Consider the following 57,671-nt stretch of genomic DNA (forward strand, 5'->3'; position numbering starts at 1 on the left):
CAGGGTTAGGGTCAACAGTGACTTGGCGAGGCCATTGGCAACAATGGTGGCCGGTGCCGCCGTCAGCGTCGATTGTGTTGTATCAGGGTTAGCGCTATCGGGTATAAGCGTTAATGATGCAGTTAAACCAGAGATAATACTATTATTCAATGAAGGTGAGAAAATGACATTCCCTGATTTTGTCCCTTGGATCGTTGCGATGTAATCGCCAGAACTGGCAGGGGACTCAACAGGTGTTGAAATAGTTAACGCGTTAGCCGCACCAGATGCAGAGAATGATAATTTATTCGCAATAGATGTTATAGGGTTACCTATAGCATCCCTCGCTTTGAACGTTAATCTTGCCGTAGATTTGCCGTCGGCGATTATCATCGCTGGATCTACCGTTAGCTGAGATTTGTCAACAGCAATATTGATATTTTCAAAGGAAATATCAATTGATTTGCTTATGCCATTGATCGTTGCTGTAACATTAACCACGCCAGGGATTGTTGATGTGATATCAACACTGGCGATGCCACGGTCATTCGTTATTGACTCTTTAGAAATTGAATCACCGCTGGGGTATTTGATTGAAAACAACACTCTTTGGTTTCTTAATGGGTTGTTATCATCATCAGCGATTACTGCGGCAACATTGATCGCATTAACACCATTGGCCATGGCATTATTATTGCTGATTTGCAAGTCACCGTTAAAGTTTATGTTCGGTGGCAATACATTTACATGTAACTCTTTAGGCTCTGAGATGCTTCCATCGTCACTCTGTGCTACAGCGATTAGCGTATAAGCGTTGCCGCCTTGGGCGCCACTTTTCTGTGTTTTACGGTCGCTACCCTGGTTGATATAAGGAGGTAGTGTAATCGCAAATACGGTTTTATCAATCGCCTTTATTTTTCCGCCTGCTGCAATAAAGTTGGCGGCATTCCATGTTATATCGCTCAATCCAGACTTAGCGGCGACTGTTGCAATAATAGTATGAGACGTGCCGCCAGGTGCATTTATTTCACCATGGCTTAATTTTAAAGAAATAAGCTGCTGTTTACGATACTCCAATACAATGTTGTTGTTACGGTCAACTAAATCATAGCGACTCTTAGATAACAAACGGCTTGCCGCTACATTATCAGGCATTAACTGTGATGACAATGAGTCACTTGGGCGCCAGGTTAACTGTAAGTTAACGGAGGTGTCATGCTTTCCAGCCTGACCAATTTTATGGTCAACCCCAAGGCTTAATAACGGGAACGGTGTCCAGCTAACCCCTGCAGTAATGGCCTTTGGATCTTTTTGTCGGTCATCTTTTCCGAATAGGCCAACTTCATCACCATAATATTGCTCATAAACTAACTTTCCACCTATTTGAGGATAGGCCGGTAACCACCCATTGACACGCATGTCAAAACCATTGGCAGGTCGCTCATCGTAATCATAAAAATCACGAGACTGATGCCAATTATTCATGCGCAGGTATGCATTACTCGCAATACTCAAATAGTCTGTGCGCGCTTCGACGCCAAGGCCTAACCGCCTGTTGTTGCCGGTTATATCATAGTCGAAGAAATTGTTGAGTCCATACATCCAACCATTATAAACATGGCGGACCCCCCAACCTAAGTTAACCGTATTGCGGCTATCTTTGTTTCTACCGCCAGCTTGAATAAACCAAGTATTTTCATCTGTATCATAAATAGGTATTAGCCAATCTAGGCTACTATTCTTCAATGATGCCTTGCTATCAAAACTTAATTGGGACTCTACCGTTCCCCACTGGCTAAGCCATTTTTGAATGGCATTGTTAGCAGCACTAGAGGCCATGGAAGAGGCTACGCCTAATGCTTCTGGTGATTTATTGCTTTCTGACACATTCACAGCTGCTTTTGTTTTATTAGCAGAGTAATTTTCGTTATTATCTACTTTTGTATCTAAGGGTCTATTTTCGAAGCTATAATTATTGCTTGCAGGAATATCAATCTCATCACCGCCGCTTAAATCATAAAATGATTTGTGAAAAGATCGAAACTGATTAAGCTTGTATAGTTTAGATAACGGTATACCCAGCTTTTCAGCGACTGTCTGTGGTGTCTCTCCTTTAGCCAGGATATAAGGTTGGGTTGTAACATTTAAGATGGGGGTTGATGCGGCAATAGCTGATGAAACAGGATAATAGACAGCAATCCCTAATGAAAACATCTGCATGAAAAGACATAAATTAGCCACCCGATGGAGGGGGGTTTTATTTAAAAGAGTGCCAAAAAGCAAATCACTTCGCTTATGTAAAAAATACTTCGATAGTTTATTCATATACGCCCCACTTATTTCTTTTCGGTTTCTCATCGAAATAGGAACTACCGGTATAGGCATCTTTCAGCGTAAGTGTAAAAGATTCCTCTCAACACACCCGTGAAGCTCCAATAACATTGATGGAGATCACAACATAAAGAGTGATCTCTATTAATATTATTGATTTGACGTAAAATATTTTTATAATATTATTGAGTTATGTCTATTTATATTAATGAATGCATGCAGCCCTCAGCGGTTATGGCTGAGGGCTATGTTACCATTCTATATTTTTCACCAAATAATTGATGGAACAAAAACACGTATATTAACAGTAAAAATAACCTTTATTAGGTTGTCGAGGTACACTGCACGTGGCGTGGTTCCGGGATTAAGTCCTTATGCCTAACGAGGCGCCAACAGTGTAACTGCGTTATCAATCCGTAGTAGCTTTGTTAAGCTGGTCGAAAGGTATCCTGCAGAAACATTATTGCGTTCACAGACCTCTCTTCTTGAGTAGCCCAATACTAAATGTTCGTTTAGTGCAGCGATGACCTTCTCGCTATGGATTGAGGATATTTCGACTAATAACCAGAAGCGGTTCTCTGTCATAGTGCCTGGGACAAAATTATCTTTCTTGGTAGACAGGGGTAGGGTACTGTTATCGCTGCCTTCTGTCCTGCTTTTTGTAAACGTATCATTATCCATATAATCAGCCCCCCCATTATTATCAATGTAACTAAATGATAGATCACCCCTAATCCCACTTCTGCCTATTGCCTATCTCAACAGCTGCTCTTCACTTCACCTCGCTCTCAACTGGTGAACATCTTAAGTCACGGCGATTATTCCGCAAAAAGATAATTTCACGATCTTAAGTGTTATATCATCAGTAATAAAAGGGTTATAAATCCAATTGAATTAATAAAGTTAGTATAAAAAACTAAAAACTAAAACAAATACAGTAAAAAAAGAGCGAAAATTATTGCCTTGTTTGTATTTTTTAGATAAAAAAAATTAGACATAAATGTGTCTTTGGTCAAAAAACGTATCATATATTTGCGCAAAAAAAGTAAAATATTGAATTAGTTGGCTAATTATCGCTTTGTGCAAATTGTTATTTATTGGAATTTCTATTGAAAAAAAAATATTTATCGCTGTAGGATAATATCAATACATAAATGTGATATTGCCTACGAGGTGGCTATGTAAGTGAATCAGGAATACTGTTGATATGGAAATGTGCAGAGAGTACTTATGAAAGATATGGGATGGTGCAGTTGTTGTAATTAATTGAATTAAAATCAATTTTTAACGTAGGGTGACTAACTCTGCCGATCTTGAGGAAGGAGAGGTGTATTAATATCTATTGCGGCTTTGTTGAATAAATCGAACTTTCAGGGGGCGGCGGATCTGATCGTTATGGTTGTTTCAACATCAGGTTTCCATGGCAAAGCAAAAGTTTAAAATCACCAACTGGTCAGCCTACCACAACGCGCTCAGACAGCGCGGTTCACTGACGGTCTAAATAACTGATCATAATACCGCTACACTTTAACCAGTCCATGTTTTCCAGCGGGGAATGGGCTGACGGTATCCATAAAATGACGAACCTTTTTTAACAGTTGCCAGATTGAACGGCACTGGTGATTTCGGGTGATTTTCTCATGAAGCGCCTGCCACAACTGTTCGATATGATTGACCCACGGTGAGTAAATCGGCTGGTAAATCACCTTGAACGTTGGGTTTGCTTGCAGCCAGCGCAATGTTTCACGGCTTTTGTGAATGATGTCGTTATCGACAATGAGCGTAATCGTTTTTGCCCGCCGGTATGTCGCCTTTAGATGTTTTAAGGGTTTGATAAATAAGGATGAATATTTACTATTTCCACCAACGTAGCTGACTTTACCCGTACCACTGTGTAGTGCGCCGACAAGAGAGTACTTTTCATTCTGGCCCGGCGTGACGATGCGCTTTTGCTGCCCGCGTAGCTGCCAGTCAGCGCCGATTTTGGGATTGAGGTGGATATCCACTTCATCTTCGTAAAACACAGAGTGTCCTGTGGTACAACTGGCTAACGCCACATTAATCGCTGCCATTTTTTCTTCCTTATTCGGGTCCCTGATACGCAGTGTTGGTGCTGCTCTGCGCCATACCAGTCCGGCTGCAGGTAACCATCGCCGGATGGTTGAAGCATGTAGCGGACAACCCGTGATATCACGGATTTTTATCGCCAGCAGTTCGGTACTCCAGCGGGAACGCTGATAACCAAAATCACCAGGAAAATGCTTAACAAGCTCACGCAGCAATGCGCAAATATGCTCAAACGGCCAGCGCCTCCCACGTCCTGACGGCAATGACTTCAGGCCTTCAGCACCAGACAGTGTGAACCCGTTAATCCAGCGACCAATCGACGAGCGGGCACAGCAGAGCGTTCTGACAACATGACTGACGGTGTCACCACGATGCAGCATCAGCATGGCGGTAAGCCGCCGGGCGTGGTTTTTATCCTTTGTTTTATGGATCGTTTTCTGCGTGAGGTGTCGTTCAGCTCTGGGTATTGGTGCGATGATCGGCATTGCTCAGTCTGGCTGGTGATTTGGGATATTCTGCGATTGATCAGATCGCATAAACCGGACTGAGTTCCCCCTGAGTGATCTACTATTCCGGGCAGTTATTTAGCTTGACGCACCGGCCATCGCGGCGTGGACCGACAGTGCTCAGCCTGAAGGTCGTGGCCGGCCACTTCACTACACCGATATGGCTATTACCACGCTCCTGATGATGAAGTGTGTGTTTAACCTGTCGCTACGTGCATTACAGGGCTTCGTTGACCCGATGTTTAAGCTGATGGGGCTGTCGTTGCATTGCCCGGATGACTCTCCCGTCAGCAGACGGGCAAAACGCGTGAACATCAGCATAAAGACGTCAGCCCGTGGCGTGATCTCGCACCTCGTCATTGACAGTAGCGGTCTGAAAGTCTCCGGCGAAGGTGAATGGAAAGTCCGGCAGCACGGAGCTGACAGGCGCAGAGTGTGGCACAAGCCTCATCTGGCCGCAGACAGTGCGATGCATGAAATTATCTGTGCCGACGTATCACTCAGCGGGACGACAGATACTCAGGCACTGCCGGGACTCATAAACCAGACCCACAGGAAAATCAGGGAAGCCTCAGCAGACGGAGCTTACGATACCCGTTATTGCCATGATGCGTTGCCAGGGAAAAAATCAGGCCACTTATACCGCCACGAAGCGGGGCGCAAGACTGGCCGGACAAGTATCATGAGCGTAACCACGCGGTTGTGAATCAGCACCTGAGCGCCAGCAATGACGTCTGGAAAAAGAAAGTGGGCTACCGTCCGCCGGTGGTAGCCCCCTAGCGGCTTTAACCTGGGCGTTGGCTGGCGCTTTTAAGCCGACGCCGGGGCATGGTGTTCCCCGTTGCAGGGTTAGGTGCAGGGCATTAGGCGGACTTTAATGTCCGCCGGTGCCGCGTGGTAAGGTGCTGAGGTGATCAGCAGTCCAACGCCCATCTGGGCGATGGCCTCAATGCTGTTCAGGTTAATTCCGCCGGCCAGCGACAGGCGGCAGCAGGGGGCCAGCGTGGCCGCCTGCGTCTGGATCTTCGCTATCTGCGCCGGGGTGAACTTATCCAGCTGCAGAATATCGGGCTGTGCGGCCAGCGCTGCCTCGGCTTCCTGCGGGGTATCCACCTCGACGATCAGGCTCTTTTCCGGCGCCTGGCGACGCAGGCGTGTCACCATACCCTGCCAGTCATCGGGCTCTGGCCAGAAACGTCGGTGGTTGGTAAACAGCAGAACGGTTTCAGCGCAGCCGGTGCGGTGCAGAATGGCGCCGCCGTCGAGCACCGCCTGCATGGCCGCCAGCCGGGTGCCAGGGATCGACTTGCGGGTACAGGCTATCTGCCCTTCTGGCTGGTAGCGGCGCAGGATATCTACCATACGGGCTGCGCAGTCACTGACCCCGCAGCTCCACTCCAGCAGATTCTGGCTGGCTTTCCAGCCCTGATGCAGTGCGACGGCGCTGCCGCGGGCCTGCAGCAGCAGGGCGCCGGGCACGACCCGATCGCCGTCGCGCACGGCAGCGATGGTCTCCAGCCCCAGTCTGGCCAGCATGCGGCAGGTGAGGGCGATGGCGCTGACGCAGCCCCCCTGGCGGTGGTAAAAATGCATCTCACCGTGCCGTTCACCGATCCCCAGGGCGCGGGTGGTGATATCGCCCCCCTGGATATCCTCCTGCAGCCAGGCGTCCAGCTGGCTGTCGCTGATAAAAATCATTCCCGATCCTCCGTTAATGGCTGCGGTTGCCAGGCGATCAGCGCCCAGTCACGTCGTGCTCCGGCCGGTGCGCGTCCCCGCTGCCGGCAGTGATGATAATAGGCCTCCAGCGCCTGACGCTCCTGCAGGCTGACCTCGCCCAGGGCCAGCGCGATGGCATCGGCAAACTGCGCTGCCGTCGCCGCGTGCTGTTGGCAGGCGGGGGTGCCGATAAAGCTCACGCTGGCGTGGATCCCCATCTGGTAGAGAATATTGACGGCATAGATATAGTTGGGTAGCTCGCGGATCGGGCGGCCGATGGCCTGTAGGATCTGTGGATCAACGAAGCTGCTGCTGACCGGGTGGGTGGTGTAGACCCACTGGCGGGCGTGTCGATTAAGCTTGGCCAGCGCCGGGCGCAGGTCGTCGACCAGGGTCGAGCGTGAGGCGACGACGACGTCGCAGCGGGGAATATCGTCCCAAGGCTCCTCCCAGGCGCGCTGTATCAGTGTGACGTTATCCAGGTTTAGGTGGCCGGCGCGCAGGGCAGCGACCGCCAGCATACCCTTGCTGTAGTCCAGACCATAGGCCTGGCGCAGGCGTGGCGCCGTCGCCAGACAGACGCTGCCGGGGCCGCACCCGACGTCCAGCAGGGTCTGTGCCCGGCTCAGATCCATCGCCGCCGTTAGCTGCTGCAAGTAGGGATCCTGAGGTACGGCGCAGGTGACTGACATGGCTTGCGCCCGGCGATCCCAGTGCGCCGGTGGTTTGGCGGTGCGCTGTGCCTGCGTCAGCTGCTGGCGGTACAGCGCGGCGAAGTCTATTTCATCGATCAGCATAACCCATCTCCTTGGCGATGTGTCTGCGCCAGTGCGGTCGCCTGGGGCAGAGGCCATCATCGCTATATATTTATATAATTAAAAGAGGCGAACGTGACGTCAAGCACCGCGTGATACTGATGTTCTCAGTAGGATACTACGCGATTTTTATCCGCCGTCGGTAGCTGATGCGGGACAGAAGGGCATTGGTACCGGGGTGTAGCACCTGTCGACAAAATAAAAAAGGGCGGAGGGGATAGTGGATAGTCAATAATGCGCCATGCACCACGGAAAATTTAGCAATCAGCCAAATCGGACATTAGCTAATAAATAAATATACCGCTTAATACGTTATTTATTGTATAACGGATAGGTAGGGTTTATGTCGCAGGGGTTGATACGCAAGCGGTATTCAGCGTTATATTCTCCGATGACGTCTTGAATGATTACCCGTCCGCACCGGACTGATTCTGCCACCCTCTGGGCGTCGGTGGCGGGTGGAATGGTGCGGATGGGTAAACTTTCCCGGTACGAGCCTGCCCTTATTTACGTTGTGCCTTGGAGAGCATCCACTGCCATTTTTGTTCGCGGTTGAGCTCATCGGGGGGGACGCGGATGGCCATGCGTGCGACGGCCTCGGCTTCCACGGCCTGCTGCTCTGCGTTGGCGCCTTCGCTATCCGTGTTGATGGCGTTGCTGATCCGCGCGGCGATCAGCTCATCGATGTGGGTGACCTGGATCAGGCGCTGGCACTGACAGCCGCGGCCCTCTAGCTGATTGGGGACCGTTTTGGTTTGACAGGTAATCTCCTCCACACCGGATAAAATATAGGAGACGGTGTTGATGGCTTTGCAGGGAGAAAGGTCGAACTGTTGGGCTATCTCGCGGGCGCTGACCCAACGCTGCTGTTGCATCACCCAGCGTGCAACAGACAGATATAAAGGTTCCTGAGCATATTCTCTACGCATATTTCCACCCATTTAACCAGAATGATTAATACAATTAACAGGATTCTGTAACCTGTCGTGCAATATTCGAGAGGCATCCTGACAGCATCGCTGACGTCTGTGCATACAGGCTATGGATATATTTGAATATACCCAACGGCTGCGTCTAATCACAATAAATTTTTATATCTTTTTGATAAAAATGTTGCCGCGGTGCCGTTGTTAAAACAATGTTTTACTTTGGTTTAGCTTAAGTGATCGACCATATTCTATATCACGCAGAGAATTAACATGATTTCATCATGGATGGGGTGAATATGATCGAGAATATTATTGTCGATGTCATTTTATTACATTTTCTGATGTCCGCCGTTGCGCGGTTCTCTCGTGTGACGTGATGGTAATCCTATTATTTATAATGGTTTTTTCTGCTTATGGCGTAGCTCACAGAACCCATTTCTGTATATCATAAAATATCAGTTAATCGGTTGGGAGAACGGTATGCAACAGAAGAATAAAGTAAATGTTCCTGAGCGTATTTCTGATGAAATGAAGCGTGTTATGCAATTTCAGCAGCAGAATACAACGGATGAACAGATTTGCTTAGATTATTCGTCGATGCGTCAGGCCTATATTCAGGAACGGCAGTATTGGAATCAGGGCGGCGTCGAAATGGCCCGCTGTGAGCAGGTCAGCGTGGAGACGCCCCGCGGCCCGGTTGCGACGCGTATCTATTTTCCGCGTCATCCGGCGCAGGCGGTGCTGTTCTATCTGCACGGCGGCGGATTTATTGTGGGTAATCTGGATACCCACGATCGCATTATGCGTCTGCTGGCCGACTACAGCCGCTGCGCGGTGATCGGTATAGATTACAGCCTGTCGCCGGAGGCGCGCTTCCCGCAGGCTATCGAGGAGAGCGTCGCCGTCTGTGACTTCTTTCATCGCCGCGCCGGTGAGTACGGGCTGCCGATGGCGCGGATTGGCTTTGCCGGCGACTCCGCCGGGGCCATGCTGGCGATGGCGACGGTGCTGTGGATGCGCGATCGCGGGATCGACTGCGGCGAGGTGCGCGGGGTGCTGCTCTACTACGGTCTGTATGGTCTGCGGGATTCGGCCAGCCGTCGTCTGTACGGCGGCGTTTGGGATGGGCTCACCCAGGCGGATCTGTTGAGCTATGAGCAGGCCTATCTGCCGGATGCGGCGTCGCGGGAGTCGCCCTATTACTGTCTGTTTAACAACGATCTCACCCATGACATTCCCCCCTGCTTTATCGCCGGGGCGCAGTTCGATCCGCTGTTGGACGACAGCGTGGCGCTGTACCAGACGCTGCGCGAACACCGCCAGCCCTGCAGCTACCACATGTATCCCGGCGTGATGCACGCCTTTCTGCACTACTCCCGCATGATGGAGAGCGCCGACCGGGCCCTGCGCGACGGCGCTGACTATTTTTACCGTCAGCTTCAGATTGCCTGATGCGCAGCGGGTAGCCCTGGGGCTACCCGCCGATTCGTGGCCGACCTGCCCGCCCACAGGGCGGGACGGCGTTAAAACAGTTTCATCCGGCTGGTTTGCTCCAGTGACAGTCCGCGGGTCTCCGGCGCCATCATCACCGAGATCAGCAGACCGAACAGCGAAATGCCGGCGCCAGCCAGCATGGTGGCGGAGATCCCGTGCTGCTGCATGAACAGCGGCAGGGCGTAGGTTGAGACCACGGTGCCGATGCGGCTCAGTGACATGGCGGCGCCGACCGCCGAGGCGCGGATCGCCGTGGGAAACAGTTCATTGGGATAGAGCCACTGCAGGATCCCCGGGCCGCCGGAGAAGAAGGCGTACAGGGCGAAGGCGCTGACGATCAGCAGGATCCCGGGCTGATCGACCAGCCCCAGCATCAGCAGCGACAGGGTCATGATGGCGAAACTGCCGATCAGCAGCGGACGGCGGCCAACGCTGTTGAGCCAGTACATGGCCGGCAGGCAGCCGAGCATGAAGAACAGGCTGATCACCACGTTGCCCAGCACCGCCTCCCGCCCCTGCTCCAGCCCCAGCAGGGTGACGATCTGCGGGCCAAAGGTGTAGATGGCGAACATGGGGATCACCTGACAGGTCCAGATGGCGGCGACGAACAGGATCGAGGAGAGATGACGGCGGCTGAAGATATCGCGGTAGCGGGTCTCTTGCGGAGCTTCGTCGTCAAAGGTCACAGGCTGGCCGAACAGCTTGATCATCAGCGCGCGGCATTCTGCGTGGCGCCCCTTGCGGATCAGCCAGCGCGGCGATTCCGGCAGCTCGACCCGGCCCAGTAAGATGATGATGCAGGGAACGATCGCACTGCCCAGCATCCAGCGCCAGCCGTTTTCCACATCGTACAGCAGATAGCCCACCAGATCGGCGGTGGTGGCGCCGATATACCACATGGCGGCGATAAACCCCATGGTGAAGGCGCGCTGTTTGGTGGAGGAGAATTCGGCGATCATCGAGGTGGCGATGGGGTAGTCGGCACCGATAACGATGCCGATCAGAAAGCGTAGGATCACCAGCTCCAGCGGCGAGGTGACAAACATGGTGGCGGCAGAGATCACGCCGATGGCGATGATGTCGATCAGAAACATCAGGCGGCGCCCAACCCGATCAGCCACATAGCCGAACAGCGAGGTGCCGATAAACAGCCCGACCAGCGTGGCGGCGCCGACCATCCCTATCCAGTTGGCGTCCAGTTGCAGCAAGGGGGTCAGCTGTTCGAGGGCGATGCCGATAATCACCAGAACATAGCCATCGAGGAACGGGCCTCCGCTCCCCCACAGCATGATCTTGCGGTGCACCGGTGTAAAACGGATGTCATCGAATCTTTTATGCTGTTCCATAATCCCGGTATCTGTAAGAGTGGCGATGCAAGCCCCGCGACAGGCGGGGCGTCGGCAGGTGGCTGATTATTGTGATACGGCGGACAGGGTGCGCTGTTTCCGTCGGAGGGTCAGCCATAGCGGTATTCGACGCCGAAGGTGCCGCGTGGGTAGTTCCACTGCGCCAGGACGTCATCGACGCCCAGGATGCGGCAGGTGCCGCACTCGAGACAGCCGGCGTAGTCGAACTGAATCGTGCCGTCGTCCTGTAGCTTGTACAGTCCCGCCGGGCAGGCCAGGGTCAAGGTGTGGAACGCCGCCATGTTCGGGTGTTCGCGGATGATGATATGCGGATGACCCTCATCGACATGGAACTTATTGATGCCCAGTTTGACATCGACGTTAACCGGTTCGCTCATAGTGCTGTCACTCCTTTAATGCCGTCTTTGAGCAGATTCAGGTAGCCGACCTGCTTACAGTGCTGCAGCAGGGTCTTACGCAGCGGCTGCGGCGGGCGTCCGTCGACGGTGAACAGTGCAGACATGATGTCGGCGGCCAGCTGTGGGTATTGGGTGAACATGCGCGGGTTATCCATCATCTGCGGTACCTTGCGGTAGTGGCGCAGCTCTTTCATCACCGGCAGGCTCTCCAGCAGACGCGGATACTCGGCCAGTCCGGCGGCGCTGAAGTCGCTCTTTTCGCGGGCGGCCAGTACGGCGTGCGCCGCAGCTTCACCGGAGGCAATGGCCAGATCCATTCCGCGAATGGTAAAGCCCAGGTTAAGGCACATGCCTGCCGCATCGCCGGCCAGCAGTACGCCGTCGGCCACCAGCTTAGGCTGCATGTTGATGCCGGCTTCCGGTACTACGTGGGCGGCGTACTCGACGGTTTTACCGCCCTCGATCAGCGGCTGCACCGTCGGGTGCCGCTTAAAGTCTTCCAGCATCTGTGGGATAGATTTCCCCGCCTGCTCAATGTGGTGCAGACCGCAGACGATCCCCAGCGACAGGGAGTCGCCGTTGGTGTAGAGGAAACCACCGCCCATCAGGCCATCGGAGGGGGTGCCGGCGAACAGCCAGGCGGTGCCGTCGTTCCCCTGCAGGGCAAAACGCGCCTCCAGCAGCTCGCGCGGCAGTTCGATCAGCTCTTTGACCCCCACGGCGACGTTTTTGGCCTCGACCCGCGGTTGCACCATGCCGATCTGTTCGGCCAGCAGGGCGTTAACCCCTTCGGCCAGGATCACCACATTGGCCTCCAGCTCGTCGCCGTCGGCCTCTACGCCGACGACACGGCCATCGCGCTGGATCAGACGATCGACACGGATGCCGGGGATAAACTGGGCGCCGGCCGCTTCGGCCTGCTCCATCAGCCAGGTATCAAATTTACCGCGCAGTACCGAATAGGAGGCCGTCTCAGCCACCCCGTCGCGGGCGTTGTGGTAGTCCAGGGTGACGGCGCTGTCGGCGGTGAGAAAGGAGATCTTCTCGTGGGTAATACGGCGCTCAACCGGCGCCTGCCCGGCAAATCCGGGAATGATGCGCTCCAGAGTGTGGGCATACAGCCGACCGCCGGTGACGTTTTTGGCGCCGGCGTAGTTGCCGCGCTCAATCACCAGCACGTTGGCTCCGGCGCGCGCCAGAACCAGCGCGGCTACGCAACCGGCCAGACCGGCGCCGACAATAATTGCGTCAAATGCATCTTCAGACATGGTGTCTCCAGTGGCAGATAATGCGGCCGGCGCCGGTGTGACGGCACCGGCCATACGGCTAGCGTTTCAGGGCTTCGGTCAGGGCGGGGACGATTTTTACCAGATCGCCGACGATGCCGTAGTCGGCATACTGGAAGATCGGGGCATTTTTATCCTTGTTGATCGCCATGATGGTCTGTGCGCCGTTGGCGCCGACCATGTGCTGGATCTGTCCTGAGATCCCCAGGGCCAGATACAGATCTGGCTTGATCATGATGCCGGAGATCCCGACATAGCGTTCACGATCCATCCACTTCTCGTTTTCTGCCACCGGGCGTGAGCAGCCCAGTTCGGCACCGATGCTATCGCTGAAGGCTTGCGCCAGCGTGATGTTCTGCTGGTTGCCGATGCCGCGCCCGACGCTGACAACCCTGCGCGCCTTGCCCAGATCGACGTTTTCACCCTGCTTGGCGCGGCGGGATAGGCAGATGACGGGCTGTGCAGGCGCCACAAAGGCCAGCTCGCTGGCGCTGCCGCTGCGTGCGGCGTCTTCGGCGGCGGCGGCAAAGGCGCCACTGGCCAGGGTGATGACTGCGTAAGGAGTATCGATGCGCTCTTTACCCAGCGCCAGGCCGCCGTACACCATGTGGGTGGCGATGGGCTGACCCGCCTCCAGGGTCACTTCGCTGGCGTCGTTGACCACACCGCCCTGCAGTCGGGCACCGAGGCGGGCGGCCAGCGCTTTGCCGCGGCGGCTGGCTGGCAGCAGCACCAGCGACCGTTCGCCGTGGGCGCGGATGGCCTGCACCAGGGTATCCGCGTAATCTTCGATGATACGCTCGGCAGGCAGGACGCCGAGATCATGCACGGCGTCGGCACCGAGGCGGAAGGCCAGCGCCGCCTGGGCATCGCCCAGCACTACGGCCTGCACGTTGTCACCCAGCGCGCGTGCGCCGCCCATCAGCTCTGCCAGACGTGATTCGCTGTCGCTGAATATCCATACGGTTGCATATTTGCTCATGTTGTTCCCCATTAACGCACGATTTTGCGTAGATATTCTGCAAACTCGGCGATTTGTTCTTCGCCGTCCCCTTCGATGATCACCCGCGCACGCGCCTTCTGCTGCGGCGCCTGAACGCTGAGCAGGGTGGTATAGGCGAGGGCGTCGCCGACGTCCAGATCGTCGCAAGACCAGGTCTGCGCCGGTTTTTTGGCGGCACCGAGGATGGCCTTCATGGACGGGATCTGCGGGGCATTGATATCGGTGGAGACGGCAATGACCGCCGGCAGGGGCAGGGTGAGGGTTTCTATTTCATCTTCCAGGGTGCGTTCGATCTCGATCTGGCCATCGGAGAGGCTAAGGATACGGCTGACGCCGTTGATCGCCGGGACGGAGAGCGCATCGCCCAGCAGCAGACTAACCTGCTGTGCATACAGATCCGCCGAACCGTCGCCGCACAGGATCAGGTCAAAGCCATTTTTGCGCGCGGCAGCAGCCAGCAAAGAGGCCGTCTGGTGCGGCAGGCTGTTTTCCAGCCCTGCCGCCGAGACGGCGATCAGCTCGTCCGGACCGCGGGACAGCACATCCTTGCGCGCCTTGGCGTTGGTCAGGGCGTCGCCGCCGACGCTCATGGCGACGATATGAATATCGCTGTTCTGCTGTTTTAAGGCATTAGCCGCTTCGATCGCATTCAGATCGAATTGGCTGATTTTGGCATCCGCCTTACTGAGGTTCAGGGAGCCATCACTGTTGACCGTGATATCCTGCTCCTCGGGGATGAGTTTATAACATGCGATAATTTTCATCACTTCTCCGATAGGCAATATAAAATTTAGGTGTAGCAAAACTGTCCTGAATCAGGCTATACACAAGGAGGAAAATTAAATTGTGTTTTTGGTAATACGCTTGTTAAAAATGATTCACCTGGTCTATAAATAAATTAACCGCCAATAAAACTCGCATAATTTAATATTTCCTCATCTCGCATCCTTGCGCTGAAATCATTCTGACGCCAATAGAAATACCATGATTCACAATGCCAAAATAATACATGGATCACCAATATTGAAGGTGTTACATCGTGTTTGCATCGCGACAAGCATCCTCGGCTTGTTTGTAACTTGTTGTTTTTATTTTATTTTTTTAGCGCGTCGTGATGGTGGGTGCGTCGTCTCTGGCATCGGCGGCGCGAGAGCGGAGAAATTGTTTGATTAAGATCACGGATTATTGAACGGTCAAATTTCATTATAATTACACATTAATCATGCATCCTTGCTTATCCCACGGGATAAGATTGATGGATAAGTGTCATTATTGTAATTTTGTTATTAATTTATTTTTTATTTCAATTGATATAGCGACTCATGTCGCGCCAACGTATGTTTTACATACGCTGACGTGGCTTATTCAGAACCTTTACACTTAACGTGATCATGGAGAGGTATGCCTTTCCATGAGGGAAGATACGTAAATGAAGACTGAAAATAGCAGCCGGAAAACAGGGATAGAGCCCAAAGTCTTTTTCCCGTCTTTGATTATTGTTGCGTTACTTTGCTACCTGACCATTCGCGATTTGGATGCCTCCAACGCGGTGATTAACTCGGTATTTAACTACATCACCTATTCATGGGGTTGGGCCTTCGAGTGGTACATGGTGGTGATGCTGGGCGGGTGGTTCTGGCTGATCTTTGGCCCCTTTGCCCAACGCCGTCTGGGGGATGAGGCGCCGGAGTTCAGCACTGTCAGCTGGATCTTCATGATGTTCGCCTCCTGTACCTCTGCGGCGGTCCTGTTCTGGGGCTCCATCGAAATTTATTACTATGTCGCCACGCCGCCGTTTGGCCTGACGCCGTTCTCCAACACCGCCAAAGAGATGGGGCTGGCCTATAGCCTGTTCCACTGGGGGCCGCTGCCGTGGGCGACCTACAGCTTCCTGGCCGTGGCCTTTGGTTACTTCCTGTTCGTGCGCAAAATCAGCGTAGTCCGCCCCAGTGGCACCCTGGTCGCGCTGATGGGCGAGAAGCGCTGCAACGGCCTGTTCGGCGTGGTGGTCGATAACCTGTATCTGGTTGCGTTGATCCTGGCGATGGGGACCAGTCTGGGGCTGGCGACACCGCTGGTGACCGAATGTATCCAGTATCTGTTCGGCGTGCCGCATACGCTGGAGCTGGATGCGCTGATCATCTGCTGCTGGATCGTCTTTAACGCCGTGTGCGTCGCCTTTGGCCTGCAGAAAGGGGTCAAGGTGGCCAGCGACGTGCGTAACTACCTGAGTATCATCGTTCTGGCGTGGGTCCTGATCATCGGTGCCACCAGCTTCACCGTTAACTACTTCACCGACTCCGTCGGGGTGCTGCTGATGAACGTCGGCCGGATGCTGTTCTACACCGATGCCGTCGGCAAGAGCGGCTTCCCGCAGGCCTGGACCGTGTTCTACTGGGCATGGTGGATCGTGTACGGCATCCAGATGTGTATCTTCCTGGCCCGTATCTCCAAAGGCCGTACCGTGCGTCAGCTGTGCCTGGGGATGGTCGGCGGTCTGACGGCGTCGACCTGGCTGCTGTGGACCATTCTGGGCAGCAACACCCTCTCTCTGATGAACAACAGCGTGGTCGATCTGCCGAAGACCATCGAAACCCACGGCGTGGCCCGCGCCATCATTGAAACCTGGGCCGCGCTGCCACTGAGTACGGCAACCATGTGGGCGTTCTTCATCCTGTGCTTTATCGCCACCGTGACCCTGATTAACGCCTGCTCCTACACCCTGGCGATGTCGACCTGTAAAGAGGCCAGCGGCTATCAGGAACCGCCGATCTGGGTGCGCGTAGGCTGGTCCATTCTGGTGGGGATCATCGGCATCATCCTGTTGGCTCTGGGCGGACTGAAGCCGATTCAGACGGCGATCATCGCCGGCGGCTGCCCGCTGTTCTTTGTCAACATATTGATAACCATATCGTTCTTGAAAGATGCCAAGTCCACGTACTGGAAATATTAACCCGTTAATTTGCCAAACAAGAGGTCTGACACATGGATTTTACACTGACTGACGAGCAGGAGCTGTTCGTTGCCGGGATTCGCGATCTGATGGCGCAGGAGAACTGGGAAGCCTACTTTGCCGAGTGCGATCGCAACAGCGAATACCCTGAGCGTTTTGTTAAGGCACTGGCGGATATGGGCATCGACTCACTGCTGCTGCCGGAGGAGCAGGGCGGACTGGACGCCGGGTTTGTCACCCTGGCCGCGGTCTGGATGGAGCTGGGCCGTCTGGGGGCGCCGACCTATGTGCTGTACCAGCTGCCGGGCGGGTTTAACACCGTCTTGCGCGAGGGCACCGCAGAGCAGATCGACCGCATCATGGCCTTCCGCGGTACCGGCAAGCAAATGTGGAACTCTGCGATCACCGAGCCGGGCGCTGGCTCCGACGTGGGCAGCCTGCAGACCACCTATACGCGCAAGAACGGCAAGGTCTACCTCAACGGCAGCAAGTGCTTTATCACCAGCAGCGCCTATACCCCGTATCTGGTGGTGATGGCGCGCGACGGCGCCTCGCCGGAGAAAGCGGTCTACTCCGAGTGGTTTGTCGATATGAGCCTGCCGGGCATCAAGGTCAACAAGCTGGAGAAGCTGGGCCTGCGCATGGACAGCTGCTGTGAGGTGGTATTCGACAACGTCGAGCTGGAGGAGAAGGATCTGTTCGGGCGCGAAGGCAACGGCTTCAACCGGGTGAAAGAGGAGTTCGATCATGAACGCTTCCTGGTGGCGCTGACCAACTATGGCACCGCGCTGTGCGCCTTTGAGGACGCCGCGCGCTACGCCAATCAGCGCGTGCAGTTCGGCGAAACCATCGGCCGCTTCCAGTTGATCCAGGAGAAGTTCGCCCACATGGCGATCAAGCTGAACTCCATGAAGAACATGCTGCTGGAGTCTGCCTGGAAGAGCGACAACGGCTTGATGACCTCCGGCGATGCGGCGATGTGTAAATACTTCTGCGCCAACGCCGCCTTCGAGGTCGTGGATACCGCGATGCAAGTCCTGGGTGGAGTAGGGATCGCCGGCGATCACCGCATCACCCGCTTCTGGCGCGATCTGCGCGTGGACCGCGTTTCCGGCGGCTCCGACGAGATGCAGATCCTGACCCTGGGCCGCGCGGTGCTGAAGCAGTATCGCTAAGGGCCGCAGACGGCCGCCGCGGCGACCGTCTGTCTGCCATGACACCCGGGATCAGCCTGTATGCCCGGCCCCGGGTCCGCTGATTTTTTTAAGAAGGATCACGTTATGTCTGACCGTCTGTCCATGCCCAAGTTTGGCCCGCTCTCCGGCCTGCGCGTCGTGTTTTCCGGCATCGAGATCGCCGGTCCCTTTGCCGGACAAATGTTTGCCGAATGGGGCGCCGAAGTTATCTGGATCGAAAACGTCGCTTACGGGGATACGATCCGGGTACAGCCCAACTATCCCCAGCTGTCGCGACGTAACCTGCACGCGCTGTCGCTGAATATTTTTAAGGATGAGGGACGCGAAGCCTTCCTGCGCCTGATGGAGACCACCGATATTTTCATCGAGGCCAGCAAGGGCCCGGCCTTCGCCCGCCGCGGCATCACCGACGAGGTGCTGTGGGAGCGCAATAAAAAACTGGTGATCGCTCACCTGTCCGGCTTTGGCCAGTACGGCACGCCGGAGTACACCAACCTGGCCGCCTATAACACCATCGCCCAGGCGTTCAGTGGCTATCTAATCCAGAACGGCGATAAAGATCAGCCGATGCCGGCCTTCCCATATACCGCCGACTACTTCTCTGGCATGACGGTGACCACCGCTGCCTTGGCCGCCCTGCACAAGGCACAGCAGACCGGCGTGGGCGAGAGCATCGATGTCGCCATGTATGAAGTGATGCTGCGCATGGGGCAGTACTTCATGATGGACTACTTCAACGGCGGCGAAATGTGTCCGCGCATGACCAAAGGCAAGGACCCCTACTACGCCGGCTGCGGCCTGTATCGGTGCAGCGACGGCTATATCGTGATGGAGCTGGTGGGGATCACCCAGATCCGTGAGATGTTCAACGATATCGGCCTGGCGCATCTGCTGGATACGCCGGAGGTGCCGGAGGGCACCCAGCTTATCCACCGCATCGAATGCCCGCACGGCGAGCTGGTCGAGGAGAAACTGGACGCCTGGCTGGCGCAGCACACCATCGCCGAGGTGCAGGCCCGCTTTGCCGGGCTGAAGATCGCCTGCGCCAAGGTGCTGAACGTGGATGAGCTGGAAAGCAACCCGCAGTACGTGGCACGCGAGTCGATCACCACCTGGAAGGCCGTTGATGGGCACACCTGTAAAGGCCCCAACGTGATGCCGAAGTTTAAACATCACCCGGGGCAGATTTGGCGCGGCATGCCGGAGCATGGCATGGATACCGCGGCGATCCTGCACAGCATCGGTTATGACCAGATGGCGATCGACGCCCTGGTGGCGAAAGGGCTGGCCAAGACCGGTCAGTAAGGCCGTACTGCCGTTGTCTGCGTCGGGGGGCAACGGCATGGCACCATTAAACGGCGGTAGAGCATGGACATGATAGGGGAACGCCATCTGCGCCAGGCGTGGGACGATCTGGCGGCGATGCACGGCGGGAAAACGGCGCTGATCGTCGAAAATCTGCGGGGTGAGGCCAGCAGCTACAGCTACGCCCGGCTGAACGAGGAGATCAATCGCACGGCCAACCTGTTTCTGACCCTGGGGATCGAAAAGGGTGACCGGGTGGCGCTGCACCTGAACAACTGCGCCGAGTTTATCTTCTGCTGGTTTGGCCTGGCCAAGATCGGCGCCGTCGTGGTGCCGGTTAACGCCAACCTGCTGCATGACGAGTGCGCGTTTATCATCCGCCAGTGCGCCGTCCGGCTGGTGGTGACCACGGGCGCCGCCGCGCCCGTCTATGCATCGCTGTGCCGCGAGGCGGACGTACCGCTGCAGGGGATTCTGCTGATCGATGCCGGGGTGTCCCCCGCGGTGGACACCGATGTCATGAAGGATTTTCAGCGTCTGAAGGCTCAGCAGCCGGTGCAGCTATTACATGCGCCGACGCTCAGCGCGCTGGATACCGCCGAGATCCTGTTTACCTCCGGAACCACCTCTGCACCGAAGGGGGTGGTGATCACCCACTACAATCTGCTGTTCGCCGGCTATTACACCGCCTGGCAGTGCGCACTGCGCGCCGATGATGTCTACCTGACGCCGATGCCCGCCTACCACATTGATTGCCAGTGCACCGTCGCCATGGCCGCCTTTAGCGTCGGGGCGACGCTGGTGCTGCTGGAAAAGTACAGCGCTCGCGCTTTCTGGGGGCAGGTCTGCAAGTACCGCGCCACGCTGACGGAGTGTATCCCGCTGATGATCAAAACCCTGATGATGCAGCCGACGATGCCGTGGGAGCGCAGCCACTGCCTGCGCGAGGTGCTGTTTTATCTCAATCTCCCGACGGAGGAGAAAGAGGCCTTTCTGCAGCGCTTCGGCGTCCGTCTGCTGACCTCCTACGGCATGACGGAGACCATCGTCGGCCTGATTGGCGACCGGCCGGGCGACAAGCGGCGCTGGCCCTCTATTGGCCGGGTGGGCATGGGCTATGAGGCGGAGATCCGCAGTGCCGACGGCCATCCGTTGGCCGTCGGCGAGACCGGCGAGCTGTGGGTGCGCGGGGTTCCCGGCAAGACGTTGTTTAAGGAGTATTACGCTCTGCCGCAGGAGACGGCACGCGTGCTGACGTCTGACGGCTGGCTGCGCACCGGCGACTACGCCTACTGCGATGACGAGGGCTACTTCTACTTTGTCGAGCGTAGCTGCAACATGATCAAACGTTGCGGGGAGAATATCTCCTGCGTGGAGATTGAGAATATTCTGGCGACCCATCCTCAAATTATGGATGTGGCGGTGGTCGGTCTGAAAGACTCTATCCGTGATGAGGCGATCAAGGCAGTCGTAGTGCTGAATCCCGGCGAACAGCTGAGCGAAGAGGCGTTCTTTGCCTTTTGCACCGCCCGGATGGCCAAGTTTAAGGTGCCCTCTTTTTTGGAGATCCGCGACAGCCTGCCGCGCAGCTGCTCGGGGAAAGTGATCAAAAAAAGTTTATGTTAATCCGCACCGGGGGCCGGCGTACGCCGCCAGCCCTGTGGCTACGCGCCGGTGCGATCACCCTGTTGAATCGGAATGGAGTATGAGGATGAGCGAGTCATTACAGATAGCGCGCAACGGTGGAGTTCTGGAAATTACGCTGAACCGCCCCAAGGCCAATGCCATCGATGCCAAGACCAGTCTGGCCATGGGGGAGGCGTTTATCGCTTTCCGCGACGATCCGACGCTGCGGGTCGCCATCATTACCGGCGCCGGCGGACGCTTTTTCTCCGCCGGCTGGGATCTGAAGGCGGCGGCGGAGGGCGAGGCGCCGGATGCCGACTTTGGCCCGGGCGGCTTTGCCGGCTTGACGGAGCTGTTCAACCTGGATAAGCCGGTGATTGCCGCGGTCAACGGCTACGCCTTTGGCGGCGGCTTTGAGCTGGCGCTGGCGGCAGACATGATCGTCTGCGCCGACAATGCCTGTTTCGCCCTGCCGGAAGCCAGGCTGGGGATCGTCCCGGACAGCGGCGGCATGCTGCGTCTGCCCAAGTGCATTCCGCCGGCGATCGCCAACGAGATGATGATGAGCGGGCGCCGTATGGAGGCCGAAGAGGCGTTGCGCTGGGGGATCGTCAATCAGGTGGTTCCGGGCGATCGGCTGATGGAGACGGCGCGGGCGCTGGCCCAGCAGGTGGCGGAGAGCGCACCGCTGGCGCTGGCAGCGCTGAAGGAGATTGTCCGCGCCACCGCAGAGCTGTCCGTCGAGGAGGGCTATCGCCTGATCCGCAGCGGCGCCCTGAAGCACTATCCGGCCGTGCTGCATTCGGAGGATGCGCTGGAGGGGCCACAGGCCTTTGCCGAAAAACGCGAGCCGGTCTGGAAGGGGCGCTGAGCGCCGTGAAGTGACTGTGTGGCTGAGACCGTAGACGGAGGGCTTTTCCCCTCCGTCTTTTTTTGGGCATCGGTGAAGGGAGTACGGGCATATTCCGCACTGATCTACCTATAGAACACCCTGTACTTGCCCACCAGGCGCTGATCTTGCCGGGCGTAGAGCCCCTCTGCGTGGCGGCGGGAAAGGTAAGCCCACCTCCGGAAGAAATAACCCATAGCCGTCTCTTTTTTCATCTTGGGAAAAATGGAACTTTGTTAATTCAATATTTATTGAATTAAATACTTTCGGGAGAAAATAATTAGGCTAAAAATATAGTTCATATATTTTAATTCCTCCAGCCATCCTGCTAATGTATTTACTTAAATGAAATGCGTCTTTATCTAACGGTATCGCATTGAACCGCAAAATATCTATTTATTGGTGGGTAAACCGATGACATTGCAGTGCGCCAGATAAGCGATAATGATGGGGTGGCCAGCGGCGTCACTGTTGTGATGACGATGTTTGCTACTTGTATCGTTTGACCACTTTTTCTCCGCTTAACCGCACGTCTCGGCAGAGACCTTTACATCTTTATTTTTGGTAATGTGATTAATCCCAAAATTTACGCCATTACTTAGCATAAGGACATATAAAAATAAGAAATTAAAACTATATGAGCATTATATTCGCCAGTATGGAACTGCGGCCTGACGGGATGGCCAAGGATGACAATCGCACGATGAGGGGTTATGGATATGATCGGCAATGCCACGCTGAGGGAGGTGTGGCAGGCGCGGGCGCGCCATCAGGGTGCGCAGTGTGCGCTGGTGTATGAGGATTTGGCCGGTGATACGCGGGAGTATAGCTATCGCCAGATGTACGATGAAATCATTAAGACGGCTAACCTGTTCCTTTCGCTGGAGGTGCGCAAGGGCGATCGGGTTGCGCTGCAGATGCGTAACTGCCCCGAGTTTCTGTTCTGCTGGTTTGGTCTGGCCTGCATTGGCGCTGTCGCCGTACCGGTCAATACCGGCTATACCGAACAGGAGTGCGACTATCTGCTCGGCCGCTGCGGCGTCAGCCTGCTGGTCTGCCAGGCGGCGTTTTTACCGCTGTACCGGCGCCTGTCCCATCCCTTGCGTCAGCGGGTGATCCTGCGCGAGGGCGAGGGCGAGACGACGGGGACGATCGATTTTCAGCGTGCCTGTGCCGCCCAGCCGTGCCAGCTGCGGGCTCTGGTGCCGCTCTGCGCGGACGATGTGGCGGAGATCCTGTTTACCTCAGGTACCACCTCCTGCCCCAAGGGGGTCGAACTGACCCACGCCAATCTGCTGTTCGGCGGCCACTACACCGCCTGGCAGGGGCAGATGACGGCCCGCGATCGCTACCTGAGCTGTATGCCCAACTTTCATATCGACTTTCAGTGCAGCGCGGCGATGCCGATGCTGATGACCGGCGGTACGCTGATCCTGCTGGAAAAGTACAGCGCACGCCGTTTCTGGCGTCAGGTTTGCCTGCACCGCGCCACCCTTAGCCACGCCATGCCGCTGATCGTGCGCACCCTGATGCTGCAGCCGCCGCGTGCCTGGGAGCGCAACCACTGTCTGCGCGATCTGTTTTTCTACCTCAACATCACCGACGCCGAGAAGCAAACCTTTGAGCGGCGCTTTGGCGTGCGTCTGTTTAACTCTTACGGTATGACGGAGACGGTGGTGGGGGCGATCGGTGATACGCCGGGGCAGGAGCGGCGCTACCCCTCGATTGGGCGTCCCGGCATGGGATACCAGGCGCGGATCGTCGATGCGCAGGGCAATCCGCTGCCGCCGGGGCAGATTGGGGAGATCTGTATCCGCGGCGTCGCCGGACGCAGCCTGTTTAAAGGCTATTATGACGATCCGGCGGCAACCGCCCGCCTGCTGCGCGGAGATGGCTGGCTGTACAGCGGCGATACCGGCTATTGCGATGAGGAGGGATGGTTCTACTTTGTCGATCGGGCGGTCAATCTGATCAAGCGGTCGGGAGAGAATGTGGCCTCCAGCGAGGTGGAGGGGGTACTGGAAACCCACCCGGCGGTGTCAGAGGCGGCGGTTATCGGCGTGGCCGATCCGCTGCGCGATCAGGCGGTGAAGGCGATAGTGCAGTTGACGCCGGGCGCCGAGGTGCGCCCCGAGACGCTGATCGCCCACTGCGCGGCGCATCTGGCCGCGTTTAAGGTTCCCACGCTGCTGGAGTTCGTGGCGGAGTTTCCACGCACCTGTTCCGGCAAGGTGGATAAGAAGCGGCTGCGGCTGTGCGGCGGCTGAGGACGATGGTGCAGGAGGAGAGATATGCCACCGGGAGTGCAGAGCGCCCGCCGTCAGGCAGACGGCGATGAAGAGGAACGCGCTGCGGACGGCACGGTGCAGAGGCTGCTGGATCTGCGCTACGCCATCTGTCCGGCGTGCCGGCAGCGGATCCGCACCCGGCTACACAGCGTGCTGAGCCGCTGTCATACCTGGTGCCCGTTTTGCCGTAAAAACGTACCGCTATGCAATGGGGGCTGAGCCTCCTACAGGTGGTTATAGGCGGTTTCGACCTTGAGCATGTAGCGCGGCGCCTGTGGCGCCGGATGATGGCTGCGGACGTGCCAGTGAAAGGCTGCCGGCGTCAGGCTGTTGATCATGGCGATGGCGGTCTGACGGTTGGCTGAGAAGGTGCGCAGCAGGGCTCCGGCACCGTTGACGTAGGCCACCTCGGTGGCATAACGGCGGGTCAGGGGATCGTTTATCCAGTAGAGCTGCTGGTTTTGCAGCGCGCTGAGGTAGGCAGCGCCCAGTCGGATATTGGTGGCTGGATCGTACAGGTCGTCGCTGTCCGGACAGCCGTGCCTGCCCTGGTAGCGATAGGCGTCGCAGCCGGCGCCGTCCGCCTTGATCTGCATCAGGCCGATGGCGTTGGAGGGGCTGACGGCGCTGGGATTATAGCTGGATTCGACCTGGATTATCGCCTTGATAAGCTTGGGATCCAGATTGTACTGGGCCGCTGCCGCGTAGATGATGCCGTCATAGGCATGGGAATTATAGCTGGCTGTCGGGCGGTGGTGGCTGGAGCAGCCGGCCATCAGCAGCAATAGCAGGCTGCCGCAAAGAAAATATGTGCGCTGTGAGGTCTGAGTCATGAGGCTGTGTTCCGCAATTGTACGCGTCATGCGGGGTCGACGCCCGCCGGTCAGGCCGTTTGTCGCTGGCGCCGGCCGATAAGAGCCCGCGCACAGCGTGAACGGAGGCGGGATTGCCTGACATTTTCACGTATCATCCGCCGTGGCCTGTTCTCCCTGTTACCGGGCGCCGGGCGGGGAGCTCGGTGGACCGGACAGGACGATCATAGCGTTAATGTTGCAGCAGATCACGGCACGAATTGTAACTTTACTCAACGGCACTCAGGGTGATGCGGTCGTAGCCGCGCCAGCGGTAGTTGAGCAGCGACAGCAGCCAGAACAGGATAAAGCCGCCGATAACCCAGAAGCCGGCGTTGCCCATCCTGTCATTAAGGCTGCCTATCATCTGCCAGAAGCCTCCCTGCAACTGCAGGCTATCAGCCATCAGCCCCAGTGCCTCCAGGCCACCGATGATCAGCGCGACGGCGACCGAGGCGGCGGTGATGGTCATGTTGTAGTACAGCTTGCGGATCGGGTGGGAAAAGGCCCAGCCGTAGGCCCCGACCATCACAAAGTTATCCAACGAATCCACCAGCGCCATACCGGCGGTAAACAGCGCCGGGAATACCATCAGCGACCACAGGGAGAGCCCGTGGGTCGCGGCAGAGGCTGAGATCCCCAGCAGGCCGACTTCGGTGGCGGTGTCAAACCCGAGGCCGAACAGGAATCCCACCAGGTACATGTGCCAGCTGCGGGTAACCAGGCGGAAGGTGCGGTGGAACAGGCGGGTCATCAGGCCGCCGGGTAGCCCATCGTCCCACGGTGCCTCGCCCACCGATGCGCCGTGGCGGGTGAGACGACGGAACTGGCGCCAGACGCTCAGCAGGATCAGCAGGTTCAGCAGCCCCATCGCCAGCAGGAACAGCGCAGAGACTGCGGTACCGATCAGCCCGCCGTACTGGTGCAGGGCATCGATGCGATCGCGAAACGCCATCGACGTCAGTACGATGGCCAGACAGGCCAGAATCACAATGGTGGAGTGGCCCAGGGAGAAGAAGGCGCCGACGCCGAGCGGTTTTTTCCCCTGCTGCATCAGCTTACGTGTGACGGCATCGATGGCGGCAATATGGTCGGCGTCCACCGCGTGGCGCAGGCCAAAGCCATAGGCCAGCAGCGCTGCGCTCATCATGACGGCGTGCTGGCGAAAGACGCAAAAGGCCCAGATCCAGGCGGCGAGGTTGGCCGCGATCAGCAGGGCCAGCAGTGCCAGCCCCCGTTGTTTGTCCGAATACCCTTTCATTTGCTGTGTTCTCCCGTAGAGGCGCCGATGGCGTCGATTTGGTGAGGGGCAGGCGGTGGGGAATGCTCGCAGACCGTCCGTTACGGGAAGGGAATGTATGATCTTTTGATAAAATTGTCATACATATAAACGTATGAGTTTGTTACAGATGATGTGATAAATGTTACGTCACCGACGGCCTGCGGTAAGCCGCTTATGGCATAGTGGTCGCCATGCCAGGGGATAACCTACCGACGTCCGTCGCCGTGGCTTTAGTACCGGGAGGAGTGAGAATGAAACAGGTAACACTGGGTGCCGACGGCCCGCAGGTTTCCGCTATCGCCCTGGGCTGTATGCGCCTGACTGAGCTGGACGATCGCCAGGCCGCCAGCCTGATCGATCGCGCGCTGGCACTGGGGATCAGCACGTTCGATCACGCCGATATCTACGGCGGCGGGGAGTGTGAACACCGCTTTGCCCGCGCGGCCCGTCTGAGCGGCGCGCGGCGTGAGGGGCTCTTTATTCAGTCCAAGTGCGGCATTGGCCGCGGCTACTATGACTGCTCCTTTCGCCATATTATGGCGTCGGTGGACGGTATCCTGCAGCGCTTGCAGTGTGACTATCTGGATATGCTGCTGCTGCACCGTCCCGATGCGCTGGTGGAGCCGCAGGAGGTGGCCGAAGCGTTCGATCGCCTACAGGCGAGCGGCAAGGTCAGGGCCTTTGGGGTATCCAACCATGCACCGCTGCAAATGGCGCTGCTGCAGAAGTTTCTGGCTCAGCCGCTGCGGGTGAACCAGATGCAGTTTGGCATCGCCCACTGCGGTATGGTGCGCAGCGGGATCAATGTCAATGTGCAGAGCGACGCCGCCGTCGATCGCGACGGCGACACGCTGAACTACTGTCGCCTGCATGACATTACCATTCAGGCCTGGTCACCGTTCCAGTTCGGTATGTTCAGCGGTGTGTTCATGGATCACCCCGACTTTGCGCCGCTGAATCAGACGCTGGAGACGATCGCTGCCCGCCACGATGTCAGTAAGACCACGCTGGCGACGGCCTGGATCCTGCGCCACCCGGCGCAGATGCAGGTGGTGGCCGGCAGCATGAATGCGGAGCGGCTGGCGCAGATTGCTCAGGCGTGCGAGGTTAACTTAAGTCGCGAGGAGTGGTATCAGGTTTATCTGGCGGCGGGCAACCCGCTGCCATAAGCACATGCCCCACCGCCGTGCGGTAGGTCTGTTCAGGCGTTGATACCGTACGACGACGGGCTGGCGTATAGGATTTTGCCCGAATTATTGGGTACCTTCCGGCAAAGGGTCGCATTTATCCAACAAGCTAATTATGATGGCTGGCGTTATTAAGAAGAAAAGACCGGTGTATCGGGTTGTAATGTGATGTCGTTAATGTATCGGCGATGTGCGGCGCGCTGTGTCGTACCGTCCGGGGGAAGGTGCAATGTCTGACTTGGAAGTACAGCTGCGCAATTCATTGGCAGCGCTGGACGATCTGAAATCGAGCTTTGAACAGCAGCGCCTGGTGTGGCAGGAGGAGTGTGAGGGTATGCAGCTGCAGCTGGCGCAGGCGCGTCAACGCGAGGCGGCTCTGTTGCAGCAGAATGAGCATCTGACCCGTAAGCTGGTCGATTTGGGCTCGTTGCCGGAGAATAATAGCCTGCTGCGCCAGTTCAAGATCCTGGGCGGGCATATCGAGGCCCTGGCGCTCGATACGGCGGTGTTTAATGCGTATCTGGCCGCACTGGGTACGCAGAGTAGCGACCGCCCCTGAGCGGCGGGTCACCGTGCCGGGCCGCGTCTGTGGTCGGCCCTTTTTCCCCGATCCTTCCCTCTTTCCCCTCACTTGCCGCGGTTATCGGGCTGAGAATACTTCGTTTAACTCTGTTACATCTTGTTTTTGCGCTATTAGCCGTTTTTACGGTTAATAACTCTTGCTTACTGCAAGCGATGTTTCTTCGGCCGCCTGGGCGGTGCGGTATACAACATAAGAAGGTATTTATGGAAGGTATTAGTATTACCAAGCTTCTGGTCATTGCTGTGCTGATCGTATTACTGTTTGGTACCAATAAGCTGCGTACGCTGGGGTCCGATCTTGGGGCGGCGCTGAAAGGGTTCAAAAAAGCGATGAACGACGAGACGCCGGCGGCCAAAAAAAGTGACGGTGTTGAGGCGGCACCCCGGGTAGAGAATAAAGAATAATCCGGATATGCGGGGAGTTGGCCGATGGCTCGCGCTCCAGAATCGGGGGAAGAAGGAACATCCCTAAGTTGTAACCATTTTTGTCAGCGGCAGTATAGCAGGGCTGATCCGATCAGCCCTGTGCAGGGATCCTACGCGCTTACTTGACCTCCATGCCCTGAGCCTGCAGGTCGGCATGGTAAGAGGAGCGGACAAAGGGGCCGCAGGCGGCGTGGGTAAAACCCATGGCCAGGGCTTCGGCCTTCATTTCGGCAAATTCTTCCGGGCTGACGTAGCGCTGCACCGGCAGATGGTGGCGGCTTGGTTGCAGGTATTGTCCCAGCGTCAGCATTGTAACGCCGTGCGCGCGCAGATCACGCATCACTTCAATAATTTCCTGATTGGTCTCTCCCAGCCCCACCATCAGCCCGGACTTGGTCGGGATCTGCGGATGCTGTTGTTTAAACTGCTGCAGCAGACGCAGTGACCACTCATAATTGGCGCCGGGGCGTACCTGGCGGTACAGCCGCGGAATATTTTCCAGGTTGTGGTTAAACACGTCCGGCGGATTGTCGTGCAGGATTTCCAGCGCACGATCCATACGGCCGCGGAAGTCCGGCACCAGGGTTTCAATGCGGATCTGCGGGCTTTTGGCGCGGATGGCGTGGATACAGTCGGCAAAGTGCTGGGCGCCGCCATCGCGTAGATCGTCGCGGTCAACGGAGGTGATCACCACGTAGCGTAGCCCCATGTCGGCGATGGTCTGCGCCAGTTTTTCCGGTTCGTTGGTGTCGGGCGCCAACGGGCGGCCATGGGCCACGTCGCAGAACGGACAGCGTCGGGTGCAGATGGCTCCCAGGATCATAAAGGTGGCGGTACCGTGGTTGAAACATTCGGCCAGATTAGGGCAGGAGGCCTCTTCGCACACGGAGTGCAGGCCATTCTTGCGCATCGCTGCCTTGATGCCCTGAATTCGGCTGGAATCGGCCGGCAGCTTGATCTTCATCCACTCCGGCTTGCGCAGCAGCTGTTCACGCTCAACAGCGACGGATTTCACCGGGATCAGGGCCATCTTGTCTGCGTCGCGGTATTTCACGCCGCGCTCCATCTGAATTGGTTTACTCATAGTCTTGCGGATTCCACTGGCTGTGCTCAAGCCGGGTATAGCCGAGCAGTTGGGTAAAATGGTGCACCAAGCGGGGCTGAACCTGCGTCAGGGTTGCCCCCGGCCTCAGCGCGCTTATCTGGGTCATCTGCAGGCCGGCATAGCCGCAGGGATTAATGCGTTGGAAGGGAGAGAGATCCATGGCGATGTTCAGCGCCAGACCGTGGAAAGAGCACCCCTTACGGATGCGCAGGCCAAGGGAGCAGATTTTCTGTCCGTCAACGTAGACGCCTGGTGCATCGGGGCGTGGATAGGCCTGAATATCCAGCTCTGACAGGGTGCGTACCACGCTCTCTTCAAGCCAACTGACCAGTTCACGCACGCCGCGGTGGCCGCGGCGCAGATCGATAAGAACATACATCACCTGCTGGCCCGGCCCGTGATAGGTGACCTGGCCGCCGCGATCGCTCTGGATAACCGGGATATCACCGGGATTGAGCAAATGCTCAGCCTTACCGGCCTGCCCCTGGGTAAATACGGCGGGATGCTCTACCAGCCACAGCTCGTCAGGGGTATCGGCGTCACGGCGATCGGTGAAGCGGTGCATGGCCTGTGAGACGGAGAGATAGGGCTGTAGCCCCAACTGACGCAGTATTATGGTTTTTTGTTGCAATGGCGTCATCTTAAGGTTAAAAAATTGGTAAGTCCATTATACCGATTGTCGCCCATACTCACCAGTGCCGAATCGGCAAAAAAGTACGGCCCGGCAAGCTGTAACGCCATACCGGGCCGCGATAAATGCTGTATTTTAGTTAATTAACTGTGATTACAGAACCATGCGCACGATTTCAATGTTGCCCAGCTCTTCATACAGCGTCTCAACCTGCTCAATGTGGGTCGCATTGATGGTGATGGAAACGGAGTGGTAGTTCCCTTTGCTGCTCGGCTTAACCTGCGGGGTGTAGTCACCCGGCGCATGGCGCTGTACCACTTCAACAACCTGATCAACCAACTCAGGCTGTGCCAGTCCCATGACTTTATAGGTAAACTCGCACGGGAATTCGAGCAGTTCATTCAGTTTGGTTTTCATGTGAGCTCCAGCGTATTGCACTATCTACAAATTATAACTCCCGCCGTAGCGGGAGCCTTACTTACCGATTAAATGGGGCCGTCGATGCCCTTTTCAAGAGGCTGGCCACAGATTAACCAAACCAGCGATGAAACAGCAGCTTGATATGATCGATCATCCGGCTGAAGAAACCACCCTCTTTCACTTCGTTCAGCACCACCAGCGGGCGCTGTTCGATGGTCTTGCCGTCCAGCTGGAAGTTGATGGTACCGACCACCTGATCCTTGGCCAGCGGAGCATCCAGTTCGTTGCTGTTCAGCACGTAGCTGGCCTTGAGATCTTTCATCCGTCCGCGCGGGATGGTCAGGTAGACATCTTTATCGACACCCAGCTGAGCGCGGTCGGTGTCACCGAACCAGACCGGTTCAGAGGCGAACTCACGCCCGGCCTTCAGCGGCGAGACGGTTTCAAAGAAGCGGAAGCCCCAGGTCAGCAGCTTCTTGCTCTCGGTCTCGCGCCCCTTAAAGGTGCGCCCGCCCATGACGGCGGAGATCAGGCGCATATTGCCCTCGGTCGCCGAGGCTACCAGGTTATAGCCCGCAGAGGCGGTATGGCCGGTTTTGATGCCGTCCACGTTCATACTGGTATCCCACAGCAGACCGTTACGGTTGGTCTGACGGATATTGTTATAGGTGAACTCTTTCTCTTTGTAGATGGCGTACTCATGGGGGACGTCGCGGATCAGCGCCTGGCCGATCAGTGCCATGTCGCGGGCGGAGCTGAACTGCCCCGGCGCGTCCAGGCCGTGTACCGTCTCAAAGTGGGTGTTCTGCAGACCCAGCGCCTTCACGTAGCTGTTCATCAGGCCGACGAAGGCGTCCTGGCTGCCGGCGACATAGTCGGCCATGGCGACGCAGGCATCGTTACCGGAGACCAGGTTGATCCCGCGGATCAGGTTGCCCACGGAGACCTGATCGCCCGGCTTGAGGAACATCAGCGAGGAGCCCTGGAACACCGGGTTTCCCGTCGCCCAGGCGTCTTTGCCGACGGTGACGACGTCGTTCTCACCGAACTTGCCCGCGCGCATTGCCTGTCCGATGACGTAGCTGGTCATCATCTTGGTCAGCGAGGCCGGATTGCGGCGCTCGTCGGCGTTGTGCTCCGCCAACACCTTACCGGAGTTGTAGTCGATCAGAATATAGGCTTCGGCATCGATTTGCGGCACGCCCGGGATCATGGTCTTCAGGTTAACGTCGTCGGCGCGGGCCGCACCGGTGAGCGCTATGGCCAGCAGACCGCCGGCGACAGCGTATTTCAGTGTTTGGGAAGCAACTTTGCGTTTCATGATGGGGACTACAACATCCGTGAATTAAACAGTGACAAACGAGCCACACTATAGCAGATGGTACGCTAAGGCATAGCGTGGCAATGGTTTTTTACACAATCAATATGTGTATAAGTGTTGCATGGCCCGCGACGGGCGGGCCAGCGTCAGTAGGCTCAGGGCGCCGTGGCAATGAATGACTGTTGCCCGGCCTCGCTGCTCAGCCGCTGCTGCAGCGCGCTGGCCTGCGCGCGGCTGGCAAACGGCCCCAGCTGGACACGGTAGATGGCACCGTTTGCCTCTACTTTGCCGGGGACGCCGAAGCGCTGGCTCAGCTGCTGCTGCCACTGGGCTGCGCGTGAACTGCTGCTGACGGCACCGACCTGCACCAGATAGTGGCCGCTGGCAGCGGCGTGGCTGGCGGCAGTAGGCGGTGCTGCCACTGCGCTGGCGGCGCCCGGGGTTGCCATCGGCGGTGCAGCCGGGGCGCTCTCTTCCAGCACGCCGCTGCGCAACGGCTGAGGCGCGCCGAGGAAGCGGCCGCTGTGGCTGGCGGGGGCGCTGATCGGCATGCTCTGCCCTGGCGCAGTCTCTGCTGCCAGGCTTGCCGGCGTCGGATTTTCGATGGCGCGGACTGTCGGCTGGCCAGCCGCGACGGAGGGGCTGACGGTGAGCTGCGGACTCTCCATGCCGATCTCCGGGCGGGCGGGCAGGGCATAGCTCTGTTTGGCGACCCGGGTACCGATGGTGCCCGGCCCGGAGAGGCTGCCGTCAGGCGCGACGCTGATAAAGTCGACGCGCACCTTGGTGTGCTGGGTAATATTGAGGCGGTTGGCGGCGGCGCTGGAGAGAGCGATGATGCGGCCCGGGGTATAGGGGCCGCGGTCGTTAATGCGCACCACGATGCGGCGCCCGTTGGCCAGGTTGGTTACCCGCACGTAGCTGGGGATCGGCAGCGTCGGGTGGGCGGCGCTCATCGCCTCCGGGTTGAACTGTTCACCGCTGGCGGTGACGTTGCCGCGGTTTTCTTCGCCGTAGCTGGCCGCCAGGCCTATCTGGGAGAAGTTGGATGGATCCTTGACGATGGTATAGCGCTGGCCGTTACGGCGGTAATCCTGATTGGCGCTGGGAATATAGGGTTCATAGCGCGGTTCGACGCCGGGGATCTCTTCGACCGGGCCGCTGTAGGCCGGCTGCGGTGGTGCCTGGGTCCCACCGTTGTCGTTGGTGGAACAGCCTGCCAGGATCAGACAGGCCAGGCTCAGGCTGAGCCAGGATTTGTGCGCCATTCTCATCGCGACCTCTATAGATTCTTGGATAACATTTTGCGATGGGTATGGATCGACATCACGATGCCAAACCCGGCCATCAGTACGATCAGCGCCGAGCCACCGTAGCTGACCAGAGGCAAAGGTACGCCAACCACCGGTAAAATGCCACTCACCATACCGATATTAACGAAAACATAAACGAATAGAATCAACATTAAACCGCCGACCATCACCCGGCCGAAGGTGGTCTGGGCGCGGGCGGCGATATACAGTCCGCGCATGATGATCAGCAGGTATAGCGCCAGCAGCAGCAGTACGCCGAACAGCCCCAGCTCTTCGGCCAGCACGGCGAAGATAAAGTCGGTGTGGCGCTCCGGCAGGAACTCCAGCTGTGACTGGGTGCCGTGTAGCCACCCCTTGCCGCTCAGGCCGCCGGAGCCGATGGCGATTTTTGATTGGATGATGTGGTAGCCGGCGCCCAGCGGATCGCTTTCCGGATCGAGCAGCATCATCACCCGGTCGCGCTGGTAGTCGTGCATCAGGAAGAACCATAGCACCGGAATAAAGGCAGCCACCAACAGCACGGCCAGTCCGATCAGGCGCCAGCTCATGCCCGCCAGGAACAGAATGAACAGCCCGGAGGCGGCGACCAGGATCGAGGTGCCCAGATCCGGTTGGGCTGCGACCAGCAGGGTCGGCAGGAAGATCAGGATCAGCGCGATGCCGGTGTGCTTGAGCGACGGTGGGCAGACGTCGCGGTTGATAAAGCGTGCCACCATCAGCGGTACGGCGATTTTGGCGATCTCCGACGGCTGAAAGCGCACGAAACCAAGGTCAAGCCAGCGCTGGGCGCCTTTACTGATCTGGCCGAAGGCATCCACCAGGATCAGCAGGATGACGCAGAGGATATACAGATAGGGCGCCCAGTGTTCGTAAACGCGCGGCGGTATCTGCGCCATGACGATCATGACCAGCAGGCCCATGACGATTTGGCCGATCTTGCGCTCCATCATGCCGAGATCCTGGCCGCTGGCGCTCCACATGACGATGGCGCTGTAGACCAGCACCGCCAGAATGCAGAGCAGGAAGGGCAGGTCGATATGCATCTTGGCCCAGATTGAGCGCTTTTGTTGATTCTCAGTCATGGTGAATCCGTATGCCTGTCAGTCGCCCTCCACGCCGGGGGGCGTGGGGGCTGCATTGGGAAGCTGGGTATTGTTGTCGCCCAGCATGATGTGATCCAGGATCTGGCGCATAATGGTGCCCACCGCCGGTCCGGCGCCGCCGTTCTCCAGGATGATCGCCACCGACACCTGCGGGTTGTCATAGGGGGCAAAGGCGGTCATCAGCTTATGGTCGCGCAGGTGTTCGGCGATGGTGTGCGCGTTGTAGGTCTCATAGCCGAAGACCTGGGCGGTACCGGACTTGGCGGCGATTTTATATGGTGCGCTGCCAAAATACTTGTAACCGGTGCCATTGGGGCGGTTGGCCACGCCGAACATGCCATCTTTGGCGATCTCCCAGAAGCCGGAGTGAATATCACCTATCTGCTGACTCTCCTGCTGGCGGAACGGCACCTGCTGACCGTTGATGCGGGTGCTCATCAGCAGATGCGGTACCTTGATGTTGCCATCGTTGATCAGGGTATTGAGTGCCTTGGCCATCTGGATCGGGGTGGCGGTCCAGTAGCCCTGGCCGATGCCGACCGGGATGGTATCGCCCTGATACCAGGGTTTCTTGTAGCGCTTGAACTTCCATTCGCGGGTCGGCATCAGGCCGGAGCGCTCCTCGGACAGATCGATTCCGGTATACTGGCCATAGCCGAACTTGGACAGCCATTCGCTCAGGCGGTCGATCCCCATATCGTAGGCCACCTGGTAGAAAAAGGTGTCTGCCGACTCCTCCAGCGCCTTGGTGACGCTCAGCCGCCCATGGCCCCACTTCTTCCAGTCGCGGAAACGTTTCTCTGATCCTGGAAGTTGCCACCAGCCGGGATCGAAGAGGGTGGTGTTGCGGGAGATAACACCGGCGCTGAGCGCCGAGACCGCGACGTAGGGTTTTACTGTCGAAGCGGGAGGATAGACTCCCTGGGTGGCGCGGTTGATCAGCGGCCGGTTGGGGTCGTTGAGCAGGCCGCGGTAATCTTTTCCGGAGATACCGTCGACGAACAGGTTGGGGTCATAGCTGGGGGTGGAAACCAGCGCCAGGATCCCACTGCTGCGCGGATCGCTGACCACCACGGCGGCGCGGCTGCCGACCAGCAGCTGTTCGATATATCGCTGCAGGTTGAGATCCAGCGTCAGGTAGATATCTTTTCCTGCCTGGGGTGGTTGTTCGTGCAGCTGGCGGATCACCCTGCCGCGGTTGTTGACCTCCACCTCTTCATAGCCGGTTTTGCCGTGCAGCACGTCCTCATAGTAGCGTTCGATACCCAGCTTGCCGATGTCGTGGGTGGCGGCATAGTTAGCCAGTTTACTCTCTTTGTCCAGACGCTCGATGTCTTTGTCGTTGATTTTTGAGACATAGCCGATGACGTGGGTCAGGGCGGAGCCGTAAGGGTAGTAGCGGCGCTGGTAGCCCTTGACCTCAAAGCCGGGGAAGCGGAACTGGTTGACGGCAAACCGGGCCACCTGCACCTCGCTGAGGGCGGTCTTCAGCGGAATCGAGGTGAAGCGGCGTGAACGTTTACGCTCCTTTTGGAAGTTGTCGAGATCCTCATCGGTCAGATCGACGATCGGGCGCAGCGCATCGAGCTGCGCTTTCATTCCGTCAACCTTTTCCGGGATCACCTCCAGCTGGTAGATGGTGCGGTTAAACGCCAGCGGAGCACCGTTACGATCGTAGATCATGCCGCGGCTGGGGGCGATGGGTACCAACTTGATGCGGTTTTCGTTAGAGCGCGTCTTGTAGTCTTCAAAACGCAGAATTTGCAGGTGGTACAGATTGGCGAGCAGCACGCCGGTCAGCAGCAATACACCGACGAAAGCGAACAGCGCACGACGGATGAACAGGGCGGACTCTGCCGAATAGTCACGAAAGGGGTTACGATCTGGTTTCATTCCGTTCCGTCATGCTCAGGCGTACTGCCGGGATTAACATCATTATTGCCGGCATGGCCGGCAGGCGATTACTCACGATGATAAGGGTGATTGGCCGTAATGCTCCAGGCCCGGTAGAGGCTTTCGGCCACCAACACGCGCACCAGCGGGTGCGGCAAGGTCAGAGGCGACAGAGACCAGCTCTGTTCGGCAGCGCCCTTGCAGGTGGGGGCCAGCCCTTCGGGACCGCCAATCAGCAGGCTGACGTCGCGCCCATCCTGCTTCCAGCGCTCCAGCTGACCGGCCAGCGCCGGGGTATCCCAGGGTTTACCGGGAATATCCAGGGTGACAATGCGGTTGCCTTTACCGACTGCGGCCAGCATCAGCTCGCCCTCTCTTTCCAGAATGCGGCGAATATCGGCATTCTTACCGCGCTTTCCTGCCGGAACCTCCGTCAGTTCAAACGGCATATCCTTGGGAAAACGCTTAATATAGTCGAGAAAACCGGTTTGTACCCAGTCGGGCATTTTGGTGCCGACCGCCACCAGCTGCAGTTTCACCGCATCAGCTCCACAACTTTTCCAGTTCGTACAGACGGCGGCTCTCTTCCTGCATCACGTGTACGATAACATCGCCGAGATCGACCACCACCCATTCGGCGCCGTTCTGACCCTCTACCCCCAGTGGCAGTAGGCCGGCGGCGCGAGACGACTGTACCACGTGGTCGGCAATGGAGATCACATGGCGGCTGGAGGTGCCGGTGCAGATGATCATACAGTCAGTAATACTGGATTTGCCGCAGACGTCGATGGCGGCGATATCCTGGCCCTTCAGATCATCGATCTTATCAATAACGAAATCTTGGAGTGCTTTACCTTGCAAAGGTTCCCCCTAATCAATAGGTCTTAAATTTATGCTGTCATATCAAGCATTACTCGCCACCATATGCGTTCCGCAGGGGGCGCAGGTGGGCGGAGCGAGAATACGTGCTGCGGAGGATATCAGCCTGCAAATCCCTGTCAATCACCGGAGGGGCGAAAGGGGATGCTTTAGCGGTAGAGCCCCTGTAGCTCAATGTAGCGCTGTACCGCGCGCGGCAGCAGATCGTCGCAGTTGCTCCCCAGATGGCGGTGCTGACGGATGTCAGTGGCCGAGACCGACAGCAGCGGTGTATCGGCCAGATAGATAAAGCCGTGAGGCTGGCGGTGTAGAGGCTGAATGTCGCGGGTGCGGTGCTGCTCCAGCCAGTCCTGTAGCGCCGGGGTTTCCAGCCGATCAGGATAGCCGGGACGGGCGCAGACCAGCAGATGGCAGCAGTGCAGAATATCCTGCCAGCGCTGCCATTTGTGCAGAGTCAGCAGAGAATCCTGGCCGATGATAAAGGCCAGCGGTCGCTGTGGGCCCAGCTCGGCGCGCAGCGCCTCCAGCGTATCGATGGTGTAGGAGGGACTGTCACGGCGCAGTTCTCGGTCGTCGACGGAAAACAGCGGATCGTCGGCGATGGCCAGGCGCACCATCTCCAGGCGCTGGGTGGCGCAGGCCTCCGGCTGCGGCCGGTGCGGGGGAACGTGGTTGGGCAGTAGGGTGATGTGGCCGAGCCCCACCTCCTGTGCCAGCGCCGTGACTGGCTTGAGGTGACCATAATGAATAGGATCGAAGGTGCCGCCGAACAGCGCCAGCAGGGATGGCACCGCCGGTTGGGATTCACTCGACATGCAGCATACTCTCCGGCAGCGTCTTGCCGCACAGTAGTAGGGTCAGGGACTCCAGCTGGGGCCATACGGACTGGCCGAAATCCTGTTTGATTATCTGTTCGCACTGGCTCAGCAGCGCCACGGCCTGGTGCAGCTGGGGCAGAGATAGGGTTTGCATCGCCTGGGTCAGCAGCGGGCGGCGGTTTTGCCACACCTTATGCTTATCGAACAGCGTGCGCAGAGGTGTCTGCGCCGCGCCTCCCTTGAGCTGCAGCAGCAGCAGAAGCTCGCGCTGTACGGTGCGCACCAGCACTATCGGCTCGCAGCCCTCCTGGCGCAGCTGGTTCAGTATATGCCAGGCGCGCTTGCTGCGCGCCGCTAAGCAGGCGTCCAGCCAGTGGAACGGTGAGAAGTGGGCTGCATCGTTGACCGCCTGCTCGACGCGCGGCAGGGTCAGCCGCCCGTCGGGATAGAGCAGAGAGAGTCGCCCCAGCGCCTGGGTGAGCGCCAGCAGGTTGCCCTCATAGCAGTAGCACAGCAGCTGTAGCGCCGCCTCGTCGAGCTGCAGCTGCATCTGGCGTGCGCGGTTGGCGACCCAGCGCGGCAGCTGGGTCTGCTCCGGCGTCTGGCAACTGACCAGGGTAGCCTGTGGGCTGAGCTGTTTATACCAGGCTGCGTTTTCCTGGGTGCGGGTCAGGCGCGGGCCGCGCAGCAGCAGCAGCAGATCCGGGTGGAGTAGGGTGGCAAGCTGACTCAGACGTTCGCCCATCGCGGCATTGACGCCGTTGTCCGGCAGGGTCAGGGTGAGGATTTGACGGCTGGCGAACAGGCTCATTGACTGGGACCGGCTGAACAGCGCATCCCAGTCAGTGTGGGGATCGAGGGTGGCGCTGAACTGTTCATCAAAACCGTGGGCGCGGGCGCGCTGGCGGATCAGATCCAGACTCTCCTGGATCAGCAGCGGCTCGTTTCCCAGAATGAAGTAGCAGGCGCGCAACCCGTCCTGCAGCTGTGCGCCGAGCTGTTCGGGGTAAATCCGGCTCATTTTTCCTGCTGTCCGGCCTGTGCGGCCGGCGTAGCGATAACGCCGGTGTTGACCCGTTCAAAGTCGTTGCTGCCCTGAACCCTGGGTGCGCTGACGTCGCTGCTCATGCGGCGGTCGTTGTTTTGCAGTTCAGCGGCCTGAACGCTCATCAGCTTACGCACCAGTTGCTGCGCCGCCTGTTGGTACATCTCCTGTACCAGCATCGCCTGTTCGGCATCCTTGGCCAGTGCGGCCAGCGGGTTGTCGAAGAAGCTGCGGTAGATGCGCACCGTCAGAGGGTAGAGGTCGTGGCCGCGCACCAGCACCTGGGCGTTGACGGTCATCACCATCTGGTACTCCGCGGTGACCCCGTCCTTAAAGATGGAGACGGTGTCCTGGCTCTGGCTGACGCCGAGCAGCCGCAGGGAGGGCAGCGGCGTGGCCGTCTTGTCCGCGTCCGCTTTGGCGATACTGCTCTGCAGCGGCTGGCTCTGCGCATCGACGATGATGACGTTGCTCAGGCGCAGCTGCTCGCGCACCGCACGGGTGAAGGGGCCATACGGGTCGTTGCTGTCCAGGATCAGCTTATGAAACTCGCTGGGAACCTGCGCGCTGCCGCGCAGGTGGAATCCGCATCCGGCGGTGACCAGCACCGCCAATCCCAGCAACAGCGCAGTAATACGGTGTTGCACACGTCCTCCTAGGCTCACCCGACAACCAGGTTGAGCAGTTTGCCCGGCACAAAGATCACCTTGCGTACGGTGACTCCGTCGAGGTACTTGGCGACCAGCGGCTCCTGGGCCGCCAGTGCGCGCACCTGCTCCTCGCTGGCGTCGGCGGCAACGGTGATCTTACCGCGCACCTTGCCGTTGACCTGCACCACGATCAGCTTGCTGTCTTCGACCATCGCCGCGTCATCGGCGACCGGCCATGGCGCGGTGTCGATGTCACCGGCGCCGCCCAGCGCGCGCCACAGGGTGAAGCAGACGTGCGGGGTAAACGGATACAGCATGCGTACCACGGCCAGCAGGGCTTCCTGCATCAGGGCGCGATCCTGTTCGCTCTCCTGCGGGGCGCGGGTCAGCTTATTCATCAGCTCCATCACGGCGGCGATGGCGGTGTTAAAGGTCTGGCGGCGGCCAATATCGTCGCTCACCTTGGCGATGGTCTTGTGCAGATCGCGGCGCAGGGCTTTCTGGTCATCGTTCAGTGCTGTCAGGTCGAGCGCGGAGGCCAGCCCTTTCTGCTGGTGGTCGAACGCCAGTTTCCAGACGCGCTTCAGGAAGCGGTTGGCCCCCTCAACGCCGGACTCCTGCCACTCCAGGGTCATTTCCGCCGGGGAGGCGAACATCATGAACAGGCGTACGGTGTCGGCGCCGTAGCGCTCCACCATCACCTGCGGGTCGATGCCGTTGTTCTTCGACTTGGACATCTTGCTCATCCCGGCGTAGACCAGCTCGCGGCCGTCGCGATCGGTCGCCTGGGTAATGCGGCCCTTGTCATCGCGCTCTACGGTGACATCCACCGGAGAGACCCAGTTACGCTCGCCGTTGGTGCCGGTGTAGTAGAAGGCGTCCGCCAGCACCATGCCCTGGCACAGCAGGCGCTTGGCAGGCTCGTCGGAGTCCACCAGACCTGCGTCACGCATCAGCTTGTGGAAGAAGCGGAAATACATCAGGTGCATGATGGCGTGTTCGATGCCGCCGACGTACTGATCGACCGGCAGCCAGTAGTTGGCGGCCTGCGGATCCAACATCCCCTGATCGAACTGTGGGCAGGTGTAGCGCGCGTAGTACCAGGAGGACTCCATGAAGGTGTCGAAGGTGTCGGTTTCGCGCAGCGCCGGCTGACCGTTAACGGTGGTCTTCGCCCAGGACGGATCGGCCTTGATCGGGCTGGTGATGCCGTTCATGACCACGTCCTCCGGCAGGATCACCGGCAGCTGCTCTTCCGGCGTCGGGATCACGCTGCCGTCTTCCAGGGTCATCATTGGGATCGGTGCACCCCAGTAGCGCTGGCGGGAAACCCCCCAGTCGCGCAGGCGGTAGTTGACCTTGCGCTCGCCGACGCCGGCGGCGATCAGGCGGTTGGCGACGGCGTCGAAGGCGGCGCTGAAGTCGAGACCGTCAAATTCGCCGGAATTGAACAGCACGCCCTTGTCGGTCATGGCGGCGGCGCGGATGTCCGGGGCCTGACCGTCGGCGGTCAGGATCACCGGCTTCATCGGCAGGTCATATCTGGTGGCGAACTCCCAGTCGCGCTGGTCGTGGGCCGGAACGGACATCACCGCGCCGGTGCCGTAGTCCATCAGCACAAAGTTGGCGACCCAGATAGGCAGACGCTCACCGTTGAGCGGGTGGATGGCGTACAGGCCGGTGGCCATGCCTTTCTTCTCCATGGTCGCCATGTCGGCCTCGGCAACCTTGGTGTTTTTGCACTCGTCGATGAACTGCGTCAGTGCCGGATTGCCGGTGGCGGCTTGCTGGGCCAGCGGGTGTGCGGCGGCGATGGCCAGGTAGCTGACGCCCATGAAGGTGTCCGGGCGGGTGGTGTAGACGGCAAAGGTATCATCGCGATCGGCGACGTGGAAGGTGATCTCTACCCCTTCAGAACGACCGATCCAGTTGCGCTGCATGGTTTTCACCTGCTCCGGCCACTCTTCCAGCCTGTCGAGGTCGTTGAGCAGCTGATCGGCGTAGTCGGTGATCTTGATAAACCACTGCGGGATCTCTTTGCGCTCGACCTTGGAGTCGCAGCGCCAGCAGCAGCCGTCGATGACCTGCTCGTTGGCCAGTACGGTCTGATCGTTCGGGCACCAGTTGACCGCTGAGGTCTTCTTATAGACCAGGCCCTTTTCATAAAGCTTGGTGAAGAACCACTGCTCCCAGCGGTAGTAGTCCGGCTTACAGGTGGCGATTTCGCGGCTCCAGTCGTAGCCGAAGCCCAGCAGCTTCAGCTGGTTCTTCATATAATCGATGTTGGCATAGGTCCAGGGGGCCGGCGCAGTGTTGTTCTTCACCGCCGCGCCTTCTGCCGGCAGGCCGAAGGCGTCCCAGCCGATAGGCTGCAGCACATTTTTGCCCAGCATGCGCTGGTAGCGGGAGATCACATCACCGATGGTGTAGTTACGGACGTGGCCCATATGCAGACGGCCGGAGGGATACGGCAGCATGGAGAGGCAATAGTATTTCTCCTTACCGGCATCTTCGGTGACCTGGAAGGTTTTCTGTTCATCCCAATGGCGCTGGACGTGGGATTCAATGTCCTCTGGACGATATTGCTCTTGCATGGCAGCTGGAAGTCCTGTTAGTAAGACAGCTACACCTGTAGCCTGATATGTGATGGTGATCGGCATAGGATAGCCGATAAGCGTCGCGGGCAACAACCGCAGAGCGCGCCGACGGTGAATTCTTTCCCCCGTCGACTTACCCTTGGTACCGTTTTGTTACATACGCTACGTGAAGATCACAGTCTGTCAATGAATTACGGCTAAAATATAACGGTGGTGTCGCTTGCCCGCGCGGTGAACGGGATCCCGACCGTCCTGATATACGCTGTACGCAGTTTTCACGCGGGCCACCGCAGGGGGCCGGCCGGAGATGTTCTGACGCGGTGCTGAACGGAGGTAGGAGATGAGTAAGGTAACACACTATTATCAGCAGTGGCTGGCGGCGTTGACTGAACGCCTGGAGAAGGGGGAGCGCGATATCGATGCGCTGCTGGAGAGCGCGGAGCAGCAGCTCCGCCACGCCAGCGATCTGAGCGAGGCCGACATTGCGCAGATCCGTCAGGCGATGCACCGCGATCTGGAGGAGTTTGCCCGCGCCTATCAGGATAGTCGTGATGAGATGGAAGACAGCGTGTTTATGCGTGTTATCAAGGAGAGTCTGTGGCAGGAGCTGGCCGATATTACCGACAAAACCCAGCTGGAGTGGCGCGAGATGCTGCAGGATGTGAACCACCACGGCGTTTATCACAGCGGCGAGGTGGTCGGTCTGGGGCATCTGGTGTGCGAGAAGTGCCACTTTAACCTGGATGTGTATACCCCGGAGATTCTGCCGCGCTGTCCGCGCTGCGGCCACGATCAGTTTCACCGCCGCCCCTTCCGCCCCTGAGGGTTCGCCCGCCGTGGGCGGCGGGCGCATTTCCCCGCGGGGACGATCACCGGCGCTCGCCGGGGAGCTCCTCTGTCATGTCGCCATAGGTGGCGATCCGTTCAGCCAGCAGATCGACAAAGGCCTGGCGATCGACGTCCAGCAGCACGGTGGCATTGGGGGCGTTGCCGCTCAGGACGTAGGCATCCACTACCGTCATTCCGGTGGTATAGCGTCCGCGGGTTTCCACTCCCACCCAGCGTTCTACGCTGGTAAAGATCTGCGGGCGCAGCAGTCAGGCGATGGTGCAGGGGGCGTGCAGCGGCGCTCCTTGCAAGCCCTATCTCTTCTGACGGTGATGGCGCGCACCTCCAGCCCGGGGCTGGAGGTGCGCCAGGATCAGGGCGATGGCATCGTCGTGGCCGGGGTCGCAGTCGATGATCAGGGGTAACGCCATGAAACGCTCCAGGGAATTGACGGATTCATCCTGGCACCATACCCCTGTGCGGGGCAGGCGAACAGCCGCCGGACGGTAAAGCGTGAGGCGGGGTGTACCCCTGCCGCCGGTGGGCGGCGAGGTTTGGTGGGCTCAAATGCACCGTGAGTAACGCAGTACTGGGCGAAAATGGCCCCAGCCCTACGGGACGCGTGCCAGCAGCGCGTACTCTGCGTTTTCGGCGTTGACCATTGGCCCACCATGTCCTGCGCCCTGCGCCTTGATGACGCGCTTTTGGCTCAGCGTCGACGTTGCATACAGTTACACACGCCTTAATGGATGATCTTGGCCAGAAAATCGCGCGCCCGCGCCGAGTGGGGCTGGCTGAAGAAGGCGTCTTTTTCACGATCCTCAATAATGCGCCCCTCATCCATAAAGATCACCCGGTTGGCGACCTTACGGGCAAACCCCATCTCATGGGTGACCACCATCATGGTCATCCCTTCTCTTGCCAGGGAGACCATCACGTCCAGTACCTCATTGATCATCTCTGGGTCGAGTGCGGAGGTCGGCTCGTCAAACAGCATCGCTACGGGATCCATGCATAGCGCCCGGGCTATGGCGACGCGCTGTTGCTGGCCGCCGGAGAGCTGCGCCGGAAATTTGGCGGCATGTGCCGACAGACCGACGCGCTCCAGCAGCGCCTGCCCCTTGCTGACCGCCAATGGTGAGGCGCGCCCCAGTACCTTGACCTGGGCCAGGGTCAGATTGTCGAGGATAGAGAGGTGCGGAAACAGCTCAAAGTGCTGAAACACCATGCCGACCCGCGATCGCAGGCGCGCCAGATCGGTACGCTTATCGTGTACGGGCGTACCGTTGACATTGATTTGCCCCTGCTGGATAGCCTCCAGCCCATTGACGGTCTTGATAAGCGTCGACTTGCCGGAGCCGGAGGGACCGCAAACCACCACCACCTCGCCTTTGTCGACGTGGGTGCTGCAGTCGTTCAGCACCTGAAACTGCCCATACCATTTACTGACCTGTTGCAGGGAGATCATAAGGTACTCCTTTTCTTGAGATGGCCGACCAGCAGCGAGGCGCTGAGGCTGATGATGAAGTAGACGGCGCCGGCAAACAGGATCATTTCCAGCTGGGTGCCATCGCGCTCGCCGATGGTGGAGGCGGTACGGAAGAAGTCCGCCAGACTCAAAACGTACACCAATGAGGTGTCCTGAAACAGCACGATACCCTGCGTCAGCAGCAGCGGCACCATGGCGCGGAACGCCTGTGGCAGGATGACCAGATACATGGATTGCCAGGGAGTCATGCCCAGCGCCAGTGCGGCGGCGTTCTGTCCGCGCGCAACGCTCTTGATACCGGCGCGGATAATCTCCGAGTAGTAGGCGGCTTCGAACAGCGCAAAGGCCACCATCGCCGAGATAAGACGGATATCGCTTTGCGGCGACAGGCCGAGAAAGCGCTGTAGCAGGCTGGGTACCACCAGATAGAACCACAGCAGCACCATCACCAGCGGTACCGAGCGGAACAGATTGACATACAGGGCCGCCAGCCAGGCGAGGGGTTTCCAGCGTGACAGCCGCATTACGGCCAGCAGGGTTCCCCATAGAATGCCGACTACCACCGCTGTCAGCGTTATCTTCAGCGTGATAACCAACCCATCCAGCAGGTAGGGCAGGCTGGGGACAATGGAACTCCAGTCAAATGCGTACATTAATGGCTCCTCATACTGCCAGGCAATTGCAGATGCCGTTCCAGCAGATGCATGCCCAGCATTAGCAGGGCATTGATGGCGATGTAGGCCAGCGTGATAGCGGTAAACGATTCATAGGCGTGTGCCGAATAGTCCAGCAACTTGCCGGCCTGTGCGGCCATATCCATCAGGCCAATGGTGGAGGCGATGGCGGAGTTCTTCACCAGATTGAGCATTTCAGAGGTCAGCGGCGGCACAATGACCCGATAGGCGTTGGGCAGCAGAACATAGCGGTAGGTCTGTGGCAGGGTGAAGCCCATGGCCAGCCCGGCGCTCCGCTGTCCGGCCGGCAGAGACTGAATGGCGGCGCGTACCTGTTCGCAGATCCGGGCGGCGGTAAACAGACCGAGACAGAGCAGCGAGGAGACAAAAAATTGGATGGACGGGTCAAGCTCCCCTTTAAACCAGTTGCCCCAGTCGGTCGGCAGCAGCTCCGGCACCACCAGATACCAGGTAAAAAACTGCACGATCAGCGGAACATTGCGGAACAGCTCGACATAGATCGCGCCAATCATGGCCAGCGGACGGCTGGGCAGGGTCCGCAATATGCCCAGCAGGGAGCCGAGTACAAAGGCGATAACCCAGGCAGCGAGCGACAGGGCGATGGTGACCTGCATGCCGGACCAGATCCAGCCCAGGTAAGTGGTGCCGCCAAAAGGGGCCGGTTGCAGAAAGATGCCCCAGTTCCAATCGATAGACATAGGTGACTCCGGTTAGCCGGCCCCCCGTCGCTCGGGGGCGCCGCAGATGCGCGCGCCATCGCGCGGACGGGGGGTCCGCGCGATGGCCTGAGGCCGGGCTGATTATTCGGCGATGCGGTCGTTGGGGGCGGCGAACAGCGCTTTCATCTCATCGGAGAGGGTGAACTGCAGGTTCATGTTCTTCGGTGGAATGGGCTGTTCGAACCAGCGCCGATATCCGTCAGCGGCCTGTCCGGAGGTCTGCACATGGGCGATGGTGTCGTCGGCCAGCTTTTTAAAGGCCGGATCGTCCCGGCGCAGCATACAGCCGTAGGCCTCATAGGACTGCGGGGTACCGACGATAACCCAGCGCTCAGGCTGTTTGGCCTTGGCGCGCTCTCCCGCCAGCAGCGCGTCGTCCATCATGAAGGCCACCGCTCTCCCGCTCTCCAGAGTACGGAAGGCGTCGCCGTGATCCTTGGCGCTGATGATGCGCATCTGCATGCCATCCTTCTCGTTCATGCGGTTGAGCATGATTTCTGACGTGGTGCCGGAGGTGACCACTACCGGTTTACCGGCCAGATCGCGAAAATCATGTACTCCGCTCTCCCTGGCCGTCAGCAGACGGGTACCGACGATAAACAGGGTGTTGGAGAAGGCAACCTGCTGCTGGCGTTCGGCGTTATGGGTAGTGGAGCCGCACTCTACGTCATAGGTGCCATTTTGCAGCAGCGGGATACGGTTTTGGGAGGTGATCGGTAACAGCTTCACCTGCAGCGTCGGCAGATTGAGCTGTTTTTTCACCGCATCGACGATGGCGTTGGCATAGTCCTGGGAGTAGCCGACCACCCGCTGCTGGTTGTCATAGTAGGAGAAGGGGACAGAAGATTCGCGGTGGCCGACTACGATAACGCCGCTGTCTTTGATTTTTTGCAGGGTCGGCGAGCCGTCGGCAGCGCCCTGCGTGGTAGCAAACAGGGGGAAAGATAGACCCAGAAGAACTAGTGATAACACAGACTTACGCATGCATTGCTCCTTCCGATGTGGGTGTGTTGTGTTTATATTTATGTTTTATATGTTATTTTCATCAGGCATGATCCGGGCGAAGGCGCGGCGTCATGGAGAAAACATAGCTTAATGTAAATAAAATGATATCCATATGTTTTTAAAATGAGATCAAAGACGCACCGTTTTATGGCACAACATGGCGTTTGCACAGCCTGTGTGCGTGAAGATGCGCTGTCGCGGTGCAACGCCTTGGACTGCGAGGGGAGAAAGCCCTGCGGAGGCGCATCGCAGGGGAAAGGACTGCAAGCATTGTGCCAACGGTGAGCGAGTGCAGCCCGAAGGCTGCACTCGGGGAGGGCGGGTCTCAGCGGCGGCGCAGGGCGTAGATCAGCGCCAGCGCGCCCATTAGCGCACTCAGCAGCCACAGCGGTATGCTGCCCAGGCGGGCATAGGGCGTCTCGCCGCGGGTCGGGGTGACGTTCACCTCCAGCACACTGCGGGTAAACTGCGGCAGGTGGGCAATGACGTTACCGGAGGCGTCCACGGCAGCGGTGATGCCGTTGTTGGTGGCCCGCAGCAGCGGCCGTCCCAGTTCCAGGGCCCGCATACGCGCCATCTGGAAGTGTTGCCACGGGCCGATAGAGTGGCCGAACCAGGCGTCGTTGGAGACGGTAAGCAGGAAGTCGGTATTCGGGCGGAAGTTGGCCCGCACCTGTTCGCCCAGTACGATCTCATAGCAGATTGCGGTGGTTAGATCGTATCCCTGAACCCGCAGCGCAGGCTGCACGTAGCTGCCGCGGCTGAAGGCGGACATCGGCAGGTTGAAGAAGGGCGCCAGCGGTCGCAGCAGGTCTTCCATTGGTACGAACTCACCAAACGGCACCAGATGGTGTTTGCTGTAGCGTTGGCGCGCCGGGTACTGGTAAGGTGTCTCGCCGCCCAGAACGATCACCGAGTTATAAAAACGCATGCCGTTCGACCCCGGGCGCTCATCGACCAGTCCGGTGATCAGGCTGCTGTGGTGGGCGCGCAGCAGACGGTCCATCATGGTTAAAAACGGTTGTTCGTTGGCTTCGGTATCGGCGATGGCCGATTCGGGCCAGATGATGATGGGCGCTTTACCCAGGTAGGGGCGGGTCGCCTCCAGGTAGGTCTGCAGCGAGGCGATCAGTGCGTTGGGATCCCACTTCATCGACTGGGCGATATCGCCCTGTACCATGGCCACATTGACCGCTTTTTGTGGCAGGCTTTGATACCAGTGTATCTGGCGCAGCGGCCAGGGTGCGCACAGCAGCACCAGGGCCAGCAGGGATGCCAGGGGGCGACGCCGGGCTACCGCCAGCACCAGCAGGCCGCTGATGATAACCAGAAGATAGGTGATGGTATCCACGCCGGCCAGCGGGGCAATGCCCTTCAGCGGACCGTTGAGCTGGCTGTAGCCGAACTGCAGCCAGGGGAAGCCGGTCAGCACCCAGCCGCGCAGGAACTCCGTGGCCTGCCACAGCGCCGGGGCGGCAATGACCAGACGCCAGACGGTCGTCCGTGGCCACAGGCGGTTAAGAACGGCGCAGAACAGCAGCGGGTAGAGCGCCAGGTAGGCCGCCAGCAGCACGACCAGCGATACACTGACCGGCGTCGGCATACCGCCAAACTGTTCAATGCTGACATAAACCCAGTTGACGCCGCTGCCGAACAGTCCAAGCCCCCACAGAAAGCCCAGCAGCATGGCCTGGCGGGAGGTTCGGTTGAGGGTGACGGCCAGCAGGCCACACAAAGAGATGAGCGCGGCGGGCCAAAAATCGTAGGGCGAAAAGGCCAGGGTGCCACAGGCACCGGTTATCAGCGCCAGCGGGGCGCGTACCCGCTGGCGTTGCAGTAAAGCGGCGATGGTCATCGGTTATTCAGGGTTCCAGGTCCAGTTGCGGTTGAGGTGATGCATCCGGAATTTTGACATGAACCTGTATGATACGTCGACTGTCGGCCATGGCGACCTTAAACAGGTAACCGTCGATGTCGGTGCTCTCTCCACGCGCCGGAAGATGGCCGAAGGCCTGCATCACCAGGCCGCCGATGGTATCGACCTCGTCATCATTGAAGCGGGTGCCAAAGATGTCGTTGAAATCCTCGATCTGGGTCAGCGCACGAACGGTGTAGAGATGGCGGCTGATCTGGCGCACGTCGCGATCCTCCACCTCATCGTACTCATCGTCGATCTCGCCGACGATCAGCTCCAGAATATCTTCAATAGTGACCAGTCCGGAGACGCTGCCGAATTCGTCGATAACGATGGCCATATGGTAGCGCTGGGAGCGGAACTCTTTGAGCATGCGGTCAACGCGCTTGCTTTCCGGCACGACCACGGCCTGGCGCAGCACCTTATCGATGCTGAACGGTTCGGCATCGCTGCGCATAAAGGGCAGCAGATCTTTGGCCATCAGCACGCCTTCAATATGATCTTTGTCCTCACTGATCACAGGAAAGCGTGAGTGGGCTGACTCAATGATCACATCCAGACATTCGTCCAGGGTCTGGTTACGTTTCAGGGTAACCATCTGGCTGCGTGGGATCATGATATCGCGTACGCGCTGTTCGGCGATGTCCATCACCCCTTCCAGCATATCGCGGGTATCGGGGTCAATAAGATCGTTCTGCTCGGAGTCGCGGATAAGCTCCACCAGATCGCTGCGGTTCTTGGGTTCACCGTGAAACAGTTGGTTGAGCAAAAGGGAAAAGAAGCCTTTCTTATGGGGACTGGGGTTGTCGCTATTCTGAGAATGGTCGTCGCTCATAGCGTATATGTATGGTTACTCTTAGTCTGGTCAATCTTAACGGTGGCGCTGTGCAGCGGCCACCGCAAACGTGACCCCGGGGGGTCGTTCAGTCGGACTCTTTTTCTGCCGCATAGGGGTCGGGGTAACCCAACACCTGCATGATTTCGGCTTCCAGAGATTCCATTTCTTCAGCTTCTTCATCGCTGATGTGGTCATACCCTAGCAGATGAAGCGAGCCATGCACAACCATATGCGCCCAATGTGAGAGTTGCGAGATGTTCTGCTCCTGCGCCTCGCGCTCTACCACCTGGCGACAGATCACCATGTCGCCGAGCAGCGGCAGCTCGATGCCCGGCGGGGCTTCAAACGGGAAAGAGAGCACGTTGGTCGGGCGATCCTTGCCGCGGTAGGTGAGGTTAAGCTCGTGGCTTTCAGCCTCATCCACCAGGCGAATGGTCACCTCGGCTTCATCGCGAAAACGCGGCAGGACGGCTTCCAGCCAGCGCAGAAAGTCGCCTTCAGCAGGCAGTCCCTGAAGATCTGCGCAGGCCAGCTGCAGGTCGAGAATAATATTGCTCATGGTTGTTCCTGTGTCTGGGCGGCCTGTGCCTCGTGCTTGCGCTCGGCGGCCAGGGCCTCTTTACGTTGTTGCTCTGCCGCTTCCCACGCTTCATAGGCCATCACCACGCGGGCGACCACCGGATGGCGCACCACGTCTTCACTGTGGAAGAAGTTGAAGCTTATCTCGTCTACAGCTGACAAGACCTCAATGGCGTGGCGCAGGCCGGACTTTTGGTTGCGCGGCAGATCTATCTGGGTAATGTCGCCGGTGATAACCGCTTTAGAGTTAAAGCCGATGCGGGTGAGGAACATCTTCATCTGTTCGATGGTGGTGTTCTGGCTCTCATCCAGAATGATAAAGGCATCGTTCAGGGTACGCCCGCGCATATAGGCCAGCGGCGCCACTTCGATGACGTTACGCTCCATCAGCTTCTCTACCCGCTCGAAGCCGAGCATTTCAAACAGCGCATCGTACAGCGGACGCAGGTAAGGGTCGACCTTTTGGCTGAGATCGCCCGGCAGGAAGCCCAGTTTCTCACCGGCCTCTACCGCCGGACGCGTCAGCAGGATGCGGCGGATCTCCTGACGCTCCAGGGCATCCACGGCGGCGGCGACGGCAAGATAGGTCTTGCCGGTACCGGCCGGGCCGATGCCGAAGGTGATATCGTGGTCGAGAATATTGGCGATGTACTGCGCCTGATTGGGGGTGCGCGGCTTGATCAGCCCGCGCTTGGTCTTGATGTGGACCGCTTTGCCGTAGTCCGGTACGTGCTCGGCGGCCTGCTCCAGCACCTTACTCTCCCTGAGGGCCAGATGGATCTGCTCGGGGTCGATATCGCCTGTCTGGCCACGCACCGGTGCGGTATCCACATACAGGTGCTTGAGAATATCCACGGCGGCGCGCACACAGGGCGTCCGTCCGACCAGCGTAAAGTGATTGTCACGGTGATTGATTTCGATCCCCAGGCGGCGTTCGAGCAGTTTGATATTGCCATCAAACGGGCCGCACAGACTGTTCAGCCGCTGATTGTCAGCGGGTTCAAGCAAGAGTTCTTCGGTTGTGACGTTCAAATCAATCCTCTGGATTAGTGTGTGGATTGCGCCGCCCACGGCGCGGGGATACGGGCCATACGATGGCCACGCGGTATACAGCAATTATTCACATCATACATGCCACTGGGTAGTAATTGCCAATCTTCGCGTATTGCGCCAGCGTGGCAGGAGAATAGGCCTATTTATCTTAATGTAATGTAATTATTATATTTTATTTTATTAATATATCACCAATATATATTATTTAACGTTTTTTTAACTGAGTGGCAGCGCAAAAAAAACGCCGGTGGCGACTGGTACCATGGCCCGCTATGACGCAGACATGGAGGGTACAGACAATGGCTTCACCTCAAAAAACGCCCGCCCCGGTAGGGGCAACTCACGGGGGAGTGGCACGCTTTCTCGGCGCTGTCGAGCGCCTGGGAAACCGGGTACCGGATCCGGCGCTGCTGTTTATCTACTTGATGGCCCTACAGCTGTTGTTGTCGGCGGCGCTGTCGCAGGTTTCCTTTGACTTTATCAATCCCCGCAGCGGCGAGGCGGTACAGATAGTCAATATGATGACCCTGACGGCGCTGGTGGATTTCCTCAGCAAGATGACCCAATCCTTTACCGCGTTTCCGCCGCTGGGCATCGTACTGGTGGCGCTGCTCGGGGTCGGGGTCGCCGATCGCGCCGGTTTTATCGACGCGGCGGTGAAAAAGCTGGTGCGGATCACCCCTGCACGACTGCTGACGCCGATGGTGGTGCTGGTGGCACTGATCAGCCATGTGGCAGCCGACGTGGGCTATGTGCTGGTGATCCCGCTGGCCGGCGTGGTGTTTCAGCGTGTCGGGCGTCATCCATTGGCGGGGATCTGCGCTGCCTTCGCCGGGGTGTCCGGCGGCTACTCTGCCAGCTTTATTCCCACCGGAAACGATGCGCTGCTGGCCGGGTTCAGCGAGGCGGCGGCGCGCCTGCTGGCGCCGGACTATTCGGTGAATGTGCTGTGCAATTTCTTTTTTACCTGCATCTCTTCGCTGATGGTGATCCTGCTGGTATGGCTGGTGACGGATCGGTTTATCGAACCCCGCCTGCACAGCCAGCCCCTGGATGTGCCGCAGGATGATCAAGAAAACAGCGTGCTCAGTACCTTTACGCCGCGGGAGAATCGGGCGTTTGGCTATGCGCTGGGTGTGATGGTACTGATGCTGCTGCTTCTGGCGGCGTTGATGTATCCAGCCGACTCGCCGTTTCGGAGCCCTGAGGGGGTATTGAGCAGCTCACAGTCGCCGGCGATCCAATCTATCGTGCCGTTGATCTTTATCCTGTTTATCATTCCCGGCACCCTGTATGGCTTCCTCAGCGGACGTTTCACTCAGGCCAGGCAGGTGATCGAGGCGATGACCGAAAATATGCGCACCATGGGCTACTATCTGGTGGTGGTCTTTTTTGCTGCGCAGTTTATCGCTATCTTTAATGCTTCGAATCTGGGCACGCTGCTGGCGCTGGCGGGCGCCGCTGGCTTGAAAGCCCTGAGTGTGCCGGGCGCCGGGACGGTGATCGGTGTCGTGATCCTGGTCTTTCTGGTTAACCTATTGCTGGGATCCGCCTCAGCCAAATGGGCGCTGCTCAGCCCGATCCTGGTGCCGATGCTGATGGCGGTACAGTTGTCGCCGGAGCTGGCACAGGCCGCCTATCGTATCGGGGACTCCACCTCCAACATTATTACGCCACTGATGGGGTTTTTCCCGCTGGTGGTGGTCTACTGCCGTAAGTATGTCTCGTCGGCGGGGATCGGTTCGTTGGCCGCGCTGATGTTGCCCTACTCGCTGCTGATGGCGTTGGCGTGGACGGTACTGCTGCTGGCGATGTGGTGGCTCGGGATACCGTTGGGCGTTCAGGGGGGGTATGTCTATCCCGCGGCGGGCTAAGCGCATCAAATAAAACGCCCGGCCTGGACCGGGCGTCGTGATGCGGGCGGTTTACGGCTGGTAGCTGCCGACGCCCAGATCGTCCTCTTTGCGGGTGCGGGCGATCACCGACTGCGGCGACTCGCTGATGCGTAGCCCCATCTCATCTTCACTGCGTACCACCACGCCGCGCAGGGAGTTGGGCAGTACCCCGGTGATCTCAACGTCGACGAAGCGCCCGATCATCTCCGGCTGGCCGGCAAAGTTGACCACCCGGTTGTTTTCGGTGCGGCCGGAAAGCTCCATCACGTTTTTGCGCGAGGTGCCCTCGACCAGAATGCGCTGTACCGTGCCCAGCATGTGGCGGCTGTAGCGCATGGCCTGCTGGTTGATACGCTCCTGCAGAATGTACAGACGCTGCTTTTTCTCCTCTTCCGCCACGTCGTCCAGCATATCGGCAGCCGGGGTACCCGGGCGGGCGGAAAAGATAAAGCTGTAGCTCATGTCGAAGTCCACCTCGGCGATCAGCTGCATGGTCTGTTCGAAGTCCTGCTGGGTCTCACCGGGGAAGCCGACGATAAAGTCGGAGCTTATCTGAATATCCGGGCGCGCCCTGCGCAGTTTACGGATGATCGCCTTGTACTCCAGCGCGGTATGGGTGCGCTTCATCAGGTTGAGGATGCGGTCGGATCCGCTCTGCACCGGCAGGTGCAGGAAGCTGACCAGCTCCGGCGTATCCTCATAGACGGCCACGATGTCGTCGCTGAACTCTATTGGATGGCTGGTGGTGAAGCGGATACGGTCGATGCCGTCAATGGCGGCCACCAGGCGCAGCAGCTCGGCAAAGGAGCAGATACCGCCATCGAAGGTGGCACCGCGGTAGGCGTTGACGTTCTGCCCCAGCAGGTTGACCTCGCGTACGCCCTGGGCGGCCAGCTGGGCGATTTCAAACAGCACGTCGTCGCACGGGCGGCTGACCTCGGCGCCGCGGGTGTAGGGCACCACGCAGTAGGTACAGTATTTGTTGCAGCCCTCCATGATGGAGACAAAGGCGGTGGCGCCGTCGGCGCGCGGCTCCGGCAGGCGGTCGAACTTTTCGATCTCCGGGAAGCTGACGTCAACCACCGGGCCGTGGCTGCTGCGCGCGCTGTCGATCATCTCCGGCAGGCGGTGCAGTGTCTGCGGGCCAAAGATGATGTCGACAAAGCTGGCGCGCTCGCGGATATGCTCACCCTCCTGGGAGGCGACGCAGCCGCCGACGCCGATGATCAGATCCGGCTTGGCCTCTTTGAGCATCTTCCAGCGGCCAAGCTGATGGAACACTTTTTCCTGCGCCTTTTCACGGATCGAACAGGTATTCAGCAGCAGGACATCGGCGTCCTCGGCATTATCCGTCAGCTCAAGGCCATGCGTGCTGCCCAGCAGATCGGCTATCTTGGATGAGTCATACTCATTCATCTGACAGCCCCAGGTTTTAATATGCAGTTTTTTTGTCATCGACTTGCCATTGCTCAGTGCAGGTGGATCAGGGACGCGCAGACGCCCTCAGGCGCCGTGCCGGCGGTGACCGTTGCGTCCGCGGCAGGGCGGCTATTGTAATCGCTTGGCGCTGTCGTGACCAGTCAGATAGCAGGGGGCAAGGGAGCGGAAATCCGTTACACTAGCGCAAAACGTGCGGCGACAGGGGAGAGGGCATGGTTCAGGAAGCTGGCGGTATTGTGGTGGTCGGCGGTGGGATGGTGGGTGCGGCGGCGGCTCTGGGGCTGGCGCAGGCCGGTCTGCGGGTGACTGTGCTGGAAAACAGCCCGCCGCCATCGTTTGTACCGGACAGCGATCCCGATCTGCGCATCTCCGCCATCAGCATGGCCAGCGTGCGCCTGCTGGAGCGGCTCGGGGTGTGGCCGGCGGTGCGGGCGATGCGCGCGGTGCCCTACCGCGGGCTGGAGACCTGGGAATGGGCATCGTCAACGGTCTCATTTCGTGCCGAGACGCTCGGCCTGCCATGCCTGGGCTTTATGCTGGAGAACCGGGTGCTGCAGCGCGCGCTGTGGCAGGCGCTGGAGGCCTGCGAAGGCGTTACGTTATATACCGGGGCGTCGCTGCGTCAACTGCGACGCGATGGGCAGGGCTGGCAGCTGGCGTTGGATAACGGTGAAGGGCTGTATGCCGGGTTGGTCATCGCGGCGGATGGCGCTGAGTCCCGGGTACGCAGTCAGGCCGGTATCGGTGTCCACGGCTGGCAGTACCGCCACGACTGCATGCTGATCAGCGTCAGGACACCGTTGGCGCCGCAGGATGTCACCTGGCAACAGTTTACCCCTGACGGTCCGCGGGCCTTTCTTCCCCTGTGGCCCGGCTGGGGCTCGCTGGTGTGGTATGACAGCCCGGCGCGTATCCGCCAGCTGCTGGCGATGTCGCTGGCGCAGTTGAATGAGGCGATCCTGCGTACGTTTCCCGCACGCCTGGGGCCGGTGCAGGCGGTGGCCGCGGCGGCGTTTCCGCTGATCCGGCGCCACGCGCAACGTTACGTAGATGAGGGACTGCTGCTGCTGGGCGATGCGGCGCACACCATTAACCCGCTCGCCGGGCAGGGGGTTAATCTGGGCTACCGTGACGTATCGGCGCTGCTGGAGGTGGTACCGGCAGCGGCAGCGTGCGGTGAGGCGTGGCAGACGCAGGCGGTGCTGCAGCGTTATCAGCGCCGTCGCCTGGGCGACAACCTGCTGATGCAGAGCGGGATGGACCTCTTGTACGGCGCCTTCAGCAACCGTCTACCGCCGCTGATGCTGCTGCGCAATCTGGGGCTAATGGCGGCGGAGCGCGCCGGTGGGCTCAAGGCACGCGCGCTGCGCTACGCTATCGGGCTGTAGGCGATGGCGATGGGCGGTGCGTCGTGTGGCGCGCCGCGCTGTCAAAGGCGTTGGCAAACGGCAGGCAAAAAAAAGCCCACCCGAAGGTGAGCTCTCTTATTGGCTGGGGTACGAGGATTCGAACCTCGGGATGGCGGAATCAGAATCCGCTGCCTTACCGCTTGGCGATACCCCAATTGTTGGGTGGCATCTTTCGATGCGCCGGCCCGCCGTGGCGAACCGAATGAATTTGGCTGGGGTACCGAGGATTCGAACCTGGGGATGGCGGGATCAAAACCCGCTGCCTTACCGCTTGGCGATACCCCATCAGGGACTGTATCCAGTCTCCATCGAGACAGTAAAATATGGCTGGGGTACCAGGATTCGAACCTGGGAATGGCGGGATCAAAACCCGCTGCCTTACCGCTTGGCGATACCCCATCCGACGCAAGCCGGGTTGAAATGGTGCGGGAGACGAGACTTGAACTCGTACACCTTGCGGCGCCAGAACCTAAATCTGGTGCGTCTACCAATTTCGCCACTCCCGCCTACTTGCGTAATAAAGAGTGGTGGCTACGACGGGATTCGAACCTGTGACCCCATCATTATGAGTGATGTGCTCTAACCAGCTGAGCTACGTAGCCGTTCTTTATTCGCTAGCCTTCATCGGCGTTGCGGGGCGCATTATGCGGATATGGGGGGGAAGCGTCAACCCCTTTTTTAGCAGAAACGCTATCGTCGTGCACGTTTGCCGATTGATTATACAGGTCGGCGTGAAAAGCAGCAAAACTCGGTGAAAAGTAGGCTAACACCGGCATGGCAGAGGGAGTCGGCGCGGCGAACCCGCAGGGGAGACGCCACGCCGCAGGAGTTAATAGGCGGACTTGTGTACGCCGACGGCGCGGCCGGAAGGGTCGTCCATTTTACGCAGGGATTCGTCCCACTCGATGGCCTTGGCGGAGGAGCACGCGACGGAGGGGCCGCCGGGGACGCACTCTGCGGCACTCGGCAGCGGGAACAGCTGCTCAAAGATATCGCGGTACAGGTAGGCCTCCTTGCTGGTTGGCGTGTTGTAGGGAAAACGGAAGCGGGCATTGGCCAGCGTCTGGTCGCTGACCTGGGCGGCGGCGGCGGCTTTCAGCGAGTCTATCCAGCTGTAGCCAACGCCGTCGGAGAACTGCTCTTTCTGACGCCAGGCGATGCTGGCCGGCAGATAGGATTCGAAACATTCGCGCAGCAGCTGCTTTTCGATGCGTCCGTTGCCGCACATCTTGTCGCGCGGGTTGAGGCGCATGGCCACGTCGAGAAATGTCTTATCGAGGAACGGTACCCGGGCTTCGACGCCCCAGGCGGCCATCGCCTTGTTGGCGCGCGCGCAGTCATACATGTGCAGCGCCAGCAGTTTGCGCACCGTCTCGTCATGAAACTCTTTGGCGTTGGGCGCCTTATGGAAATAGAGGTAGCCGCCGAACACCTCATCGGCACCTTCGCCGGAGAGCACCATCTTGATCCCCATCGCCTTGATCTTGCGCGCCATTAGGTACATCGGTGTCGAGGCGCGGATGGTGGTGACGTCGTAGGTTTCGATGTGATA

50 protein-coding genes, 5 tRNA genes and 2 pseudogenes (1 of these 57 running past the window's edge) are annotated in these 57,671 nt (G+C 58.5%); 15 read left to right on the forward strand and 42 right to left on the reverse strand.

Translation table 11 applies throughout. The features are described from left to right. The 3 genes from EIEH_RS07035 to EIEH_RS07040 all read right to left on the reverse strand — a co-directional run. The coding region (locus tag EIEH_RS07035) for an inverse autotransporter beta domain-containing protein (RefSeq protein ID WP_193352019.1) at window positions 1-2,304 on the reverse strand (2,304 nt) is incomplete at its 3' end. A 384-nt stretch (window positions 2,305-2,688) separates the two neighbouring features. Next, window positions 2,689-2,991, reverse strand: coding sequence for a PapB/FocB family fimbrial expression transcriptional regulator (locus EIEH_RS17525; RefSeq protein ID WP_071525704.1), 303 nt, complete (start codon window positions 2,989-2,991; stop codon window positions 2,689-2,691). Window positions 2,992-3,830: 839 nt separating this feature from the next. Further along, window positions 3,831-4,862 (reverse strand): IS630 family transposase, encoded by a 1,032-nt coding sequence (locus tag EIEH_RS07040; RefSeq protein ID WP_015872222.1) that lies wholly within the window; start codon window positions 4,860-4,862, stop codon window positions 3,831-3,833. Between the two features lie 103 nt (window positions 4,863-4,965). On the opposite strand from EIEH_RS07040, the pseudogene EIEH_RS07045 reads away from it, so the two are divergent. After that, window positions 4,966-5,657 (forward strand): annotated as a pseudogene (locus tag EIEH_RS07045) (IS5 family transposase); the annotation flags it as partial. A gap of 75 nt (window positions 5,658-5,732) precedes the next feature. On the opposite strand, the gene modD reads toward EIEH_RS07045, so the two are convergent. The 3 genes from modD to caiF all read right to left on the reverse strand — a co-directional run bounded on the left by modD (window position 5,733) and on the right by caiF (window position 8,346). Beyond that, a complete protein-coding gene (modD, locus tag EIEH_RS07050; protein ID WP_015872219.1) occupies window positions 5,733-6,581 on the reverse strand; it encodes a ModD protein in 849 nt (282 codons plus the stop codon). Then, complete coding sequence (locus EIEH_RS07055; RefSeq protein ID WP_015872218.1) at window positions 6,578-7,399, reverse strand: class I SAM-dependent methyltransferase; 822 nt, start codon at window positions 7,397-7,399, stop codon at window positions 6,578-6,580. Before EIEH_RS07055 ends, modD begins: the two co-directional genes overlap by 4 nt. Before the next feature lie 521 nt (window positions 7,400-7,920). Then, entirely contained in the window at window positions 7,921-8,346 is a 426-nt protein-coding gene (gene caiF / locus EIEH_RS07060) for a carnitine metabolism transcriptional regulator CaiF (RefSeq protein ID WP_035609124.1), read from the reverse strand. Between the two features lie 480 nt (window positions 8,347-8,826). Here caiF and aes point away from each other — a divergent pair, with 480 nt between their 5' ends. After that, window positions 8,827-9,798: an acetyl esterase gene (gene aes / locus EIEH_RS07065; protein ID WP_015872215.1), complete on the forward strand. Its 972-nt coding sequence runs from the start codon at window positions 8,827-8,829 to the stop codon at window positions 9,796-9,798. Window positions 9,799-9,869: 71 nt separating this feature from the next. On the opposite strand, the gene EIEH_RS07070 is transcribed toward aes, so the two are convergent. From EIEH_RS07070 to fixA, 5 genes are all read right to left on the reverse strand, one after another. Further along, window positions 9,870-11,186, reverse strand: coding sequence for an MFS transporter (locus EIEH_RS07070; RefSeq protein ID WP_015872214.1), 1,317 nt, complete (start codon window positions 11,184-11,186; stop codon window positions 9,870-9,872). A 110-nt stretch (window positions 11,187-11,296) separates the two neighbouring features. Beyond that, window positions 11,297-11,584 (reverse strand): ferredoxin family protein, encoded by a 288-nt coding sequence (locus EIEH_RS07075; protein ID WP_015872213.1) that lies wholly within the window; start codon window positions 11,582-11,584, stop codon window positions 11,297-11,299. Further along, complete coding sequence (gene fixC, locus EIEH_RS07080) at window positions 11,581-12,873, reverse strand: FAD-dependent oxidoreductase FixC (protein WP_015872212.1); 1,293 nt, start codon at window positions 12,871-12,873, stop codon at window positions 11,581-11,583. Before fixC ends, EIEH_RS07075 begins: the two co-directional genes overlap by 4 nt. A 58-nt stretch (window positions 12,874-12,931) precedes the next feature. Next, window positions 12,932-13,873: an FAD-binding protein gene (locus EIEH_RS07085; RefSeq protein ID WP_015872211.1), complete on the reverse strand. Its 942-nt coding sequence runs from the start codon at window positions 13,871-13,873 to the stop codon at window positions 12,932-12,934. Between the two features lie 11 nt (window positions 13,874-13,884). Continuing rightward, window positions 13,885-14,658, reverse strand: coding sequence for a putative electron transfer flavoprotein FixA (gene fixA, locus EIEH_RS07090; protein WP_015872210.1), 774 nt, complete (start codon window positions 14,656-14,658; stop codon window positions 13,885-13,887). A 665-nt stretch (window positions 14,659-15,323) separates the two neighbouring features. Here fixA and caiT point away from each other — a divergent pair. The 7 genes from caiT to EIEH_RS07125 all read left to right on the forward strand — a co-directional run bounded on the left by caiT (window position 15,324) and on the right by EIEH_RS07125 (window position 24,370). Continuing rightward, a complete protein-coding gene (caiT, locus tag EIEH_RS07095) occupies window positions 15,324-16,847 on the forward strand; it encodes an L-carnitine/gamma-butyrobetaine antiporter (RefSeq protein WP_015872207.1) in 1,524 nt (507 codons plus the stop codon). Window positions 16,848-16,879: 32 nt separating this feature from the next. After that, window positions 16,880-18,022, forward strand: coding sequence for a crotonobetainyl-CoA dehydrogenase (caiA, locus tag EIEH_RS07100; protein WP_015872206.1), 1,143 nt, complete (start codon window positions 16,880-16,882; stop codon window positions 18,020-18,022). 105 nt (window positions 18,023-18,127) lie between these two features. Beyond that, window positions 18,128-19,348: an L-carnitine CoA-transferase gene (gene caiB, locus EIEH_RS07105; RefSeq protein WP_015872205.1), complete on the forward strand. Its 1,221-nt coding sequence runs from the start codon at window positions 18,128-18,130 to the stop codon at window positions 19,346-19,348. A 63-nt stretch (window positions 19,349-19,411) separates the two neighbouring features. Then, window positions 19,412-20,974, forward strand: coding sequence for a crotonobetaine/carnitine-CoA ligase (gene caiC, locus EIEH_RS07110; RefSeq protein ID WP_015872204.1), 1,563 nt, complete (start codon window positions 19,412-19,414; stop codon window positions 20,972-20,974). Between the two features lie 85 nt (window positions 20,975-21,059). Continuing rightward, window positions 21,060-21,845 (forward strand): crotonobetainyl-CoA hydratase, encoded by a 786-nt coding sequence (gene caiD / locus EIEH_RS07115; protein WP_015872203.1) that lies wholly within the window; start codon window positions 21,060-21,062, stop codon window positions 21,843-21,845. A 731-nt stretch (window positions 21,846-22,576) separates the two neighbouring features. Further along, complete coding sequence (caiC, locus tag EIEH_RS07120) at window positions 22,577-24,130, forward strand: crotonobetaine/carnitine-CoA ligase (protein ID WP_015872202.1); 1,554 nt, start codon at window positions 22,577-22,579, stop codon at window positions 24,128-24,130. Window positions 24,131-24,154: 24 nt separating this feature from the next. Then, on the forward strand, window positions 24,155-24,370 hold the full coding sequence (locus EIEH_RS07125; protein ID WP_015872201.1) for a hypothetical protein: 216 nt from the start codon (window positions 24,155-24,157) through the stop codon (window positions 24,368-24,370). A gap of 5 nt (window positions 24,371-24,375) precedes the next feature. Here EIEH_RS07125 and EIEH_RS07130 read toward each other — a convergent pair whose 3' ends face one another. After that, window positions 24,376-24,984 (reverse strand): transglycosylase SLT domain-containing protein, encoded by a 609-nt coding sequence (locus EIEH_RS07130; protein WP_015872200.1) that lies wholly within the window; start codon window positions 24,982-24,984, stop codon window positions 24,376-24,378. 247 nt (window positions 24,985-25,231) lie between these two features. After that, window positions 25,232-26,263 carry a HoxN/HupN/NixA family nickel/cobalt transporter gene (locus EIEH_RS07135; RefSeq protein ID WP_015872199.1) on the reverse strand — a complete coding sequence of 344 codons (1,032 nt, stop codon included), beginning with the start codon at window positions 26,261-26,263 and terminating at the stop codon, window positions 25,232-25,234. A 272-nt stretch (window positions 26,264-26,535) separates the two neighbouring features. On the opposite strand from EIEH_RS07135, the gene EIEH_RS07140 reads away from it, so the two are divergent. The 3 genes from EIEH_RS07140 to tatE all read left to right on the forward strand — a co-directional run bounded on the left by EIEH_RS07140 (window position 26,536) and on the right by tatE (window position 28,458). Then, window positions 26,536-27,453, forward strand: a complete 918-nt coding sequence (locus tag EIEH_RS07140) for an aldo/keto reductase (protein WP_015872198.1) — start codon at window positions 26,536-26,538, stop codon at window positions 27,451-27,453. A 247-nt stretch (window positions 27,454-27,700) separates the two neighbouring features. Further along, the gene (locus tag EIEH_RS07145) at window positions 27,701-28,030 is read left to right on the forward strand and encodes a hypothetical protein (RefSeq protein ID WP_015872197.1); all 330 of its coding nucleotides are present in this window, start codon (window positions 27,701-27,703) and stop codon (window positions 28,028-28,030) included. Between the two features lie 227 nt (window positions 28,031-28,257). Continuing rightward, entirely contained in the window at window positions 28,258-28,458 is a 201-nt protein-coding gene (gene tatE, locus EIEH_RS07150; protein WP_015872196.1) for a twin-arginine translocase subunit TatE, read from the forward strand. Window positions 28,459-28,597: 139 nt separating this feature from the next. Here the strand turns inward: tatE and lipA are convergent, their stop codons facing one another. From lipA to leuS, 13 genes are all read right to left on the reverse strand, one after another. Beyond that, complete coding sequence (gene lipA / locus EIEH_RS07155) at window positions 28,598-29,563, reverse strand: lipoyl synthase (protein ID WP_015872195.1); 966 nt, start codon at window positions 29,561-29,563, stop codon at window positions 28,598-28,600. Continuing rightward, window positions 29,556-30,215, reverse strand: a complete 660-nt coding sequence (gene lipB / locus EIEH_RS07160) for a lipoyl(octanoyl) transferase LipB (RefSeq protein ID WP_015872194.1) — start codon at window positions 30,213-30,215, stop codon at window positions 29,556-29,558. The genes lipA and lipB overlap by 8 nt, the downstream gene beginning before the upstream one ends. Before the next feature lie 153 nt (window positions 30,216-30,368). Next, complete coding sequence (ybeD, locus tag EIEH_RS07165) at window positions 30,369-30,632, reverse strand: DUF493 family protein YbeD (RefSeq protein ID WP_012849475.1); 264 nt, start codon at window positions 30,630-30,632, stop codon at window positions 30,369-30,371. A 112-nt stretch (window positions 30,633-30,744) separates the two neighbouring features. Then, window positions 30,745-31,956 carry a D-alanyl-D-alanine carboxypeptidase DacA gene (gene dacA, locus EIEH_RS07170; RefSeq protein ID WP_015872193.1) on the reverse strand — a complete coding sequence of 404 codons (1,212 nt, stop codon included), beginning with the start codon at window positions 31,954-31,956 and terminating at the stop codon, window positions 30,745-30,747. A gap of 155 nt (window positions 31,957-32,111) precedes the next feature. Then, window positions 32,112-33,230, reverse strand: a complete 1,119-nt coding sequence (rlpA, locus tag EIEH_RS07175) for an endolytic peptidoglycan transglycosylase RlpA (protein ID WP_035609131.1) — start codon at window positions 33,228-33,230, stop codon at window positions 32,112-32,114. An 8-nt stretch (window positions 33,231-33,238) separates the two neighbouring features. Then, window positions 33,239-34,351 (reverse strand): peptidoglycan glycosyltransferase MrdB, encoded by a 1,113-nt coding sequence (gene mrdB, locus EIEH_RS07180; RefSeq protein WP_015872191.1) that lies wholly within the window; start codon window positions 34,349-34,351, stop codon window positions 33,239-33,241. 18 nt (window positions 34,352-34,369) lie between these two features. After that, entirely contained in the window at window positions 34,370-36,265 is a 1,896-nt protein-coding gene (mrdA, locus tag EIEH_RS07185; protein WP_015872190.1) for a peptidoglycan DD-transpeptidase MrdA, read from the reverse strand. A 68-nt stretch (window positions 36,266-36,333) separates the two neighbouring features. Then, the gene (gene rlmH / locus EIEH_RS07190) at window positions 36,334-36,804 is read right to left on the reverse strand and encodes a 23S rRNA (pseudouridine(1915)-N(3))-methyltransferase RlmH (RefSeq protein ID WP_015872189.1); all 471 of its coding nucleotides are present in this window, start codon (window positions 36,802-36,804) and stop codon (window positions 36,334-36,336) included. Between the two features lie 4 nt (window positions 36,805-36,808). Beyond that, window positions 36,809-37,126 carry a ribosome silencing factor gene (gene rsfS / locus EIEH_RS07195; protein WP_015872188.1) on the reverse strand — a complete coding sequence of 106 codons (318 nt, stop codon included), beginning with the start codon at window positions 37,124-37,126 and terminating at the stop codon, window positions 36,809-36,811. A 167-nt stretch (window positions 37,127-37,293) separates the two neighbouring features. Then, the gene (nadD, locus tag EIEH_RS07200) at window positions 37,294-37,959 is read right to left on the reverse strand and encodes a nicotinate-nucleotide adenylyltransferase (protein WP_015872187.1); all 666 of its coding nucleotides are present in this window, start codon (window positions 37,957-37,959) and stop codon (window positions 37,294-37,296) included. Next, window positions 37,949-38,983: a DNA polymerase III subunit delta gene (gene holA / locus EIEH_RS07205; protein ID WP_015872186.1), complete on the reverse strand. Its 1,035-nt coding sequence runs from the start codon at window positions 38,981-38,983 to the stop codon at window positions 37,949-37,951. The genes nadD and holA overlap by 11 nt, the downstream gene beginning before the upstream one ends. Beyond that, complete coding sequence (gene lptE, locus EIEH_RS07210) at window positions 38,980-39,654, reverse strand: LPS assembly lipoprotein LptE (RefSeq protein WP_015872185.1); 675 nt, start codon at window positions 39,652-39,654, stop codon at window positions 38,980-38,982. The genes holA and lptE overlap by 4 nt, the downstream gene beginning before the upstream one ends. A 14-nt stretch (window positions 39,655-39,668) precedes the next feature. Beyond that, window positions 39,669-42,251, reverse strand: coding sequence for a leucine--tRNA ligase (gene leuS, locus EIEH_RS07215; RefSeq protein ID WP_015872184.1), 2,583 nt, complete (start codon window positions 42,249-42,251; stop codon window positions 39,669-39,671). 343 nt (window positions 42,252-42,594) lie between these two features. On the opposite strand from leuS, the gene EIEH_RS07220 reads away from it, so the two are divergent. Next, a complete protein-coding gene (locus EIEH_RS07220; RefSeq protein WP_015872183.1) occupies window positions 42,595-43,077 on the forward strand; it encodes a zinc ribbon-containing protein in 483 nt (160 codons plus the stop codon). A 46-nt stretch (window positions 43,078-43,123) separates the two neighbouring features. Here EIEH_RS07220 and EIEH_RS17535 read toward each other — a convergent pair. From EIEH_RS17535 to EIEH_RS07260, 9 genes and pseudogenes are all read right to left on the reverse strand, one after another. Beyond that, window positions 43,124-43,396, reverse strand: a pseudogene (locus tag EIEH_RS17535) (nucleoside hydrolase); the annotation flags it as partial. Window positions 43,397-43,824: 428 nt separating this feature from the next. Beyond that, window positions 43,825-44,550 (reverse strand): amino acid ABC transporter ATP-binding protein, encoded by a 726-nt coding sequence (locus tag EIEH_RS07225; protein ID WP_015872180.1) that lies wholly within the window; start codon window positions 44,548-44,550, stop codon window positions 43,825-43,827. Then, window positions 44,547-45,224, reverse strand: a complete 678-nt coding sequence (gene gltK, locus EIEH_RS07230) for a glutamate/aspartate ABC transporter permease GltK (RefSeq protein ID WP_015872179.1) — start codon at window positions 45,222-45,224, stop codon at window positions 44,547-44,549. Before gltK ends, EIEH_RS07225 begins: the two co-directional genes overlap by 4 nt. Then, window positions 45,224-45,964: an amino acid ABC transporter permease gene (locus EIEH_RS07235; RefSeq protein WP_015872178.1), complete on the reverse strand. Its 741-nt coding sequence runs from the start codon at window positions 45,962-45,964 to the stop codon at window positions 45,224-45,226. Before EIEH_RS07235 ends, gltK begins: the two co-directional genes overlap by 1 nt. Before the next feature lie 102 nt (window positions 45,965-46,066). Then, window positions 46,067-46,969 (reverse strand): glutamate/aspartate ABC transporter substrate-binding protein, encoded by a 903-nt coding sequence (locus EIEH_RS07240; RefSeq protein WP_015872177.1) that lies wholly within the window; start codon window positions 46,967-46,969, stop codon window positions 46,067-46,069. Window positions 46,970-47,315: 346 nt separating this feature from the next. After that, window positions 47,316-48,845: an apolipoprotein N-acyltransferase gene (gene lnt, locus EIEH_RS07245; RefSeq protein ID WP_015872176.1), complete on the reverse strand. Its 1,530-nt coding sequence runs from the start codon at window positions 48,843-48,845 to the stop codon at window positions 47,316-47,318. Between the two features lie 7 nt (window positions 48,846-48,852). Continuing rightward, a complete protein-coding gene (gene corC / locus EIEH_RS07250) occupies window positions 48,853-49,740 on the reverse strand; it encodes a CNNM family magnesium/cobalt transport protein CorC (protein ID WP_015872175.1) in 888 nt (295 codons plus the stop codon). 88 nt (window positions 49,741-49,828) lie between these two features. Next, window positions 49,829-50,302 carry an rRNA maturation RNase YbeY gene (ybeY, locus tag EIEH_RS07255; protein WP_015872174.1) on the reverse strand — a complete coding sequence of 158 codons (474 nt, stop codon included), beginning with the start codon at window positions 50,300-50,302 and terminating at the stop codon, window positions 49,829-49,831. After that, window positions 50,299-51,354, reverse strand: a complete 1,056-nt coding sequence (locus tag EIEH_RS07260; RefSeq protein ID WP_015872173.1) for a PhoH family protein — start codon at window positions 51,352-51,354, stop codon at window positions 50,299-50,301. The genes ybeY and EIEH_RS07260 overlap by 4 nt, the downstream gene beginning before the upstream one ends. Window positions 51,355-51,674: 320 nt before the next feature. Between EIEH_RS07260 and EIEH_RS07265 the strand changes: the two genes are divergently transcribed. Next, window positions 51,675-53,249 (forward strand): AbgT family transporter, encoded by a 1,575-nt coding sequence (locus tag EIEH_RS07265; protein ID WP_015872172.1) that lies wholly within the window; start codon window positions 51,675-51,677, stop codon window positions 53,247-53,249. A 51-nt stretch (window positions 53,250-53,300) separates the two neighbouring features. Here EIEH_RS07265 and miaB read toward each other — a convergent pair whose 3' ends face one another. After that, entirely contained in the window at window positions 53,301-54,725 is a 1,425-nt protein-coding gene (miaB, locus tag EIEH_RS07270; RefSeq protein WP_015872171.1) for a tRNA (N6-isopentenyl adenosine(37)-C2)-methylthiotransferase MiaB, read from the reverse strand. Window positions 54,726-54,922: 197 nt separating this feature from the next. Here miaB and ubiF point away from each other — a divergent pair, with 197 nt between their 5' ends. Beyond that, complete coding sequence (ubiF, locus tag EIEH_RS07275; protein WP_015872170.1) at window positions 54,923-56,098, forward strand: 3-demethoxyubiquinol 3-hydroxylase; 1,176 nt, start codon at window positions 54,923-54,925, stop codon at window positions 56,096-56,098. Between the two features lie 100 nt (window positions 56,099-56,198). Here the strand turns inward: ubiF and EIEH_RS07280 are convergent. The 6 genes from EIEH_RS07280 to asnB all read right to left on the reverse strand — a co-directional run. Further along, window positions 56,199-56,273: transfer RNA gene (locus EIEH_RS07280), tRNA-Gln, on the reverse strand. Window positions 56,274-56,328: 55 nt separating this feature from the next. Next, a tRNA-Gln gene (locus EIEH_RS07285) sits at window positions 56,329-56,404 on the reverse strand. A 39-nt stretch (window positions 56,405-56,443) separates the two neighbouring features. Further along, window positions 56,444-56,518, reverse strand: a tRNA-Gln gene (locus EIEH_RS07290). A 22-nt stretch (window positions 56,519-56,540) separates the two neighbouring features. Continuing rightward, window positions 56,541-56,625 (reverse strand) — tRNA-Leu (locus tag EIEH_RS07295). 19 nt (window positions 56,626-56,644) lie between these two features. Beyond that, window positions 56,645-56,721, reverse strand: a tRNA-Met gene (locus EIEH_RS07300). Between the two features lie 227 nt (window positions 56,722-56,948). Then, on the reverse strand, window positions 56,949-57,671 hold the 3' portion of the coding sequence (gene asnB / locus EIEH_RS07305) for an asparagine synthase B (RefSeq protein WP_015872168.1). 939 nt of this gene lie beyond the right edge of the window; 723 of the gene's 1,662 nt are visible here — the last part of the coding sequence; its start codon lies off the right edge, out of view; the stop codon is at window positions 56,949-56,951.

This window comes from Edwardsiella ictaluri ATCC 33202 (assembly GCF_000264785.1).
GTDB lineage: Bacteria > Pseudomonadota > Gammaproteobacteria > Enterobacterales > Enterobacteriaceae > Edwardsiella > Edwardsiella ictaluri.

Excerpts from the sequence above, each read along its gene's own strand:
- EIEH_RS07225 (WP_015872180.1), bottom strand. The coding sequence starts at position 44,550 with ATGATCTCCCTGCAACAGGTCAGTAAATGGTATGGGCAGTTTCAGGTG.
- ubiF (WP_015872170.1), top strand. The coding sequence starts at position 54,923 with ATGGTTCAGGAAGCTGGCGGTATTGTGGTGGTCGGCGGTGGGATGGTG.
- rlpA (WP_035609131.1), bottom strand. The coding sequence starts at position 33,230 with ATGAGAATGGCGCACAAATCCTGGCTCAGCCTGAGCCTGGCCTGTCTG.
- caiD (WP_015872203.1), top strand. The coding sequence starts at position 21,060 with ATGAGCGAGTCATTACAGATAGCGCGCAACGGTGGAGTTCTGGAAATT.
- modD (WP_015872219.1), bottom strand. The coding sequence starts at position 6,581 with ATGATTTTTATCAGCGACAGCCAGCTGGACGCCTGGCTGCAGGAGGAT.
- caiC (WP_015872202.1), top strand. The coding sequence starts at position 22,577 with ATGGATATGATCGGCAATGCCACGCTGAGGGAGGTGTGGCAGGCGCGG.
- caiB (WP_015872205.1), top strand. The coding sequence starts at position 18,128 with ATGTCTGACCGTCTGTCCATGCCCAAGTTTGGCCCGCTCTCCGGCCTG.
- miaB (WP_015872171.1), bottom strand. The coding sequence starts at position 54,725 with ATGACAAAAAAACTGCATATTAAAACCTGGGGCTGTCAGATGAATGAG.
- dacA (WP_015872193.1), bottom strand. The coding sequence starts at position 31,956 with ATGAAACGCAAAGTTGCTTCCCAAACACTGAAATACGCTGTCGCCGGC.
- fixA (WP_015872210.1), bottom strand. The coding sequence starts at position 14,658 with ATGAAAATTATCGCATGTTATAAACTCATCCCCGAGGAGCAGGATATC.
- nadD (WP_015872187.1), bottom strand. The coding sequence starts at position 37,959 with ATGTCGAGTGAATCCCAACCGGCGGTGCCATCCCTGCTGGCGCTGTTC.
- lnt (WP_015872176.1), bottom strand. The coding sequence starts at position 48,845 with ATGACCATCGCCGCTTTACTGCAACGCCAGCGGGTACGCGCCCCGCTG.
- EIEH_RS07040 (WP_015872222.1), bottom strand. The coding sequence starts at position 4,862 with ATGCCGATCATCGCACCAATACCCAGAGCTGAACGACACCTCACGCAG.
- caiC (WP_015872204.1), top strand. The coding sequence starts at position 19,412 with ATGGACATGATAGGGGAACGCCATCTGCGCCAGGCGTGGGACGATCTG.
- EIEH_RS07240 (WP_015872177.1), bottom strand. The coding sequence starts at position 46,969 with ATGCGTAAGTCTGTGTTATCACTAGTTCTTCTGGGTCTATCTTTCCCC.
- caiA (WP_015872206.1), top strand. The coding sequence starts at position 16,880 with ATGGATTTTACACTGACTGACGAGCAGGAGCTGTTCGTTGCCGGGATT.
- EIEH_RS07130 (WP_015872200.1), bottom strand. The coding sequence starts at position 24,984 with ATGACTCAGACCTCACAGCGCACATATTTTCTTTGCGGCAGCCTGCTA.
- aes (WP_015872215.1), top strand. The coding sequence starts at position 8,827 with ATGCAACAGAAGAATAAAGTAAATGTTCCTGAGCGTATTTCTGATGAA.
- EIEH_RS07085 (WP_015872211.1), bottom strand. The coding sequence starts at position 13,873 with ATGAGCAAATATGCAACCGTATGGATATTCAGCGACAGCGAATCACGT.
- fixC (WP_015872212.1), bottom strand. The coding sequence starts at position 12,873 with ATGTCTGAAGATGCATTTGACGCAATTATTGTCGGCGCCGGTCTGGCC.
- EIEH_RS07075 (WP_015872213.1), bottom strand. The coding sequence starts at position 11,584 with ATGAGCGAACCGGTTAACGTCGATGTCAAACTGGGCATCAATAAGTTC.
- ybeD (WP_012849475.1), bottom strand. The coding sequence starts at position 30,632 with ATGAAAACCAAACTGAATGAACTGCTCGAATTCCCGTGCGAGTTTACC.
- mrdB (WP_015872191.1), bottom strand. The coding sequence starts at position 34,351 with ATGACTGAGAATCAACAAAAGCGCTCAATCTGGGCCAAGATGCATATC.
- holA (WP_015872186.1), bottom strand. The coding sequence starts at position 38,983 with ATGAGCCGGATTTACCCCGAACAGCTCGGCGCACAGCTGCAGGACGGG.
- EIEH_RS07070 (WP_015872214.1), bottom strand. The coding sequence starts at position 11,186 with ATGGAACAGCATAAAAGATTCGATGACATCCGTTTTACACCGGTGCAC.
- EIEH_RS07125 (WP_015872201.1), top strand. The coding sequence starts at position 24,155 with ATGCCACCGGGAGTGCAGAGCGCCCGCCGTCAGGCAGACGGCGATGAA.
- gltK (WP_015872179.1), bottom strand. The coding sequence starts at position 45,224 with ATGTACGCATTTGACTGGAGTTCCATTGTCCCCAGCCTGCCCTACCTG.
- EIEH_RS07055 (WP_015872218.1), bottom strand. The coding sequence starts at position 7,399 with ATGCTGATCGATGAAATAGACTTCGCCGCGCTGTACCGCCAGCAGCTG.
- leuS (WP_015872184.1), bottom strand. The coding sequence starts at position 42,251 with ATGCAAGAGCAATATCGTCCAGAGGACATTGAATCCCACGTCCAGCGC.
- caiT (WP_015872207.1), top strand. The coding sequence starts at position 15,324 with ATGAAGACTGAAAATAGCAGCCGGAAAACAGGGATAGAGCCCAAAGTC.
- mrdA (WP_015872190.1), bottom strand. The coding sequence starts at position 36,265 with ATGAAACCAGATCGTAACCCCTTTCGTGACTATTCGGCAGAGTCCGCC.
- caiF (WP_035609124.1), bottom strand. The coding sequence starts at position 8,346 with ATGCGTAGAGAATATGCTCAGGAACCTTTATATCTGTCTGTTGCACGC.
- EIEH_RS07135 (WP_015872199.1), bottom strand. The coding sequence starts at position 26,263 with ATGAAAGGGTATTCGGACAAACAACGGGGGCTGGCACTGCTGGCCCTG.
- tatE (WP_015872196.1), top strand. The coding sequence starts at position 28,258 with ATGGAAGGTATTAGTATTACCAAGCTTCTGGTCATTGCTGTGCTGATC.
- EIEH_RS17525 (WP_071525704.1), bottom strand. The coding sequence starts at position 2,991 with ATGGATAATGATACGTTTACAAAAAGCAGGACAGAAGGCAGCGATAAC.
- EIEH_RS07220 (WP_015872183.1), top strand. The coding sequence starts at position 42,595 with ATGAGTAAGGTAACACACTATTATCAGCAGTGGCTGGCGGCGTTGACT.
- EIEH_RS07140 (WP_015872198.1), top strand. The coding sequence starts at position 26,536 with ATGAAACAGGTAACACTGGGTGCCGACGGCCCGCAGGTTTCCGCTATC.
- EIEH_RS07265 (WP_015872172.1), top strand. The coding sequence starts at position 51,675 with ATGGCTTCACCTCAAAAAACGCCCGCCCCGGTAGGGGCAACTCACGGG.
- corC (WP_015872175.1), bottom strand. The coding sequence starts at position 49,740 with ATGAGCGACGACCATTCTCAGAATAGCGACAACCCCAGTCCCCATAAG.
- ybeY (WP_015872174.1), bottom strand. The coding sequence starts at position 50,302 with ATGAGCAATATTATTCTCGACCTGCAGCTGGCCTGCGCAGATCTTCAG.
- lipA (WP_015872195.1), bottom strand. The coding sequence starts at position 29,563 with ATGAGTAAACCAATTCAGATGGAGCGCGGCGTGAAATACCGCGACGCA.
- EIEH_RS07235 (WP_015872178.1), bottom strand. The coding sequence starts at position 45,964 with ATGTCTATCGATTGGAACTGGGGCATCTTTCTGCAACCGGCCCCTTTT.
- EIEH_RS07145 (WP_015872197.1), top strand. The coding sequence starts at position 27,701 with ATGTCTGACTTGGAAGTACAGCTGCGCAATTCATTGGCAGCGCTGGAC.